Source organism: Pleionea sp. CnH1-48, assembly GCF_024124665.1.
Classification (GTDB): domain Bacteria; phylum Pseudomonadota; class Gammaproteobacteria; order Enterobacterales; family Kangiellaceae; genus JAMXSB01.
Genome location: NZ_JAMXSB010000011.1, coordinates 57,672 through 115,342 on the forward strand (window position 1 = coordinate 57,672; position 57,671 = coordinate 115,342).

Annotated in this window: 44 protein-coding genes (2 of these 44 cut by a window edge); 13 read left to right on the forward strand and 31 right to left on the reverse strand. The window is 43.3% G+C overall.

What is annotated here, in order from left to right:
- Positions 1-253, reverse strand: the start of a protein-coding gene (locus NH399_RS17330; protein ID WP_253042325.1) for an NINE protein. It extends 530 nt beyond the left edge of the window; the window shows 253 of its 783 coding nt (coding positions 1-253); it begins with the start codon at positions 251-253; its stop codon lies beyond the left edge, outside the window.
- A gap of 142 nt (positions 254-395) precedes the next feature.
- The gene (locus tag NH399_RS25755; protein WP_305885098.1) at positions 396-2,666 is read right to left on the reverse strand and encodes a pre-peptidase C-terminal domain-containing protein; all 2,271 of its coding nucleotides are present in this window, start codon (positions 2,664-2,666) and stop codon (positions 396-398) included.
- A gap of 503 nt (positions 2,667-3,169) precedes the next feature.
- Between NH399_RS25755 and NH399_RS17345 the strand changes: the two genes are divergently transcribed.
- Positions 3,170-3,580, forward strand: a complete 411-nt coding sequence (locus NH399_RS17345) for a gamma-glutamylcyclotransferase family protein (protein ID WP_256489651.1) — start codon at positions 3,170-3,172, stop codon at positions 3,578-3,580.
- 11 nt (positions 3,581-3,591) lie between these two features.
- Here the strand turns inward: NH399_RS17345 and NH399_RS17350 are convergent, their stop codons facing one another.
- Positions 3,592-4,494, reverse strand: coding sequence for a LysR family transcriptional regulator (locus tag NH399_RS17350; RefSeq protein ID WP_253042329.1), 903 nt, complete (start codon positions 4,492-4,494; stop codon positions 3,592-3,594).
- A gap of 99 nt (positions 4,495-4,593) precedes the next feature.
- On the opposite strand from NH399_RS17350, the gene NH399_RS17355 reads away from it, so the two are divergent.
- Entirely contained in the window at positions 4,594-5,055 is a 462-nt protein-coding gene (locus NH399_RS17355; RefSeq protein WP_253042330.1) for a hypothetical protein, read from the forward strand.
- An 80-nt stretch (positions 5,056-5,135) separates the two neighbouring features.
- Here the strand turns inward: NH399_RS17355 and NH399_RS17360 are convergent, their stop codons facing one another.
- The 3 genes from NH399_RS17360 to NH399_RS17370 all read right to left on the reverse strand — a co-directional run bounded on the left by NH399_RS17360 (position 5,136) and on the right by NH399_RS17370 (position 8,336).
- Positions 5,136-6,056: a hypothetical protein gene (locus NH399_RS17360; protein WP_253042332.1), complete on the reverse strand. Its 921-nt coding sequence runs from the start codon at positions 6,054-6,056 to the stop codon at positions 5,136-5,138.
- 109 nt (positions 6,057-6,165) lie between these two features.
- Entirely contained in the window at positions 6,166-6,852 is a 687-nt protein-coding gene (locus NH399_RS17365) for a LytTR family DNA-binding domain-containing protein (protein WP_253042334.1), read from the reverse strand.
- Positions 6,849-8,336 carry a sensor histidine kinase gene (locus NH399_RS17370; RefSeq protein WP_253042336.1) on the reverse strand — a complete coding sequence of 496 codons (1,488 nt, stop codon included), beginning with the start codon at positions 8,334-8,336 and terminating at the stop codon, positions 6,849-6,851. The genes NH399_RS17365 and NH399_RS17370 overlap by 4 nt, the downstream gene beginning before the upstream one ends.
- Before the next feature lie 209 nt (positions 8,337-8,545).
- Here NH399_RS17370 and NH399_RS17375 point away from each other — a divergent pair, with 209 nt between their 5' ends.
- Both NH399_RS17375 and NH399_RS17380 read left to right on the forward strand, forming a co-directional pair.
- Positions 8,546-9,481 carry an ABC transporter ATP-binding protein gene (locus tag NH399_RS17375; RefSeq protein WP_253042338.1) on the forward strand — a complete coding sequence of 312 codons (936 nt, stop codon included), beginning with the start codon at positions 8,546-8,548 and terminating at the stop codon, positions 9,479-9,481.
- A gap of 21 nt (positions 9,482-9,502) precedes the next feature.
- Entirely contained in the window at positions 9,503-13,123 is a 3,621-nt protein-coding gene (locus NH399_RS17380) for a M1 family aminopeptidase (protein WP_253042340.1), read from the forward strand.
- A gap of 49 nt (positions 13,124-13,172) precedes the next feature.
- On the opposite strand, the gene NH399_RS17385 is transcribed toward NH399_RS17380, so the two are convergent.
- From NH399_RS17385 to NH399_RS17395, 3 genes are all read right to left on the reverse strand, one after another.
- Complete coding sequence (locus tag NH399_RS17385; RefSeq protein ID WP_253042342.1) at positions 13,173-13,682, reverse strand: DUF2244 domain-containing protein; 510 nt, start codon at positions 13,680-13,682, stop codon at positions 13,173-13,175.
- A gap of 77 nt (positions 13,683-13,759) precedes the next feature.
- Positions 13,760-14,308, reverse strand: coding sequence for a GNAT family N-acetyltransferase (locus NH399_RS17390; RefSeq protein WP_253042344.1), 549 nt, complete (start codon positions 14,306-14,308; stop codon positions 13,760-13,762).
- Positions 14,305-16,515 (reverse strand): winged helix-turn-helix domain-containing protein, encoded by a 2,211-nt coding sequence (locus tag NH399_RS17395; RefSeq protein WP_253042346.1) that lies wholly within the window; start codon positions 16,513-16,515, stop codon positions 14,305-14,307. Before NH399_RS17395 ends, NH399_RS17390 begins: the two co-directional genes overlap by 4 nt.
- Before the next feature lie 152 nt (positions 16,516-16,667).
- Here NH399_RS17395 and NH399_RS17400 point away from each other — a divergent pair, with 152 nt between their 5' ends.
- The 3 genes from NH399_RS17400 to NH399_RS17410 all read left to right on the forward strand — a co-directional run bounded on the left by NH399_RS17400 (position 16,668) and on the right by NH399_RS17410 (position 21,828).
- The gene (locus NH399_RS17400) at positions 16,668-18,176 is read left to right on the forward strand and encodes an amidohydrolase family protein (protein ID WP_253042348.1); all 1,509 of its coding nucleotides are present in this window, start codon (positions 16,668-16,670) and stop codon (positions 18,174-18,176) included.
- Between the two features lie 197 nt (positions 18,177-18,373).
- Positions 18,374-20,428: a DUF1800 family protein gene (locus tag NH399_RS17405; protein WP_253042350.1), complete on the forward strand. Its 2,055-nt coding sequence runs from the start codon at positions 18,374-18,376 to the stop codon at positions 20,426-20,428.
- A gap of 11 nt (positions 20,429-20,439) precedes the next feature.
- Positions 20,440-21,828: a DUF1501 domain-containing protein gene (locus NH399_RS17410; protein WP_253042352.1), complete on the forward strand. Its 1,389-nt coding sequence runs from the start codon at positions 20,440-20,442 to the stop codon at positions 21,826-21,828.
- Positions 21,829-21,904: 76 nt separating this feature from the next.
- Here the strand turns inward: NH399_RS17410 and NH399_RS17415 are convergent, their stop codons facing one another.
- Both NH399_RS17415 and NH399_RS17420 read right to left on the reverse strand, forming a co-directional pair.
- Positions 21,905-22,396: a hypothetical protein gene (locus tag NH399_RS17415; RefSeq protein WP_253042354.1), complete on the reverse strand. Its 492-nt coding sequence runs from the start codon at positions 22,394-22,396 to the stop codon at positions 21,905-21,907.
- Positions 22,397-22,508: 112 nt separating this feature from the next.
- Complete coding sequence (locus tag NH399_RS17420) at positions 22,509-23,303, reverse strand: hypothetical protein (protein WP_253042357.1); 795 nt, start codon at positions 23,301-23,303, stop codon at positions 22,509-22,511.
- A gap of 302 nt (positions 23,304-23,605) precedes the next feature.
- Between NH399_RS17420 and NH399_RS17425 the strand changes: the two genes are divergently transcribed.
- Positions 23,606-24,556 (forward strand): ABC transporter substrate-binding protein, encoded by a 951-nt coding sequence (locus tag NH399_RS17425; protein WP_253042359.1) that lies wholly within the window; start codon positions 23,606-23,608, stop codon positions 24,554-24,556.
- Complete coding sequence (locus tag NH399_RS17430; RefSeq protein WP_253042361.1) at positions 24,553-26,973, forward strand: response regulator; 2,421 nt, start codon at positions 24,553-24,555, stop codon at positions 26,971-26,973. The genes NH399_RS17425 and NH399_RS17430 overlap by 4 nt, the downstream gene beginning before the upstream one ends.
- A 31-nt stretch (positions 26,974-27,004) precedes the next feature.
- Here NH399_RS17430 and NH399_RS17435 read toward each other — a convergent pair whose 3' ends face one another.
- Positions 27,005-27,508, reverse strand: a complete 504-nt coding sequence (locus tag NH399_RS17435) for a DUF5946 family protein (protein ID WP_253042363.1) — start codon at positions 27,506-27,508, stop codon at positions 27,005-27,007.
- A gap of 205 nt (positions 27,509-27,713) precedes the next feature.
- Here NH399_RS17435 and NH399_RS17440 point away from each other — a divergent pair, with 205 nt between their 5' ends.
- The 4 genes from NH399_RS17440 (at position 27,714) to NH399_RS17455 (ending at position 33,479) form a co-directional block, all read left to right on the forward strand.
- Entirely contained in the window at positions 27,714-29,039 is a 1,326-nt protein-coding gene (locus tag NH399_RS17440) for a PAS domain-containing sensor histidine kinase (protein WP_253042365.1), read from the forward strand.
- Complete coding sequence (locus NH399_RS17445; protein ID WP_253042367.1) at positions 29,036-30,391, forward strand: sigma-54 dependent transcriptional regulator; 1,356 nt, start codon at positions 29,036-29,038, stop codon at positions 30,389-30,391. Before NH399_RS17440 ends, NH399_RS17445 begins: the two co-directional genes overlap by 4 nt.
- 185 nt (positions 30,392-30,576) lie before the next feature.
- Positions 30,577-31,155 carry a hypothetical protein gene (locus NH399_RS17450; RefSeq protein WP_253042369.1) on the forward strand — a complete coding sequence of 193 codons (579 nt, stop codon included), beginning with the start codon at positions 30,577-30,579 and terminating at the stop codon, positions 31,153-31,155.
- A gap of 647 nt (positions 31,156-31,802) precedes the next feature.
- Positions 31,803-33,479: a hypothetical protein gene (locus tag NH399_RS17455; RefSeq protein WP_253042370.1), complete on the forward strand. Its 1,677-nt coding sequence runs from the start codon at positions 31,803-31,805 to the stop codon at positions 33,477-33,479.
- A gap of 308 nt (positions 33,480-33,787) precedes the next feature.
- Here NH399_RS17455 and NH399_RS17460 read toward each other — a convergent pair whose 3' ends face one another.
- From NH399_RS17460 to NH399_RS17550, 19 genes are all read right to left on the reverse strand, one after another.
- A complete protein-coding gene (locus NH399_RS17460) occupies positions 33,788-34,201 on the reverse strand; it encodes a hypothetical protein (protein WP_253042372.1) in 414 nt (137 codons plus the stop codon).
- A gap of 129 nt (positions 34,202-34,330) precedes the next feature.
- Positions 34,331-34,612 carry a hypothetical protein gene (locus tag NH399_RS17465; RefSeq protein ID WP_253042374.1) on the reverse strand — a complete coding sequence of 94 codons (282 nt, stop codon included), beginning with the start codon at positions 34,610-34,612 and terminating at the stop codon, positions 34,331-34,333.
- 323 nt (positions 34,613-34,935) lie between these two features.
- Positions 34,936-35,382, reverse strand: a complete 447-nt coding sequence (locus NH399_RS17470; RefSeq protein WP_253042376.1) for a hypothetical protein — start codon at positions 35,380-35,382, stop codon at positions 34,936-34,938.
- Between the two features lie 35 nt (positions 35,383-35,417).
- Positions 35,418-37,187, reverse strand: a complete 1,770-nt coding sequence (ggt, locus tag NH399_RS17475; RefSeq protein WP_253042378.1) for a gamma-glutamyltransferase — start codon at positions 37,185-37,187, stop codon at positions 35,418-35,420.
- On the reverse strand, positions 37,165-40,491 hold the full coding sequence (locus NH399_RS25980) for a two-component regulator propeller domain-containing protein (RefSeq protein WP_253042380.1): 3,327 nt from the start codon (positions 40,489-40,491) through the stop codon (positions 37,165-37,167). The genes ggt and NH399_RS25980 overlap by 23 nt, the downstream gene beginning before the upstream one ends.
- The gene (locus NH399_RS17485) at positions 40,475-41,056 is read right to left on the reverse strand and encodes a lysophospholipid acyltransferase family protein (RefSeq protein WP_253042382.1); all 582 of its coding nucleotides are present in this window, start codon (positions 41,054-41,056) and stop codon (positions 40,475-40,477) included. The genes NH399_RS25980 and NH399_RS17485 overlap by 17 nt, the downstream gene beginning before the upstream one ends.
- Before the next feature lie 53 nt (positions 41,057-41,109).
- Entirely contained in the window at positions 41,110-42,639 is a 1,530-nt protein-coding gene (gene purF / locus NH399_RS17490) for an amidophosphoribosyltransferase (RefSeq protein WP_253042384.1), read from the reverse strand.
- Positions 42,640-42,651: 12 nt separating this feature from the next.
- The gene (locus NH399_RS17495; protein ID WP_253042386.1) at positions 42,652-43,167 is read right to left on the reverse strand and encodes a CvpA family protein; all 516 of its coding nucleotides are present in this window, start codon (positions 43,165-43,167) and stop codon (positions 42,652-42,654) included.
- Positions 43,168-43,249: 82 nt separating this feature from the next.
- Positions 43,250-43,900, reverse strand: a complete 651-nt coding sequence (locus NH399_RS17500) for an SPOR domain-containing protein (protein WP_253042388.1) — start codon at positions 43,898-43,900, stop codon at positions 43,250-43,252.
- A gap of 93 nt (positions 43,901-43,993) precedes the next feature.
- Complete coding sequence (locus NH399_RS17505; RefSeq protein ID WP_253042390.1) at positions 43,994-45,184, reverse strand: folylpolyglutamate synthase/dihydrofolate synthase family protein; 1,191 nt, start codon at positions 45,182-45,184, stop codon at positions 43,994-43,996.
- A 4-nt stretch (positions 45,185-45,188) separates the two neighbouring features.
- Positions 45,189-46,091 carry an acetyl-CoA carboxylase, carboxyltransferase subunit beta gene (gene accD / locus NH399_RS17510; protein WP_253042392.1) on the reverse strand — a complete coding sequence of 301 codons (903 nt, stop codon included), beginning with the start codon at positions 46,089-46,091 and terminating at the stop codon, positions 45,189-45,191.
- 230 nt (positions 46,092-46,321) lie between these two features.
- Positions 46,322-47,104, reverse strand: coding sequence for a tRNA pseudouridine(38-40) synthase TruA (truA, locus tag NH399_RS17515; RefSeq protein ID WP_253042394.1), 783 nt, complete (start codon positions 47,102-47,104; stop codon positions 46,322-46,324).
- A gap of 125 nt (positions 47,105-47,229) precedes the next feature.
- Positions 47,230-49,800, reverse strand: coding sequence for a FimV/HubP family polar landmark protein (locus NH399_RS17520; protein WP_253042396.1), 2,571 nt, complete (start codon positions 49,798-49,800; stop codon positions 47,230-47,232).
- Positions 49,801-50,165: 365 nt separating this feature from the next.
- Positions 50,166-51,191, reverse strand: a complete 1,026-nt coding sequence (locus NH399_RS17525) for an aspartate-semialdehyde dehydrogenase (RefSeq protein WP_253042398.1) — start codon at positions 51,189-51,191, stop codon at positions 50,166-50,168.
- A 162-nt stretch (positions 51,192-51,353) separates the two neighbouring features.
- Entirely contained in the window at positions 51,354-51,743 is a 390-nt protein-coding gene (locus NH399_RS17530) for a DUF2802 domain-containing protein (RefSeq protein ID WP_253042400.1), read from the reverse strand.
- Between the two features lie 25 nt (positions 51,744-51,768).
- On the reverse strand, positions 51,769-52,272 hold the full coding sequence (locus tag NH399_RS17535) for a chemotaxis protein CheW (protein ID WP_253042402.1): 504 nt from the start codon (positions 52,270-52,272) through the stop codon (positions 51,769-51,771).
- Positions 52,273-52,767: 495 nt separating this feature from the next.
- Positions 52,768-55,350, reverse strand: coding sequence for a hypothetical protein (locus tag NH399_RS17540; RefSeq protein ID WP_253042404.1), 2,583 nt, complete (start codon positions 55,348-55,350; stop codon positions 52,768-52,770).
- Positions 55,337-55,831 carry a hypothetical protein gene (locus tag NH399_RS17545; RefSeq protein ID WP_253042406.1) on the reverse strand — a complete coding sequence of 165 codons (495 nt, stop codon included), beginning with the start codon at positions 55,829-55,831 and terminating at the stop codon, positions 55,337-55,339. Before NH399_RS17545 ends, NH399_RS17540 begins: the two co-directional genes overlap by 14 nt.
- A gap of 2 nt (positions 55,832-55,833) precedes the next feature.
- Positions 55,834-57,671 carry the 3' portion of an ATP-binding protein gene (locus NH399_RS17550; RefSeq protein WP_253042408.1) on the reverse strand. Its footprint extends 1,021 nt past the window's final position, so the window shows 1,838 of its 2,859 coding nt (coding positions 1,022-2,859); its start codon lies off the right edge, out of view; the stop codon is at positions 55,834-55,836.

Below are 57,671 nucleotides of genomic sequence, written 5' to 3' on the forward strand. Positions count from 1 at the left end.
AAAATAGCACTAGGTAAAATATGCCCCACCACTGTCCTAAATAAAATCGATGAGCACCAAAACCACCTAAAAACAAGGCTAAAATAGCCGCTGCATATTTACTTTTGTAACGACGCTTACGCTGAGGCAATCCACATTTTGGGCAAATTGCAGCCTGTACATGAACGGAGTGTCCGCATCCTCGGCAAGGAGCTAACGCCTGCGATACGCTATCTCCCGTATCAGCAGAGGGCGCTTGGTAAGGATTTGTCATTTTTATTCCTTTTTAATCAAACCTTTTTAAATTACGGCCAAAGCTATCATGTTAGGGTTATCTATGACAATGGCTTCCTTACTTCAATCTTGTCTCACTAAAAGAAAAAATCCCGGCTATTGCCGGGATTTTTTGTTAAGCCTTAAGGGCTCCAGGCTGCATTAATATTAGCTCCAGAATAACTCGAATAAGCTCTTACGCTGATATACCAGGTACCTGCCGCAGGATTGTTGAATGAACAACTTTCAGTATTACCCCAACGGTAAGGACGACAGTCATAGCTACCTGTTGTTGGCTGCGATCCACGACGCACATACAGATCGGCATCACCACTGCCGCCATCCATATCGATGGTAAAGGTCGACATACCCGCAGGAATATCTACGGTGTAATGTTTCCAACCGCCTTGAGAGTCCGACAAATTGGTTTGCTCAAAAGTACCGCCAGATCCGCCCGTCGTGTAGGAGCCTGTTAAAGTAACTCCAGAGAAAGAACGATAAGCTCGGACCATCACATAATAGGTTCCCGCTTGAGCGTTAAAGCTACAGGTTTCGTTGTTACCTGAAGTATAAGGACGACAATCATAACTGGAAGTTGTCGGCTTGGAACCAAACTTCACATACAGATCGGCGTCACCGCTGCCGCCCGACATAGTGAACTCTACATTGGTTGCATCTGCAGGAACCACCATGTAAAACTCTTGAGTATCGCCAGTAGAACCCGATAATCCCGTCACAGGGACACCATTAGAAAGCTCACCATCACCACCAGATCCTACATTAACAGTTTGAGTTGCACTATCGGTTCTGCCTTCATTATCGGTGACCGTTAAAGTCACAGTATAAGAACCAGCACTGGCAAAACTATGGCTAGGGCTCACACCCGAACCAGTATTGCCATCACCAAAGTTCCACGCGTAGCTAGAAATTGTGCCATCAGGATCGGTAGAACCCGAACCATCAAAACTACAGTTTAAATCAGTACAGCTAAAGCCAAACGCAGCGTTAGGATCTTGTCCCCCACCACCGCCTGTTGCTTCCATTCCATCGATAGCTAACTGACCTGTGCCAGCAGAATCTAACCAGTTACTGGCACGCGAGTTATTGCTGCCGCCACCATTCCAGCTCACTGATAATGAACCATACCAGTCAGACTGATTGTTACCACAAGCGGCACCGCCACCATGTAGTTGACCTATAACGCGTTTGTTTTGGTCAAACAATGGTGAACCAGAGGAGCCTGGCTCGGTGGTACCCAAATCCCAATCGGCAACACGAACGTGGGTTCCATTTGCATTGGGTGTACTGCTGCTGTAGTTAGTGCGCGATACCGGATCGTTTTCGAAGCTGATACGCTTTTCATCAACACTTGGATGGTGAATTGCGACCGCCGATGTATTCAATGCCGAGTTCGCATTCCAGCCAGACAGATATACCTGATGAGATGCATTAAAGGGATCATCTAACTCAACCAAGGTAAAATCTGAATTACTGTAGCTGGCTCTAAACGTGGCTCCAGTATTGAAGTCGCTTAATGAACCATCACCCGAACTGCCGCTGTCAGTACTGCCCGGTGTTCGGCAATAACTGTTTTCATAATTCCAGTAGGTTACTAACGACGACGCGTTAGAGGAATTAATACCACAGTGATTCGCCGTTAGAAAAAATCCACGTCCATCGTTTGCCGTGTTGTTAAGTGCGCTTCCCGTACAAAACAAACTACCGCCCGTACTAATGGCTGCTACTGATCGAATCTGCTTACGCCAGTCGTCTCCTTCTGGACACACAACATCTACGTTACAGGAGCCAGACATAATCTGAGCCTGCTCAAAAGAACTATTGAGATCTTCTCCCAGATAACCATGATTCACTGACGACAAAGTCAGTCGCAAAAACTTTAGCTTATTGGTAGGTACATTAGCTTCTATAACGACCTTATTACCCGGTAACATGGGGGTCCAAAGTTCTCCATGTTTTTCGTTATCAGCCGCAGTAAAAGCGCGAATTTTGTGTTTACCATCGGGCGTATAAATAAATAGAGAACCGCCCGCTGGCATATAATATTCGCTAAAACCAAGATTTAAAGACAGTGCACCAGGAGACGTAACTACCGTGCGCCAAACAGACATAGCCTGCCCTTGTGCCTGTAGCTGAACCTGTTGCCAATCATTATTGGGTTTAATGTTTACACTCACAGGCTCGGCGTAACGCAAGACAGGCTGTGTCGCGTTGGCCATCACTAACGCATCGCGCGCTCGCAACTGTGAGTTATTAAACCCTGATAAAGTAATGGTTTGTGGATCTGACAAATTGATTTGTGCACTCGCCGACAAAGGCGTATCAGATGCTTTGGCTGATAAAGAGAGACCAGCGAGCACGGCAAGCATGCTGCTCATCATTTTTTTATATTTCATTGTTTGAACCTTATGGTTGAGGTGTCTCTCAAACCGGTCCTACGAAGTTTGTCAGCTCAAATCGACACTTAATGCAGGGAAGTGATACAGAGTCCAGGATTGATTTGAGCCTGCAGAGACACAATTGTATTTATTTGTTCAATACAAACTTAGATTTGAATTATTGTTTTTGGGTTTTCGATATAAAGACCCACAAAAAAGAATAATATAAAACGCTCAATGAGCAAGCTGACGGAGTTTTTCACTTGAGATATATCGCTAATATGTGATGATAATCGAATTACATCAACGCATATCTCCGAATTAAAAGTGGTTTCAACTTTTTAGCCATAGAGTGAGCAAGGTTATTAGAATGAAGGGAGCTTCTGTTAAAAAATGCTCCCTTCATTCTCTGTTAGCCCATAACAGTTTTAATAATAGGATTGATCTGACAACTTGATCATGATTAAGTAACCAAACAGTATGTCTAACAAATAACTATTTTCTAAACGGTTAAGTAAACAATGAAACCTGTCTTCTTTTATGGACTGTTTATGGATCAACAGCTTTTAGTAGCGAATGGTCTGCATCCTAAAAATCCATTTAATGCCAGTGCTCCAAACTATCAACTTATTATTGGTGAACGAGCAACACTTATCCCCTCAGCAGAAGAAACCGCTTATGGTGTTGTGATGGAACTGGATGAAGGCGAGTTATTAAAACTTTATGGCGAAGCCAGTGTAAAAGATTATGAACCCGTTACGATTGAAGTGATTAACGAATCGCAACAGAAACTATTGGTAGACACCTACCTGCTGCCCGAAAGCAAACTCGCAGGAAGCAATCCTAAGTACGCCGCTTTGCTGGTAGAAAAATTAGAGAAACGCTCTTTTCCATCAAGTTACATTGATAAAGTGAAAGCGTTTATCAAATAAGCCACTCTGCTCTATGCTTCAATCGAAGCAAGATGTTGCGATAGATATTCTAAAAACAGCCGAGTTTTCGAAGGCATATAACGCGACGGCAACAATGCGCTTAACTCTATCGGTTTTAGCTGCCAAGAAGGTAAAATTCTTTGCAGTTTTTTTTCTTTAAGCAAACGATAACAAGACTTAGGTGAAACAGCCGCAATCCCTACCCCAGCACAAGCCATCTGTAAACAAACACTCAAGTTATTGCTCCAAACAGCTCCTTGTACCTCTTGTTCATAGTCTCCTTCTGGTCCAACAAAATGCCAAAGTTGAGCATCTGAAACCTTATTAGATGTTAATCGAATGCAAGAGTGATTCACTAGTTCACTCGGGTGCGATGGAGCTCCATGCTCTTGAAGGTAGGCAGAAGAAGCGACAGCAATCACTTCAAAGTACGTAATACTTTTTTTAATTAGTCGAGAATCCGACAGCAACCCTAGACGCAGTACCAGATCAAAATGCTCTTTGACCAAATCAACATGATAGGGCGAGGTATCTATGTCGATTTGAATGTCAGAGTAATCTTTAAGAAAAGTCGCCAGCCATGGTGTGACAAATAACGCAGCAAAATCTGCAGTCATAGATACACGAAGCAAGCCTTTGGGTTGTGCCTGATAACTTTCCATATCAAATGCAATGCGCTGCGCCTCATCAACCACGCCTCGCGCCTGCTGATAGAAGAGCTCTCCGGCGTTACTCAGCTCCATCTTCCGAGTAGAACGAATTAGTAATTTCGTTCCCAGTCTTTTTTCTAGCGCAGCAATCCGCCGGGATAATGTGGAGTTGGGTATATTCAACATCTTAGCTGCGCCAGCAAATGTGCCCTGGCGCACTACTTCGACAAACAATGTCATGTCTTTCACTAGCTCATAACGCATTACTATTCCATTTTTGGGATTATGATTACAATATCTTAGGGTATACACCATAAAATGGAACAAATATAGTGAGACTTTCTGTTTTCGAGGAGCCAATCCATGAATTTCTCACCCAGTATCGCATTAAAAGTCGGTGCTCTCTCTTTCTTCTTATGGGGGGTTTTACACCTCCTTGTGGGTTTAAATGCCGTCTTTTTTCTTACTGATGGGCCAACCGCTATCTTGAGTATGTTTCAGATAGTTCCTGCCACAAATGAGCTTGATTCCAACTTACAAAACGCGACCTATTTAGGCGCTAACTTCCTGATTGACTTAGCAGCATTCGGCATACTGGCCATGTGGCTAGCGGTGTATATCTGGAAAGGAATTTATGTAAAACCCAGTTACTTTATCAGCTTGATTGTCTTAGGGATTGTCGACACTGCGTTTGTACTGGCTATGGTGATCACTCACATATCCCCTCTCAGTGAAGCGATCTGGGGACCACTACTGTATGTATTAGGTGGGATCTTTACGACGTTTGGATTGGTTGGAGAGCAGAAGTTGCCAGAGAAAATATAGGGTAGGAGAAGCAGACTTACATTTGAATACGTAAGTCTGCATTAGCCTAATCAGTGCATAACTCTTGCCTAAATAGCAGACTATCGACAAGTAGCCAAATCAAAGTCAAAGGTTGCTGTACTCACTCGGTTGCCTATCTGAGAGTTATCTTCGAATAGAATACCTTTTTCGGTGACCACCAGCTGACGTGAGTTAAACATTGGAGGTTGCCCTACCAATACAGAGGATGCTCCCTGAAACGTTGCTGGTCCACTGCTGAACTTGGTGTCACCTTCTGAGTTAATGTAAAATAATTGCCCACTGATGTAGTCAGTCACCACAGCACCACCACAATAAGGGATCAAATCATCAAAAATAGCAGTTTTTCTCGCGAGTGTTTCACTGTGTGAAATCACGCCCATTCCGTCCAGAAACAGTCGCTTTACCGCACCGCCATCCGTTAACAAAATAGAATTATCAATAAACTGCATACCATTGGGGTGAGAAATCCCCTGCTCAGCACCAGCCCAGTTATTAACTTGAGCTAGAACCTGTTTTTTATTGTTTCCGTTCAAAGAAAACTTAACAATAGTACCCTGACCAAAATAATTAGTATCAGCCATGTACAATGTGGATTCACCGTCACTGGTTAATCCATTGGTTAAGCTCACTCCGTCAATGGTGTGAATAATATTGAGGCCATCTGCCTCGTTGGCCAGATCATAAGCCAGCAACCATTTTGCTCCATTGATCAATTTAACTTCAGAACATACCGTATAAATCACAGAGCCAATTTGAGTGATTCCACCGAAAGCACAGTTTTGAGTGCTGATTTTACGTGGAATAAACTCGTTCGATTCTTTCCTTAACTCAAATAATCCTTTACCAGAAGACAAAAACAAACGCCCTTCGGGGGTAAAGTGCATGTTTTCGGCATCAGCGAAAGTAACAACGGTTTCTTTAACGTAGCAAGAGGTTAATACCAAAGCCATAGCGGCTATCAACAACATCTTTATTTTCATTATCGATCCTATATTTATTTTAATCATGATCCCGGCCCCAAGACTATCGGCGGCTGGCAAAGTGGGTCAATAATAAATATGAGATATATAACCTTGTAAGAATTGCAGACTAAAGTTGGAGATTTGCCTTAAACTGTTTGCCTATTGCCACCCGTTTTCCGTCTAACAAAAGAATCTCATCACCTTCGATATAATTGATATGTGCTCGATTAACGATAAATGACTTGTGGATACGAACAAAATAGCCAGGCAACTCGCTTTCAAAACTGGATAAAGTTCTTGGTGTTAACAACGCTTTATCTGCCCGCCATACCTTAACGTAGTTACCGTAAGCTTCAAAACAACTCACCTCCTGCAAACTCAGTTGAACCTGTTTTTTGTCCACTTTAATAAACAGAAAGTCATTTTTTAATAAGCCCTTCCCTTGTTTCTCAGCAACAGAGTTCATACGCCCTCGAACTCTATCGACCGCTTTAACAAAACGGTCAAAGCGAAATGGCTTTAATAGATAATCGGCGACATCCATATCAAAACCATCAATCGCATATTCTTGATAGGCTGATGTGATAATCACCTGAGGTTTCTCTTTTAACAAACTCAAAAAGTTTAGCCCATTGAGAACGGGCATTTCTATATCGAGAAAAATGAGATCAACAGTATGCTCTTTAATATAATCCAGCGCTTCGGTTGCCGAATAAAACTGCCCAACGACCTTAAGATCTTCAAGCTCGTTTACATAAGTCAGTATGACTTCATGAGCCAGAGGCTCGTCATCAATAATGAGTGTTCGAATCATTCATTTAAATCCAAAGTCAGTGTTACACGATAACTTTCTTGGCTCACTAGAATATCAAGCTCATGCTGATTTTTATAAATTAACTCAAGCCGCCGTCGAACATTATCCAAACCAATACCCGGTTCTGGTTGTGCCTTCTTTTGTTTGGGCAAAGAGTTTTCACAAATAAACAACAGTTTTCCTTCAACAAAGGTTAAAGAGACGTTTAACCAGCACTTTTGATTGCTAGGTTCAATACCATGCTTAAAGGCATTCTCCAAAAACACGATTAACAACAACGGGCTCAGATAAAAGCCGGGCGGTTCGCTGGGTAGATCAATTGTAAACTCACATTTATTATCAACACGCACTTTTTGCAACGCCAGGTAGTCATTCAAATAAGTGACTTCATCTGCCAGAGAGACTTTGTCTAAGCCTCCCTTGTAAACAACAAAGCGCAATAAGTTCGCCAGCTGCAACACCATGCCGGGAGCCACATCCGACTTAGTTAAGCTCAGCGCATATAAATTATTCAAGGTATTAAATAAAAAGTGCGGATTAATTTGCTGTTGTAGCAACTTTAATTCTGTTTGAAGTGTTTTTTGCTCAAGCTCTGCAACATCTCGATAGTCCGCTTGCGCCTGAAAAGCCAGAATCACTGGCAGACTGATCACCATGACTAACGTTGCAATATAAATATTCCAAAAATCAAATGGATTATGATCACCACTGGGGATCAATGTCATTTGCACTTGATTAAGTGGTAACCAAAGAGCTAATTGAGACAGCACAGGGTACAGTATTAATACGGTTAATGTCGTCATCCAAAGGTAGGCGACAACGCCCTGCTGCCGTAACACCCGCTTAATTAACAGGTGATGATGAATAAGATAGAGCACAAACAGGCATCCATACAGAATCATCATTTGACACCAATAGGCAATGAGATCGCCCAGATTAAGCACATTCCTTTTTACATCAATTAAAAAGGGAATCGGTTGGTTGTTAAGAGGATCTTCGTGAGAGTTTAATAACAAGGCCCACATGAAACTCAGCAAAATAAAAACCAGCAACAAGCCCGTATCCATATTCAATGCAAATTTAAATCGATTTTTGCTTTTATGTTGAAGCCAATGATTAAAAAACAAAATGCCTTCTATCAACCATAGAATGAACAGTGTCACATCTCTGCTAAGCAGGTGTTGTTGGACAAACATACTATTGTGGTAGGCCAACAGAGCCACTAATGGAATCACTGCAAACCCCAACAACCACCAAATCTTGCTGGTGGTTCCAGATGTATTCAAGCGAAAATACTGGCAAATAAAAATAGGACTCAATTCAAAACAAAGCTGCACAAGGATAGGAAAAAAATCCTCCCAATAAGCACTGTTCATTTCGTCCATGGCCAATAACCCTGTTGCCCAGACAGCGATCAACATCGGCAAGTATCGATTAGTGGCTATCCAATCGAGCCTAAACGGCGGCCAAAGGTTAGATTTCATCCATGCTTGAAGCACTTTCATTATATGGCTTATACGTCTGTTTCTAAGTGTCTTTAAAGTTTACCTAATCGTTGATGAATGTCATCAATAAAATGACAAACTCCCCTAAAACCATGATCAACTCTTACATCTGTCAAATCTGCGTTTTCGTCACTGCTTTTTGAGTGTTCACCATCTATCACTAGGCTCTTGATTAAAGGTTTGCTGGAATGGCTCCTAACCCGTTTTTAACCATGGAATCCAACATGCTAACTATCAATAACCTCTCAAAAACTTACTCTAATGGCGTCAAAGCTCTAAACCAGGTGACACTGAGCCTATCCAACGGCATGTTTGGACTGTTAGGCCCTAATGGTGCAGGCAAATCCACCCTAATGCGCACTTTGGCGACCTTACAACAGCCAGATAGTGGAAGTATTCAATTTAATGATATTGACCTACTGGCCGCACCACAAAACATCCGGCCACTGCTTGGTTATCTACCGCAAGAATTTGGTGTCTACCCTAATGTATCGGCACAGGATTTATTGACTCACTTTGCCTTGCTCTCTGGGCTATCTGACTCCTCACAACGTAGGCGACAAATAGAAACACTGCTAGCTATTACCAACCTGACTCAGCACCGCAAAAAAGCAGTCAGTACCTTCTCAGGAGGGATGAAACAGCGGTTTGGCATTGCTTTAGCTTTGCTCGGAAATCCAAAGCTACTGATTGTTGATGAGCCCACCGCTGGACTAGACCCCGAAGAAAGAAATCGATTTCATAATCTGTTACGTGATGTCAGCGAAGAAACGGTTGTCATTCTTTCTACTCACATTGTTGAAGATGTGAGTAATCTTTGCACCAACATGGCCATCTTGAACCAAGGGACCATTGTTAATCAGGGCTCACCTATTGAGCTGATTCAACAAGTAAAGGGACGACTCTGGAAACGTACTGTCGACAAACATGAAGTAGAGGCCATCGAGAAAACATTTGACATCATTAGTCATCGACATGTTTATGGCCGCTCCGAACTCCATATTCTCGCTGATGTATCACCTGGAGAGGGTTTTGCTGCTATCGATGGTGATCTCGAAGACGTTTACTTCGCCAATCTAAAGTATCCCGATATTACATCATCAAAATCAAAAGCTGCTGCATAATTACCGTCAAGGATATATCGAATGAACTCCGTCAATTTTTCGCGACTCTTTAAACTCATTCAGCACGAAGTGTACTTACAATGTTCCAGTCGATTATTTTTAATCCTGTTTCCATTAAGTTTTGTTGTTGGCGCTTTGTTGTTGAAGGGACAGCCCATCTCTTCTGATCTTATGGTTGACTCACCTTACGCTTTAACCAAGTTACTGATTTTATTTTCGATCACCCTACCGGGCCTGGTCACTTTATTGTCGATCAATGCCAGTACTCGAGATCATCAATACCAGATGGTTGAGCTTACTTACACTTCATCGATAACTCCGAGTCATCTGGTGCTCAGTCGTTGGTTAGGGATCATTATACCCTGCATGATTATCTGCATTGGTGTATTAACCGGCATATCGATTGCTCTTTTTTTACAAGATAGTGAACTAACAACATCCTTTTTAGGACGCACTTCTACCCTGTTGATTTCATTTTCGTTGTTTCAGTTACCCGCCATTCTCTTAGCATCCAGTCTTTTACTAGGACTCGGTTTATTCAGTCGCTCACCGCTTACATTATACATTGCAGGAGCCATCGCATTTTTCAGTTATCAAATGCTTTTGATATTCACTGGCTCTCCTATCATGGCTCAACCTGTATCAATCAACGAGACCTTTAATCAAATATTCTTGCTGTTTGATCCCATTGGTTCTTCAGCATTTTTTGAGCAAGCACAACACTGGACACCTGACGATAGAAACACCAACACGATCCCATTAAGTTCTCAGTTGATTACTAATCGTATTGTGACAATGACGCTAGCTTTTCTATGTCTGACCGCGATAGTGCAAAGGATGACACTACAACTACCATCAAAAAAGCGAACAAAAACCAATCATGAAATAGAGAAGCAATCAAAACACGCACCTCAATATAAGCGCATCCTAGCTGATGAAACCTTCAAAGCCCAGTGGATGAGTTTTATGAGTCTGGTGAAACGAGAATACTTATCTACGATCTACACAAAGAGTTTTACACTTATCCTGTTGTTCTGGTGTGTGGTGCTTATCAGCGAGTTAATGACAGGTTTCACCCACCTAGAAAGTCTTGATGTCACTCCACTGGCCACCACGTCCATCGCACTTAGCCGTTTTCAATATGATGTTTTGCCGCGATTTGGCATGTTATTTCTAATTTTCTTTGCTGCTCAGATAATGTGGCGAGATAAAGAACTGAAAGTCCATGAGCTGATCGGTGCTTCTCCGGTTTCAAATCGACAACTATTACTTTCGCGCTGGCTGACTTTGGTGCTTCTTCCTCTAACGTTAATCACCATAGCCATAGCTATTTCATCAGTGTTGCAAAGTTTTTTTGGTGGCACACCTGATTTATTAGTTTATCTTAAGCTCTACTATTACAATGGTATTCCTCTGGCCTGCACTGCCTCTTTGTTGTTGTTTCTGCACGCCATCGCACCAAACAAAATCACAGGTATTGTACTATCGATTCCTTTTATACTTTTGAGTCAAACGAGTCTCGGGGCCAAGATAGGATTGGAACATGGCCTGTTTAAATTTGCCAATAGCCCTCCAATTCAATACTCAGAAATGATTCAGTTTACGGCAACGGACGATGCATTTTTTGGATACATGTTGTTCTGGACAAGTTTAGCAGCACTCTTTGTGGCGATAGCCTATAGACTTTATAACCGCGGCCTTGCAAACTCTCTATTAGCTCAAGTTCGAGTAGCTACTTATCAATGGCGTACGCCAACAAACATCGTCTTTTGTTTGTTGATACTGGCTTCAATAACCACAGGCATCCATGTTTTTTATCGCACCAATATTGAAGGACATTACCAAAGCAGAGCAAGCAAGAGTGACTGGAAAGCCGCTTATGAAAAAAAATACACTCAATATCAAAACCAACCAACGCCCAGCATAGTAAAAGTTAATACTCAGGTTGATCTTTATCCTCACGCGCGCCGCTTAACCCTGAATGCAGAGTATCAGCTAAAAAACCAAAATGCCGATCCCATCAATGAAATACTGATAAGTGTTGATCGCAACACGCTTTACACCCAGATGCAATTGGAAGGTGGACAACTGCTCTCTCATGACAAAGAATTTAACCAATACCTCTTCCGGCTCGATAAGCCTTTAGTTTCTGGTGCAAGTGTTACATTAACCTTTGCTCTGGAACGACAACAAAACGGATACCTTGGCACTCAATACGATAGTGTTATCTTGCCTGATTTCATATATTTTCGTTCGATACGCTACCTACCGTTTATAGGGTTTGTAACTCACTATCAACTTAAACATAAACAGGAACGCGAGGCCTATGGTTTGCCGCCTCTTCCGCCTGTGACACCTCTGGAGCAAGCTATCGATGAGCATCAGGGCGACTTTTCTCAAGACTATCGATGGGCTGACTTTGAAACCGTTATATCCACTCACAAAACACATACAGCCATAGCAGCAGGAGAGCTTGTTAAACAATGGCACAATGAAGAGCGGCAATATTTCCATTATAAAACACGGCAACCCATTCACGATGTTACTGCTTATCTGTCTGGCAAGTTCGAGCAATCTTCTGTCACTCATAGGGGTATATCTGTTGAGGTCTATCATATTGCTGAACATAAAAGTCAGGCCGCCCTTCATCAGGAAGCCATGATAGACACACTGGATTATGCCAGCGAACAATTTGCTCCTTATCCAGTGCAACAACTTCGTTTGATCGAGGTGCCTTATACACTAGGTTACAGCGCTTATGCTCTACCACAGACCATTCTATTAGATGAACTCAAAGGCTTTACTGTTGATAGAAACAATACCAATGCTTTCGACCACCAGTACCGTCGTACGGTTCACGAAACAGCCCATCAGTGGTGGGGGCATCTATTAGATAGCGCTGTACAGCAAGGTGGCAGTGTTTTAGTAGAAACCTTAGCCAAGTATACGGAGCTGGTTTTATTAGAACAAAAGTACGGCCAAGAATATGTACGTCGGCTAATGCGCTATGAGCACAACCGGTACTTGAATGGTCGAGGCAGAAGCCTTGAAAGTGAACTCCCTTTGTATCGAAATGATGAAACGCACATTATCTACTCGAAAGGTGCCGTGGCAATGTACGCACTAAAAAACCAGCTAGGAGAAAAGGTTATCAACAAGGCTTTGGCCGAGCTTATCAATCAATATGCTTATCCTAAGCCGCCACCGACCACCTTAGATTTTATTCGATTGCTTGAACAGTACGCCCTTCCCTCTGACAAATCTTTTATCGAAAGTTGGTTTAAGCATGTCGTGATTAACGATTGGCAAATAGATTCTGCCAAAGTAGTGGGCCGCACGAATGCTCTCTACAAGATAGAGGTATGCGTAATGAACAATGGCTACATTGATGAAGGAGGCAACAAAAAGCCGTTTGACTCTGAGCTTCATCGTGGGATGCTGGTATTTTTTTCCGATAATCCAGCGGTGCTTTACGATCAACCAACAGACGAGAAGACGATCAAACACACTTGGATTAGTGCGAATAATCAACTTCGCTGTCTTAGCTTTTCGCTCGATGAAAAGCCAGAGTTTGTATCGCTCGATCCTTATTACTTAACACTGGATATAGCACGAGATAACAATGTGATAGCACTAGAATAAGCCAGCAATAGATAAAGCCAGTGTCATTCACAAAAAAGTGGCACTGGCCTCAATCAAAAGATTCTTTTTCCCACCAACGATCCAGTGTTTCTGCTAATCCGGCCTTTTTGAGTGCACTACGTGCAAGCTTACGATCATCATTATTTAAGAAAGCACCGACTTCATAATCCGATTGCTCATCACGCAAATGCAGCTCTAGCATATCCATCGGTTTAACCGGTTTCTTAATCCATAAAAAAACATCACCACGCTCAAATTGCTTTACGTCTTCGAGTTGATAAACACCTGACTGAATACGAACAACCTTATCCTCAAACGAAATTCTTTGACGAGTATGTGTTTTATAGCAAACGCGATGCATTAGAAAGGCCAATAATCCAAGCTCAAGCCCGGCAAATGGAAGCACTAGCCAGAATCCTAAAAAGCTCCATATCGAGGCTATAATGAGTGAGGGAATACTGATGACCAACAAAAACAACTGAGTCTGCTTCCAGGTAGCGGAGCAGTTAGGTTGCAAAGTAATGACCTTATTGGTTTGACTAAAATCTTCAGTAACCACAGACTTAGGACCCTACGTTCAAAGCCAGACTGTAAGTATGGTTCAAATTCTACTAATGTCACGAAGATTGAGGGCCGTTAATCCTTTTTATCAGCCCATGAGTGATACTGCTCCGAAGACAAATGATACTCTACGCAATCTAACCATTGCTCTTTGACTTTCACCATCGCAGAATGATGCTTTATTTGCTGAAAGGCAAACTTATCTAAAACTCGCCGCGATGCAGGATTTTCTGTCGACACAAACGCTTTTATTCGTACTAGAGAATACTCCTCAAACGCTATCTGCAACAAGCTTGCCATTGCAAGACTCGCAGCACCTCTGCCAGCTTGCTGTTGGGCCACTCGATAGCCAACACTGGCTTCCTTACGCTGTATGTCAATCTGATGCAAGTTGGCGCGCCCACAAATGTTTCCCTCTGAGTCTACAATCACCATCGGATACATAGTGTTTGATTGCAGTCCTTTAAGACAGTGCTCAATGTGCTTCTCAACACCATTTTCTTGATAAAAAGTATCGTTGCGCTTTTCGATAAAATCTTCAAACCAATGGCGATTGTTATACTCAAACTCGGCCAGTTTTAAAGCATCCTGCTGTTGCAAAAGTCGTAATAAAAAACGGCTCATTCTACACCCCGCATATTGAGTTCTAACTGCTTGAAAAACTCACGGTTACTTCCTTGCTGAGTGCGCAGAATTTCTTGCATTCGCTCTATTTGCAAGACGCCTTCATTAACATCGGGTAACCAACCAGATTGCATGAGCTGCTGGCTTAGACGCCTTGCTTCGGCAGCATTGTCATAACGAAACATCCAATACAGATGAACCACATTTTCGGGTTCAAAGTGTTTTCGCATATAAGATTCAATACGCTGATTAACCTGCTTTAGTTTCGATACTTTTTGATTAAGACGCAGTAACTCAGCATAGATTAACCATCGGCGAGCTTGCTCTCGAGGGATTTCATTGTCCAAATCCATAGTGTGGGCAAGTCGCTCTTCAAACAGTGCTAATGCTTCTGAATGTTTCTTATTTTTGATAAGCATAGACAGATAGGCGAAAGGCATATTCGGCAGCTCAGGATATTTAAGCATGCGTTCCTTTAGCAGGCTTTCTGCAACCTCAGCGTTACCTTCATACAAAGCAGTGATGGCCGACAGATACAGAAAGAACTGATGCCCAGATAGTGGTTGCTCAATTTTCTCAAGGTGCAGCTTAGCTTCTTCGACCTTGTTCAGTGACAACAAAATAGCCGCATAAGAGAGCGTAAGAGCGGGTACCTTTTCAAAGCGTTGTGGATGTTGTCGAATCCAATGAAGCAAAGCTTTGGCTCGCTGTTGATTAAGAGGCAAAAAGTTCAATTCGTCTACTGGTCGATCAGTGTAATCCTGTTCAAGACTTAGCGCTCGCGTGTAAGTCTCGCGCGCCCGATTAAACCAACCATGGTTTAAGTAGGTAAACGCCAGGCTGCGATTGATAATCGGTGACAGTGGGGCTAACTGATAGGCTTTTTCATGCTGCTGTAGCGCCTCTTTTAAACGTCCTTGATTGCGTAACAAAGTGCCATACCACATGTGCACTAACGCGTAGTTGGGCGTCAGTTCAATAGCGTGCCGATACGCTTTTTCGGCCGCTTCGGTGTCTCCCTGACTGTGCAGTAACATGCCTTGAGAACCATAAGCTTGCCCTAAATCAGGCTGAGACTGTAATGCTTTCTGTAACAGAGGTTCACAAGCGTTTAACGCTTTCTCGTTCGACCAGTCGCCATAAATGCTGTAAAAATAGTAAGTGTCGCAAAGCCCAACATAGGCTAACCCATAATCGGGAGCCTGTTCGATCAGTGTTAAAAACGCCTGCTCTGCCTGAGCTAAATAGTGTGGTGTTCTTTTTGCCCAAAAAAAGCGCGCCAGCAAATAATCGTTATACAAAGCCTTATTTTGACTACCAACAACTGTTACTGCTGGCTGCGAGGAAGGTTCAAACAACTTTCGCAATGCCGCTCCCATGCGATCCTGTAACTCAAATAGATTGTCGGAATGCCCTTCGAGCTGCTCAGCCCACAAGGTTTGACTGTCTTCAACAGACACCAGTTGCAGTTGAACCCTCAGGCGCTTACCCTGTTGCAAAATCTGCCCCGACAACACGCCATCGACCTGTTGCAATCGTCCTTGTTCAACCCATTGCTCACGAGTCAATGCGCGATCAAAAGCGACCACCGTTAGCTGATTCAAACTTGCCGCCTGTGTGAGCAAAGCATCGCTTAATCCCTGCTGCCAATAAGCGGTAGCCGAGGGTTGAACAGAACTCGTTAATGGCGCCACCATCAACGACTGCCATTCATCAAGGTGAGATGTTGACTGGGGTACTGGCCAATCCTCCTTTATAAAGACGCCAACCAGTAACACAATCACAAGGAACGCGACAGCGATGGCTAAATAACCGACTTTTCTGAAATCACCTGGGGCATCCGATGACTCTGTTCCCTGTTGAGTAATCTGTTTTGTTATCTGTTCGACAGGAGCCACCAGTCGATAACCCTTACCGGACACCCGCTCAATATATTGTCTGGGTGTCTCAGAATCTCCCAGTGCCTTGCGCAACTGCGAGATCACCTGATACATGGAGCTATCAGAAACAATCTGCTCACCCCACAATGCTGCCATCAAATCATCTTGCTTAACCAGCTCGCCAGAATGAAGTGCCAACTGCTGAAGTGCAGCCATCACCTTGGGCACTAAAACAACCGGTTCTCCTCCCTGCTCAATATGGTTGAGCGTGGGATCAACCCGCCAGTTTCCCACTTTAAAAGGCTTATCTGGATTGATTGGCGACATAATATCCAATGCAACTAAAAGAATGTATTTCGATTATAACTTATTGAATTTATTACGTTCAGAAAATTTTAAGAAATCTTTTACTGGATTTTTAAGACCCAAATTTGTTCACCCGGCATGCTGCAACCACATTCACTATTCGAGGAAAGCACATGTACAGGAAACCCATCTTATTACTCTGTCTCTTACTTTGCGGCTTGTCTATTGGCCCTCTGATTGCCAAGAATTCTTCTTCCGCCAACCCTCCTTCAGACTGGCTACTCAATCGAGTTACCATCATTTCACCAGAGCGCTCGGCTCCGCTCACTAACGCCTGGGTACACATTAAAGAAGGCCGTATTGCTCAAATTGGTCAGGGAACACCGCCTGACTTGAACATTCCGGTTATCGACGGAAAACATCAATATCTGACACCCGGACTGATGGACTCTCACGTTCATCTGATGAGTGTTCCAGGCATGGGCTTTGGCGACTATGGCACCATCGCCGATTTTCCTGACATAGCCGCAGAATATATGCAGCAGCAACCTCGCAGCTTGTTGTATTTCGGTATTACCCAGCTGGTTGATCCTGCCGTTCCTTCTGGTGCACTCAAAAAGTTTCAGCAAGCCCCCCTGCACCCAGATGCCTTTCATTGCGGCTCAGCACCCATTGTTGATGGTTACCCCATGTTGTTTCTAAAAGAAAAGGACCGGCTGAAATCTTACGACTACTTTATCTATCAACAAGTAGCAGATAAACCTGCTCCCAAAGGATTTGACCTATCACAACACACGCCCGAAGCCGTGGTTAAACGCATTGCCGAAACCGACGCCGTCTGCATTAAGCTATTTATCGAAGATGGTTTTGGCGGTGCATCTCATTGGCCCCTTATCTCCAACAACACTATCAAACGAGTCAAAAAAGCGGCCGAAAAAGAAGGCTTGTTGGTGGTGGGCCACGCCAATGCCATCGATATGCACCAAATAGCTCTGGCTACTGATGTCGACATCATTGCTCATGGTCTATGGAACTGGAATCAATACTCGAGTGTGTCTGGCATGCACCCGGAGATCCAGAAACACCTTGATAACCTCATAAAACAGAAAAAAGTGATGCAGCCAACCATGCGTGTTATGCATGGCCTACGAGAACTTTTTGTTCCAACAACCTTAACCCAGACGCAGTTTAAACAGGTTGCCCCCAAATCTCTGTTGGACTGGTATCAAACCCCTGTTGCGCAATGGTTTAAGCAGGAGCTGATCAAAGAAGATTTTGAAGGCATCCCCGAAGACAAAATTGCCCCTTACTTTGATTACAATATTAATCAGGGCAAAAGAGCCATTCAGTACTTAGCGCAACATGATTATCCTTTTGTTCTCGCCAGCGATTTTCCTTCGAGCCCGACTTATGCCAACCAGCCAGGTTACACAACCTATCAAGAAATTCAGCTGATGGAAGAGGCAGGTGTGTCAAAGCAAGGGATTTTTGCAGCAGCAACCATCAACAACGCACGCGCGTTTAAAATAGATGCCCATTACGGTTCTGTAGAAGCAGGAAAAATAGCCAACCTGCTTCTGTTGAGCCAAAACCCTCTGTCAACCACCGAAGCCTACGACAGCATTCAGTATGTGATTCTTAATGGCAAAATGATTGAGCGAGATAGCTTAAAAGCCCACTAGCGTTTTTTATTGTTTCACTATTTAGCCTGCCGACATTCGTGTCGGCAGGCACAATCCTACCTTCGGTTTCTCGTCACAAAAAAATAATTTTAAACATTTTTATTCCTTATATTCGTCATGCCCCCGTCTTCTCATACAGAAGGCCTCATAGAGATAGCTATGTAGCCGGAACCTAATTCTTACAAAGAGAGCTACTCATGATAAATAGATGGTTGTACATTACTTCCCTTATCCTGATGATCGCCGCATGTGGAGGTGGAGACTCAGGCGTGACACCTCCCCCACAAAATCAGGCACCTATTGCCAACGCAGGTGCCAACCAAACAGTAGCCAGCCAGTCCACGGTGACTCTTGATGCCAGCAATAGTCGCGACCCCGATGGTTCTATTCGAGCTTATAGTTGGACACAAATTTCAGGCTCTTCCGTTAATTTGCAAAACACCATGCAAGCCCAAGTGACGTTTACCGCACCCAGTGTGACTCAAAATACTAACCTGGGATTCAGAGTCACGGTGACCGATAATTCCGGTGCCACAGCAACCGATGATGTCGCCGTTCAAGTCACACCCAGCAACACTCAAACAGATTCAATATTTAAAACTAAAGCCAGCACTACTCGCTTTTTAACTCAGGCTACTTTTGGCCCTAAACCGCAAGAGGTCGATCAACTAACAGGGAGCGCGGCATCAGATTGGTTACTCGCCGAGTTTAATAAGCCCTCCAGCTTGCACTTGCCTTTAGTTCAACAGTTTGGACAATTAGATAGCGCCAATCCAGAAAGTGCGTTTGGCGAAGAATCTCCGAGCTTTGCTTTTTGGACCAACGCAATTGGAGCCGACGATCAATTGCGTCAACGCATGGCATTTGCGTTATCAGAAATATTTGTTGTATCAAACTTTGGCGAAAACCTGCTATTCGATAACTTTTATGCTCTGGGTGCCTATCAAGATATCATGGTACAACATGCTTTTGGTAACTACCGAGAATTGCTTGAAGCAGTCACCTATTCGCCTGCTATGGGTTTTTATCTAACCTATTTAGAAAATCAAAAAGGCGACCCTTCAACAGGACGAACACCCGACGAAAACTATGCTCGAGAAGTTTTGCAACTCTTCTCTATTGGTCTGGTAAAGCTCAATAAAGATGGTAGCCTGGTGAAAGATGCGCAAGGTAATGCAATTGAAACTTACACCAATGCCGATATTACAGGATTGGCCAAGGTTTTCACCGGACTCAGTTTAAATACAGAAGAATTTTTTAGCGAATTTTCTGCCGATGATCCCAATGTTTTTGCAATGCCCATGAAAGCATTTCCTGCTTACCACTCAAGTTTGGAAAAAACATTTCTGGGCACCACTATTGCAGCCAACACAGGACCAACACAAAGCATCAAGCAAGCCTTAGACACTATTTTTAATCATCCTAATGTTGCCCCTTTTATCAGCCGTCAACTTATTCAGCGTTTTGTTACCAGTCATCCCTCACCACAATATGTTGAAAGGGTTGCAACAGCATTCGAAAGCGGGCACTTCCGTTTACCTAACCGGCAGTTAGTGGGTGACGGTCGTCGAGGTGATCTTAAAGCCACTCTGGCAGCTATTTTATTTGATGAAGCCGCTCGTTCTGATGCCGCGAGAGCCGGTAACACCTTTGGAAAAATTCGTGAACCTATTTTACGTTTTACCACTTGGGCACGTACTTTTAATGCCGGAACGATCACACCAGAATATCTGGAAAGATTATGGGACACCTCTAGCCCAGAAGCATTAGCACAACATCCTTACCGTTCTCGCTCCGTGTTTAATTTTTATCGTCCTGGTTATGTCGCACCAGGTACCCAATCTGGAGCCGCTAATCTGACAATTCCTGAGTTACAAATTCTCAATGCTTCTAGCATGCCCGGTTACATTAACTTTATGAACTACTTCGTGAACGCAGCCATGATCGACGAAGACTACCAAGGGCTGGCAGATGAATTCAGTGCAAGTGGTATTAACCTTGACGCTTCTCGTTTGCAATCAACTTTGGTGCCTAACTATCAAGAAGAAATGAGGCTGGCTAATAACCCGCAAACTCTGGTGGATCGCCTTGACTTAATTTTAACTTACAACACCATGTCGCCAGAAACCAAAAACAACATCGTTGCCGCAATTACTGCCATCCCATCCAATGGTGCAACTTCGTCTGACGAGCGCGTTAAGCTGGCAATACTGATGGTAATGACTTCACCCGACTTTTTAGTTCAACGCTAGAGGACACAATTATGAGTATTAATCGACGTCAATTTTTACATGGCCTCGGCGCAGCAGCGGCCTCTTCCGCTTCTTTTGCAGCGATGGGTAACACGCTCAATGTTTTTAATCAATCCGTTGCTGACTCGGTGAATGACTACAAAGCCATCGTTTGTGTTTTCCTATTAGGAGGGATGGACAATCACGATACGATTATCCCTTACGACCAGGCAAGCTACGACCGCTACGCCCAGATCCGCGCCCCTTTGCTCAGCCGTTATGGCAATCGTCGAGCACGGGCTAACTTACTAGTCATGAGTCCCAACAATAGCGCAACATTTAACGGACGTCAGTTTGCCATGGCACCCGAACTGCCTAAGCTTCATGCTTTATTTCAACAAGGTAATGCGGCATTAGTGGGTAACGTTGGACCGTTAATTCATCCCTTAAAAAGAAACGACTATGAGAATTTGTTAGTAAAAACTCCAACTCGTTTATTTTCACATAACGACCAGCAGGCAACATGGATGTCGAGTTCACCCGAGGGGGCTCAATTTGGCTGGGGAGGATTTTTTGCCGATGCATTATTAGCAGGAAATCCAAATGGTTCTCCAGAATTCACCACCATTACCAGTGGCGGTAATGAATTATTTTTAACAGGCAGTCATTCGTTTCCTTATCAAATTGGTCGCAACGGCTCTATTGGCATAGAAGCTCTGGAAGATCTCAATGGAAACGCAACGCTTAGAGAAAGATTACTGGCCCATTTTAAGGCCAGTCAGTTCACGCGTAACAATATCATCGAGCAAGATGTCTCTCATTCTATGACGGCTTTTTTTGATTCCAATACCAAATACAATCAGTCACTCGCCAATGCGACAAACTTTACCACTCAATTTCCAACCACTGATTTGGGCTCTCAATTAAGAGCGGTGGCAAGAACGATTTCGGTAAGAGACAGTTTGGCTATGAAACGCCAGGTTTTTATTGTTGGAATGGGCGGTTTCGATACCCACTCTGCGCAAGTCCAGGCCATGCCTCGACTGCATCAACAAATCGATGACGCGGTCAGTGCTTTTTATCAATCAATGGGAGAATTGGGATTAAACAACAATGTCACTTTGTTTACGGCCTCTGACTTTGGTCGAACCTTAGCGGTCAACGGCGATGGAACCGACCATGGCTGGGGTGGACATCACTTTGTAGTAGGTGGTGCCGTGAACGGCAAACACATTTATGGAGATATTCCTAATGCAGACTTCGGACACGATCATGATGCTGGTTCAGGCCGCCTGATACCCTCTACCTCGGTAGAACAATTTGCCGAACCTTTAGGCCGATGGTTCGGACTCAACGAAACTCAAATCAATACCGCGCTGCCTAATCTGCGCAACTTCTCGACTCGTTTAAATTACCTTTAATCAGTACTGAGACAAGGATGTCATCTCTATTAATAAAAAGCATCAGAGCTGAGGAGTGCTCTGATGCTTTTTCAAATTAATTTATTACAATTATGGATAAAGCACATAACTCGCCAATAAAATGTTCGCAAAGTGTCGGCTGATTTTTACCAAGACGAGCAATATACGTGGGGAAAGTATTTTGTAAATAAGTCGTAGGATTTCGTACCATTAAGTGCCCGAGATAATTTAACTTACCTGCTTCAACATTAGTGCAAAAACCACCGTTGTCATAGCTATAACGTGAATCATAAACATTGAACTTAACAACACAATATCTTCCCGCAGGAACTTTTAAAGTAATATTGTGAGTCCCCGGCTTAATGACATTAACACCGTATTGCTCACCATTTTCAGCATTCTCTAACGTCAGTTGCCGAAGGATATCTAATGTATTAACTTCTAACCCTAATAAACCTTCATTATCTGTCAGTGTTGGAACCTGATCAGACACGACAACACTTGTAAGATTTGCACAAGAAGTCATCAGCAATACCAATAAAACGATTAAACTACGAATTAACAACATTCTTCTCCTATTAAAATTATTCACCATTGCCAAAATAAGCTTTCAATCCATTCGCCTATATTGTTACTTTCAATCCCTTGATATTAGCTACTGTAGCCAATCACTTCCTAATTCATCGCCAATATTCCCTCAGGGGCGATAAATACCAATCCAATAACTGTCCGGGATACTTAGCTTCATATTGACAGCGTATATCTCGAATAACACCATCTAGCTCAAATACGGATTTCTTTTTTAACGCGTTGGCAGAAAACTGGCTAAAAGCAGCTGCCACACGCACACGATCACCAGCACCAAACAACCGCTCATAATGATCGGGAAACAACATAAACAGAAACATGTGACGAAACTGGCGTTTCTCATTACCTGGTATCGACTCTAGCCATGTTGCACATTCTAAAGGATCACTCAATAAATCACTTCTCTCCGAGGCAGATAAAGCCAAAAGAGCCGCCATCATCTCGATAGCATAAGATAATTCTTTCTGACGAAACGTATTGTAGCCAGGCCCTCCACTACCAAAACCTTCAATAAGAGACTCGTCTGCAAATGAAGAAGATGACTCTAGTACCTCATCCCCCCAGGACAACACAATAGAAAACGTATTGATCTTTGTAGTCGCACTGATGTTGCTGGGACAAAACAACATGCTCCATAGTATTTCAGCACACAATAACTGACAATCCGCTGGCGCTGCCGATAGTTGAACTTTCAAGCGCTGTAAAAAATTGCCATCACTCGCTGGCGCATTGTCAAAATAATGTTTGGCCAACTCATTAATATTGGCTTTCGTCCAGATAGACTTGTCAGTAAATAAAGATCCCTCGTTGATTAAGCATTGTTTTTTCCATGCTAACGCTAACTCAAATTTACCAACCGTCGAACGATTACCACAATAGCGACTCATTTCTACTCCAACCTCATCAACAACGGGCGAGATTTTACCACATTGAGTTATTTTCGCGAGCCACCAGAAGCGAATATTTCTAGCCCTATGATGTTTATAAAACAGACACTTACCTGTGCCCCTCTATGCTTGAGCCTCCTTGAAGGCTTGCATCTTTCGAAGTGTCGAGTAAGGAACCAGCAATGACTCCTTTTGAAAAACAAAGTTATATCTCAATGTACAAAACCACTCCCCTTTAATGACTGGTAGCCTATACTTTTAAAAAAACATAGAAAGCAACGGAAGAATCAGGTTTTCAACCCATGATGCGTCAAGGTTTACTCTTTCTGGCACTGGCTAGCTTTTGGCTGCAAGCAGTTGCTGGCCCTAACAGTACCCAACAACGACCTATCCGAATTATTACCAATAACTGGACCAGCCAAATTGTGCTAGCTCATATTACAGGTGAGCTCTTTAAACAACAGGGATATCCGGTTAAATATGTTTCTTCCTCTACGGCCCAACAATGGGGAGCCTTGGCTCATGGCGCTGCTCATGTTCAGGTCGAAGTATGGGAAGGCACCATGTCAGAAAAATTCAATGATATGGCTCAACGAGGACTGATTGTAGACGCGGGTACGCACGACGCGACTACCCGAGAAGATTGGTGGTATCCCAAGTATGTAGAGCCGCTATGCCCAGGTCTGCCTGACTGGCAGGCTCTCAAAAAGTGTGCGGCCATTTTTTCGACCCAAGGCAACCAGACAGGCACTTACTATGCGGGCCCCTGGGAAAAACCGGATGAAGCCAGAGTAAGAGCTTTAGCTTTAAACTTTGATATCGTTTTATTAAAAGAAAGTGATGACTTATGGCGAGTTTTGTCTAAAGCCTATGACGAAAAGCGCCCTATTGTGCTTTTTAACTGGACACCTAATTGGGTTGAATCTCGCTACGAAGGACAATTTGTAGAGTTCCCAGCTTATGCCCCAGAGTGCGAAACTCAACCAGAGTGGGGAGTTAATAAAAATCTCGTATATGACTGCGGCAATCCGGCCAATGGCTGGCTCAAAAAAGCAGCATGGCCAGGTATGAAAAACCAATGGCCTTGCGCTTATCAGTTACTCGAAAAAATTAACTTCAGCAATCAACAACTCGCCAATGCGTCGGCTTTAGTGGTATTAAAAAAGATGTCTCATTTACAGGCTGCACAGCATTGGTTAAAAGAAAATAAAAACATTTGGTCTCCTTGGTTGCCTCAGGGTTGTCAGCCATGACATCACCGCCTTCACAATATGATTCTATTGCAACACAACTCATTCGCCGTGTGTTCATATTCTATTGCCTGGTCGCAATCACTGTCACTCTTGTCCATATCGTTCAAGAATATCGACATACTCAACGAACAATTGTCGAAGAACTAAAAAACTATGAATTAATTTTTAGCCCTGTACTCAGCCAAGCGCTGTGGGAACTTGATAGAGAAAGAACTCAGACTATTCTCCAAGGAATTTATCAAGTTCCCATTGTCACGGGGGTTAAAATTGAGTTAGTCAATGAGTCCATGCCTTTCGAGTCCATTGGCTCGACACCATCGCGTCCTATTCCTGATATCTCATCAAACAACGACGCATTTGGCGAGTACTTTTTTTATCAGTTCCCTATTAATTACGAAATTTTTGGCGAGCAAAAACAGCTGGGCACGGCCACACTTTATTCTCATTCATCGGTTGTTTTAAATCGCGTTCAACTTGGCTTCGCTTTTATTGTTATCAACGCCATTATCAAAGGTGTAGCTCTGTGGCTTATCTTTCTTTGGATAAGTAAAAAGTGGTTATTAGAACCTTTGACCAGGCTGATTAACGCCATTACACAAGTTAAGTTCGACAACCTGACTGAAGCCAAGATCGACTTAAAGCTAGAGCAAAATAATGAGCTGCGAGTTATAGAGCAATCATTTTCTGCCATGATTGAAGAGTTAGCCGAGGCTAAACAACAGGTCATCAACTTCAATCACAAATTAGAGCAACAGGTGACGGAACGAACCCATGATTTACAACAAGCCAAAGAAGAGGCCGAACAAGCTCTGCATATAAAGTCGGCGTTTCTCGCTAACATGAGCCATGAAATACGCACACCTATGAATGGCGTTATCGGCATGCTTGACCTTATGGAACAGTTGCCACTGGACAAACAACAAAGCCACTATCTTAATGTTGCTCGGTCAAGCGCAAACTCTTTGCTTACTCTTATTAACGATATTCTTGATTTTTCCAAAATAGAAGCCGGAAAGCTTGAGTTTGACGAGGTAGATTTTGATTTACGCACTCGGCTGGGTGACTGGACCGAAGTCAATGCGCACAAAGCGCAACAAAAAGGATTAGAGTTAGTGTTGGATGTCAGCCAGATTCAACACACTATGGTAAAAGGCGATCCTGATCGCGTACGGCAGATACTCAACAATCTGTTAAGTAACGCCATTAAGTTTACCCAAGATGGCGAAATTGTTATTCGCGCGGAGTTAAAAGAAACCAACACAGGCCGACTTAAATTTAGCTGCGCTATCGAAGACACAGGCATTGGCATTGCAAAAGAAAAACAAGACCAACTTTTTGAATCCTTTACGCAAGCCGATACTTCGACGACTCGAAAGTATGGAGGCACTGGACTCGGATTATCCATTACGCGGCAATTATGTCGACTTATGAACGGTGACATTCATGTAAAAAGTAAAGAAGGTGTCGGAAGTCGATTCTATTTCTATATTATTCTTAACAAAGGCGCCCCACTCACTGGCAGCATCCCAACCATTGATCTGACGGATCAACCTATCTTGATTGTTGATGACAACGCCACCAACCGTGAAGTGTTATCGACTCAACTCAACCACTGGGGAGCCAAAGTGACAGAAGCCGAAGATGGTCCTCGAGCTTTATCTATACTTGCTACCCGAGCCACTCAAAAAAAACCGATGTTTACCATCGCTATTCTTGATTTCAGTATGCCGGATATGGACGGAATGGAACTTGGTAAACGCATCAAAGAACATCCCGCCTATCAGTCAATTCGACTCATCATGATGACGTCTATCATGCAGCAAGGCGACGTGCAAAAATATGCGGACGTTGGTTTTCATGGTTATTTTTCTAAGCCCGCAACCCCCTCAGATTTACTCGACGCCCTTGCCATTACACTGGACGGTGGCGATTCTTTGCAACAAGCACAACCTTTAATCACACAAAACTACATCAGAGATCTCAAGATTCAAAGTCGACGTTCTCCCACACCAAAATGGCCCAAAGACAGTAAAATTCTGGTGGTAGAAGACAATCAGGTGAATCAGATGGTCACAACCAGTCTGTTAAAAACGATGGGGTTAGCTAGTGATATAGCCATCAACGGACAAGATGCTCTGACTCGCCTAAATACCTCAAAAGAAGAGACTTATCGTCTTATATTGATGGATTGTCAGATGCCCGAAATGGATGGTTACGAAGCCACTCGCCACATTCGTCAGGGTAAGGCAGGTCAACACTATCAAAACGTAAAAATCATTGCCTTAACGGCTGGCGCTATGGCCAAAGACAAAGAGAAGTGTATTCAATCCGGTATGGATGACTACCTAACCAAGCCGTTACGCGCAGAACGCCTAAGAGCATTGCTGGAGCAATACTTGCTTTCCGTCCACGAATAATCTAGCTTCCACGAAGCTGAACTAACTGCTCTCAGGCTCTAACCAGTTTATATTCTCTCAACCAATGACGAACCTGATCGGCATGAGGTCTCCATGCCTGCCAGCAGGACTCAGCCCATTGCTGCACCCACTGTCTTTGAGCGACAGGCGTTTGAGCAACAGCCACATTCTGAATGGTCACATGTCCCCTATCCGCTGGCGGTTGCAATCTGTCGAATACTGGATGAAACTGTCTGATCATCTCACTAACAGCCGCACTCGCCTGATTCTGCTCAAAAGAATATTCTAATACCAGACACAAAGACATGAGACGAGTGGCCATCCACTGATTAGCGCGCCGATTATCTGGCCCAGGATGTTGAACAGCATAACAATCTACAGCCAAAGCACTCGATTCTCGATAGGCGGGCTCTGAGTACTCCTTCGCCATAAAAATTCCAAACAGATTCCAGCAAGCTGCGGATGAGCGCATAAAGGGATGCGTTGGCCCTTCCATCGCCATCAGCTCAGCTCCACATCCGACACAAGACTCCATAGCCGTTCTCCCCAATCATTCCTAACATCCTGTGTATTGATTAAGGTTTAACAAATAACGAGAAAACCGTCCAGAACCACTGGCATAAACTTTGCCACTTCATTTAGTAATGGGATATATAGGCCTTATCACGCATTTTATTTCCCCATATCAGGAAACTAACGTTAAGATAGAGGAGTAACACTCCTCATATCAGGAAAACTTCATGTCTCTAAAAAGTGTTATTTTTGCCAGCATGTTCGCCATTTTGCTGCTCATTTTGACGGTGAACACCTGGTTTTTACACCATCTAACGGAATCCGTTAGCAAACAACTGGGCAGCTCCGCTTTTGAAGTGAGTAAAAGCACTGTCGAATCGATGCTCAGCCACAACCTCAATCGAGAAGTGTTATATATTCAGCATCAGTTCGCCTTTGTTGGTTCCGACGAAAGCTCCCAACCAAGAACCCGAGTGCTGCCTTTTGGCGGTCAACTCAACCTGGCCCAGAGTGTTGAGTTGCGATTGAGAGATCAACAGAATAGTCGCTCGATTATGCTCAAACGTGGCAAACAATCTGTCGACATTCCTATCCCACGAACCGCTGTCGAAAAACGTCTGGAAACCACTCAACAGCAAATTATTCTATCCAGTCTGCTGATAATGACTGTCGCACTGATTCTGTTTTACTGGCTAAGCCGCAAGTTAACTCAACCACTTAAAACACTCTGTCATGTCAGCGAGTCGATTGGTCAGGGCAACTTTGGTATTCAGGTAGAGCAAAGCAAAAAACCGCTCAGTTACGAAGTCAACGATCTGGTCAACGCAGTCAACAAAATGTCAGGAGAGCTGCAACGACTCGAACAGGAAAAACAACACTGGCAGGAACAAAAGCAAACCTCAGAATTATCAGATATTGCTCGTGGTTTAGCGCATAGTATTCGCAACCCACTCAACACCATTGGATTATCCCTCGGTGAGCTGGCTCATCGAAATCCCGAACAGCGTTCATTAACCGATATCATTAATACTCAGATTAAGCGAATTGATCTGAGTCTAAAGAATCTGATGGCCATCGCGACCCACGAAAAAATTCCTCAACACTCTGTGGATATCGCAACACTGTGTCACAACTTAAAACATGAGGTTGAACAACAATGTGCCCATACCGAGGTAATACTTGAAGGTGAAAAAGAACTCTATGTTAAAGGAGTCGAATCCGAACTCTATAGTGTCTTCCACTCTTTGATGATCAACGCAGCAGAAAGCTATCCAGCGCAGCAAGAAAACGGTGTCATTACGGTAATCCTCTCTACAGAAGGAGAACAAAAAACTCTACTCATTAAAGATCAGGGACAAGGTATTGCTCAAGATTATTTGGACAACCTCTTTAAACCTCACACCAGCAGTAAAGTTAGCGGCTCAGGCATGGGTCTTTACATTGCCCGACGAATCGTGAGAGGTCGTTACCATGGTGACATCGAATTGCTCGAAACCTCACCGGCTGGTAGTTGTTTTAAAATAACGTTAAATGATAGAAAAGTAACCGAATGAAATTACTCATAGTTGAAGATGAATTAGAACAGCGCACCTTACTTAGACAAATTATAGAAAGTGCTACTGACTATCAACTTTATGATGCGGCTTCGGCAGAAGAAGCACTGGAGTTGATGCGTCGTTATCCTATCGATGTGGTGTTTTCTGATTGGAAATTGCCAGGAATGGATGGGCTGACTTTACTCGAAAACATCAAACAGGATTATCCCGAGGTGGCTTTTATTTTAGCAACCGCCTACGGCAGCATCAGTCATGCTGTCACTTCGATTCGAGCGGGCGCCGATGATTATTTATCGAAGCCTTTTGAGCGAGATGAATTATTGTTTACGCTTAAAAAAACAGAACAAAGCCTGACACTCAAAAAAGAAAATGCTGAACTCAAACTGCAACAAGGCGAACGCAATCGGCTCGTAGATATTATTGGCCGAGCACCTAAGATGCAAAAGCTTTTTGCTCAGGTCGAGCGTTTGTCGGCAACGGATGTCACCGTATTGATCCACGGCGAAAGCGGCACAGGAAAAGAACTGGTAGCACGAGCATTGCATCAGCTGTCTCCCAGAAAAGAAGCTCTCTTTTTGCCCGTTAACTGTTCTACTATTCCAGAGTCGATTGCAGAGGCCGAACTTTTTGGCGCCGAAAAAGGAGCCTATACCGGCGCCCAACATCGCAAGATAGGCAAAATAGAAGCCGCCAATGGTGGTACTCTGTTTCTTGATGAAGTCGCAGAGCTGCCTCTATCGATTCAAGCAAAACTGTTACGCTTCCTTCAAGAAGGCAGCATTATACGAGTCGGTGGCACTGAAGAAATTCAAATGCAGGTACGCATTTTGGCAGCGTCTCACAAAAATCTGGCTGACGAAGTGTCACAAGGCAACTTTCGCGAAGATCTCTTCTATCGACTCAATGTGATTCCTCTGTCAATTCCCGCCCTGCGAGAACGCAAAGAAGACATGGCCGATCTGGTTGCCTTTTTTGCCGAGCAATACGCAACCAAACATCATTGTGAGCAAGTATCTTTTAATCCTAAAGCATGGCAAAGCATGTTGAGTTACCACTGGCCAGGTAATGTCAGGGAGCTATCAAACTTACTTGAGCGTATTACCATCATGCAGGCGGGAGAAGTCGTCTCTCCTGCTGATCTGCCTTTTACCAAAGAACAACTTCCTCTTTCTGAACACTTTGACTTGCCAGAACAAGGTCTTCACTGGGAATCTTTCGAAAAAGACATTTTGCAGCAGGCGTTAACACAAGCCAATAACAACAGAACACAAGCAGCGAAGTTGTTAGGCTTAAGTTACAAAGCCTTTTTATATCGACTCGAAAAACATCAAGTCCAATTCCCCAAATAGGGAACCTATGATGTTTTGCGGATAAAGTAAAACAATTAAAAATCAGTGGAGATAGCAACTTAGTCATTAAAAACAAACACTTATAGAAAATATAAAAAGTGGCACGATGCTTGAGTTACTCTACTTGAAGCTAACCAGGGCACAGGCCCTAATAGCGAATTAAAACTTTAATGGAGAAACAAAAAATGAAATCAATGAAAAAGCTAGTATTAGTGACAGCCCTTGCAAGCTTAGGTTTAACCGGATGGGCAACCGCTGAAGAACAAGAAAAACAGATTTCAGTATTTATCAGTCAGGACAATGACGAAGCCGCAAAGGTTGATCTAAAAGTGGATGGTGACGTTGCTGTTTTCCAACTGCCCGAGCTGGCGGAAGGCGAAACCAAAGTGATTACAACTAAAAATGGCAAAAACCTAACGATCCAGAAACTCGATGGCAAACTTTCTATCGATATTGATGGCGAGCCTGTAGTGCTTCCTGATCTGGAAGGTGACCACATGATGGCAAGAATTCACTCAGTTCCAGATATGTTGCATCATCGTCACAAAGGATTGCGCATTATGGGCGATACGTTAACAAAAGAACAACGCCAAGCTATCAATGATGCGTTACTCGCAACTGGCTATGATAAAAAAGTTCTATTTATCGAAAGCGATATGGTCTTTGTGACAGAAGATTCAGAAAATGTATTTAAGCACAGCAGCGATGGAGGCGATGTAAAAGTTGAACGCATCGTTATTAAGAAAACTGAAAAGAAGAATTAATTGATATCAGGCCTGTTGCTCTTAGGCTGCGATCATCAGTCCAAGCTCAACAGGCCCAGAATCGCCAACCGATCTCTAACTCCCCCCAGTTATCCCGCTCCTTTGCCTATATAGCTTTTTCTTTCTATTCCACAAAAAACCAGAGCGAGTTGAATTTTTCAGTATAAAAAACGAACGTAATACCCAGCATTTACTTGAAGAAAATCAAACATGATCTAGCAGATTAAATTTTAATCTTAAAGCTATACGTTGCCAAACCAGAAGACTGACACTTAATACAACAGTTCAAAATAGCAGCTCAGCTCTTAACCCTAAAAGTATCACAAGCAACCAAGAGTATTCATAAAAACCATACTGATTAAGTTGAAAAGCTCTTCTATAAATATTTTTCATTTTTCTAACAACCGTTCAATATCTAATCATAATCACCATCCACTCTTAATATAATTGACCTGATCAACCTGATTATTCCCATAAAACACCCCAAAACATCCCGGTAGTTAGAGTTTTATCCCCATTTTGCCTGCCATTTTCATAGCCCGAAAACGCCGCTCCTCATTAAACTAGCCGCCGATTTCATTAAGGTTTGCAGAGCGGACTCGGCAAACGAATAACACAAAAAATATGCAAACATGCAGGAGTTGTTTATGTTAAAAAAATCAATAAGTATTGCTTTGTCAGTAATGGCAATGAATATGGCCATCGCTCAAAAAGCGACTGACCAGACACCAATGGCCTCTTCATTGGATGTAGTAAAAGAAACTCGTAAAAGCCATGCGCCCATTATTGTTTCATCAGACATAATGAATGTTATTGCAGAATGGCAAGGGGAACATAATCCATCGTATCGTGAAGTCTTAATCGCAGAAGAGCGCCACGACTTAATAGAAAGTTTCCTTGAGTATGGCCGACTTTCACGAACATTTATTACGCTATCAAGCTATGTTAAACAACATGCTCCCAATCAATGGGAGTACATTCAAGATCACTACTCTGAAGAAGACATTCAATCAAAAAGTGAAGTTCGATTATTTGATATTTTGATCACTAATCATTCAACTGTATTTGACGAATGGCAGAAAAAAGCCCTATCTCCCTCCTTTAAACGATTCGCAGATTTTGCCAAAGCCAAAGATCCAGAAAGTTATTATCAATGGGAAGAACGGTCGGAAATACCCTCGAAAGAAGTCACGTTGTATCAATACGCCGAAGAACATTACCCAGAAATGGTCGAAGAAATGATTTCAACCTTACGTCCGACCCGTCCCTGGTTGCCTTCTCCTGGAGGTCCTCGAGGCAATGATTGCGAGTGTACTGTTGTTACAGGCTTCCAAAATCTCCCCACAGGCTATCAGCAATTTCCGGTTTGGGAATATAAGAACAAAAACAATAACCCCAGCAAGCACAAAAAAATCTGGAAAGAGTCCTTTTATGCTTCTCACTATGGCGAAGCTTACGTATATGGTCGAGGGCATCAATTAGACTTAGCTGATACCGATGTGAGACGCACCAATAAATCTGAAATCACTACACGCATTTTATGCGAAGACGAGAATGGTTACGCCTGTTCAGGTTGTAGTGCTAACTTAGATATCTATGCCCTTTACGGCAGCAACCTGCAAGTAAACAACGACCAATGGTCTTGGTTTGGAGGGCATTCGGAAGCATCAGCCAAAGATTCTGTTAACCTTAAAATCAACTTAAATAATGGATATGTTAAGGCGGTCGATAAAAGTCTGATTTTAAGTCAATCAAATAAGCAAGAGTTTAAATCAGACAAACTTATGGATGTGATCAATGATGCAGTAAGTCTGTATAAACAAATTAATAAAGACAAAGACGGCAACATTACTGCGGGAGACTTAGGTGAGTATGGAAAAATCGCTGCAAAAACTTATAAAGATGTGAAATCTATGGTCAAAATCACGGGTAAAAAAGGCACCAGCAATGAACAAATGTTGGTGGAATATAATACCAATACCGATTCTGATGCTGCCACTCATACCCTACTGCAAAACCGTCACTACTCAGCAGAAATGACCAGCACAGGAGAACTGGTTTATTCTGGTAAAGGTCGTCATCGCACCAACAACAGCTATTACGCCAGCAGCTCCGCTCTCGCCATTGCCGTCAGTGGAATGCAATGCACTACTAATGTTACCGTGACTCCTAAAAATACAGGCTGCTGGGTACACTCCAGTGTTTACCGTTCTCCTTATCACAACAATAGCACTCCCAAAGACAGCGTGGCTCAGTTCCTGCAATACAACTTGAATAAGCCAAACATAGACACCAGCGCCCATTTCTCGTGTGTCTCTCCTTAAACACCAATAATACTCATCACATGCCTCCTTTATCTCCAGATCAAAGGAGGCACTCCTTAATAATCATCTATGAGCCACCATACTCTGGTAATTTCTGGCCGACTTATCGTATCAAACAGCCATTGTCCAATATTTATTAATTTTTAAGACAACACTTTCTAGTAAAAAACCAGAATGTCATTTTTAGTGAAAAGAATAAAAAAGACACCCATCATTCTCCTTGTCAATGTGAAAGACGGGGTCCTTTATCTTTCTTTATGAGAGGCTTGATATTGCCTCTCATAAACAGAGTGCTCGCAATGACTCTTTTATTCTATTTTTTGATACTCTCCCAAGTCCAACTTTTCATAGCTCTCGGGACTTAGTTCATCATGACCACCGCCCTCACCAAATCTGAGGTAGCATATTTCTGAAAATAAAATAGAGTCGCAAGTTTCACTTTCAAAGCGTTCGACTTTAAGGCTTCCTATAACGCTTCCTGCGGCTTGAACGCAAACTGCGTGACACTCATAACGAGCATCAACCAATGAACATTCTATTTCTCCGGAAATATCTGAAATTAGCTCTTTTTCGTAAACTTTTGGAACACTGTCAAAATAGGCAATGACAAAAATTTTATGCTGCGCTTCAGAAAACAAGACTTTTAACATCCTGAGTGCAGGCGTCACACATCCAATCAATGCTACATGAGCAGTCGCTATCAAGTCACTTTTATTGATCATTACTAAAACTCCTTCAATGGGTTTGCAGGAACGACACTAGGCTGGCCTTTACCCTTTATAAACCAAAAGTACGCCATCACTCTCCTTGTCAATCTGAAAGATGGGTGTCCTCTATCTTCCATCCTGAAACTAGAGGACTACTCCTGAAGCAAACTCCAGCCCTCCAATATTAAGGTGGAACTTATAACTAGCTACAACTTCATCCTTGAACTCTTCACCATATGGAAGCTCAACAACCAACTCATATTCATTACCTAATTTGAATTGATGATCACCTGTGTTAGAAATTAACTTACATATAATTAGATCATTGGGCATAAAAAATGACGGCTGCATCCCAGAAACACCATCTTTATGTAGGCCACCTTCTTCTTTAGTTTTAAAATAGATTTTTGCATTAATCCTAAGCATAATTTCACCTAAAAAACGCGATCTATTGATTTAACAGTATTATTAGAAGCATCTAGTTTATCTGGTTAAACTGTAACTGAACCGCTCTTAAGAATAAGTAAGTACAAAGAAATTCTTATTTCGCTTTATCGGAAGAGTTTTTATCATCCCGACAAAACGCACTTCCGGATCTCGCAATATCAAACATACCAGCAACAAGCTTTTGGCATATAAGCCAATAGTATAGGTGGTGCGCTTCTATTTTGAAACCAGGAGGCTTAATTTCACCTATCATAAAAAGAATGTCTGCAAATGTATGAAAGACGGGTGTCCTTTATCCAGCATCAGTCCACTTTCTTATAATTCACATTTTTATCAAAATAAGAGCTTTCAAGATCTTTTGCTAAAGTCAAAATTCTGTAACTGCCATCTTCATATGAGAATTGCACCTCAAGCCTTTTAAACCTCTCATTCTTGTCTTTAATCTTAAACTTCAGCTTTAATCTAGGCTGCTTATCGTTTAACGAAGAGCACTCAGCTGAGTACTCTATATAATTTAAGATGTCTTTATTATGCTCGATAAATCTCGACATTAACTCTTCTATCGAAAAAGACTTATTCGACAACAAAAGATAGTTACTTAAATATCTAATAGATAGTATTGAGTCTTTCCTTAATAACTGGTCAAACTCTTTGTATGTACCCAATAACTCTTCTTCACATTTATTTGACTTAGCATCAGATGAGAATACAAGCAGCACTAGTAACAAAACCAATACTATTGAGCGCATTTTAAAGTCATCCTATTTTGGAGAGCATTAAGCGTCTAGTAAAAAACCAGAGTTCCATTCTTAGTCACACCCACCGCTTGCGCTCCCAGCCGACGCGGATCCGATGCTCCCAGATATTTTCCATCTTTATCTTGTGCCACAGACTGAACGCTACCAAACGCGCGTGTCGCCACAACGTTATGACCCATACCCTGTAACGCTCTTACTGTGTCAGGCGAGTAACCTTTTTCTAACATAAGTTTGTCGGGGTACCACTGATGATGAAAACGAGGAACCGAGCAGGCTTCGGCAATATTCATTTTAAAATCAACCAGATTAACGATTTGGTGAATCACAGCAGTGATGATACGACTGCCTCCGGGGCTGCCAGTCACTAATACTGGCTGTCCATCTTTCATCACAATGGTAGGCGTCATCGAACTTAACGGTCGCTTGCCACCTTCAATTGCGTTGGCTTCTCCACCAATTAAGCCATAAGCATTGGGCACACCAGGCTTAGAAGAAAAGTCATCCATTTCGTTATTTAAAATAATGCCAGTACCAGGCACAACCTTGCCTGATCCGAAGCTGAAATTGAGTGTATAAGTATTGGTAACAATGTTGCCCCATTTATCCATCACACTGTAGTGAGTGGTTTGCGGACTTTCCGCATGGAGCACTCCCGCTTTAATCGCACTGGACGGTGTTGCTTTGCCAGACGAGATATTCTTCGCCAAAGCTTTTGCGTAGTCCTTAGACATAATATCTTTAGCAGGTATCTTCACAAAATCAGGATCGCCCAAAAACTGGCTGCGATCCGCATAAATACGTTTAAATGCTTCCGTCATAGTATGAACATGCTGCGCACTTCCCCACCCCATGGAGGCCATAGGAAAACGCTCTAGAATGTTCAACGCCTGAATAATATGAATGCCTCCAGAGCTAGGGGGTGGCATAGAAATAACCTGATAGCCCCGATAATTTCCAGTGACGGCTTTGCGCTCTTTGATTTGATAATTAGCCAGATCGTCAACACTGATTAAGCCACCGCTTTTTGACATATAGTCAGCGATTTTTTCAGCCACCGGACCTTTATAAAAGCCATCACGGCCTTTCTTTTTAATTTGTGTTAATGTCCACGCCAGTTCAGGCAGCTTAATCAAATCGCCTACCTGATAAGGTTTACTTTGATTAAAGTAAACTCGAGCAAACTCAGGATCTTTCAACAGTCTTTTTTTGCGCGCATCTAATGACGCCAGATAAGGGCGATCAGCAACAAAACCTTTCGCGGCCAAATCAATCGCTGGCTGAATCGCTTCCTGCCGTGATATCGAACCATAATGTTTTAGCGCATGTAACATACCAGCAACGGTTCCTGGTACCCCAGACGACAACGACGAGTAACGGGATTTGTTTTTATCTACATCCCCTTTATCATCAAGAAACATATCTCGAAACGCTGCGGCAGGTGCTGCTTCGCGATAATCTATCGCAATGGTTTTTTGCTCCTTTGCCAGATAGATCAACATAAATCCGCCACCGCCAATATTGCCTGCTTTAGGCAATGTAACGGCTTCACTAAATCCGATAGCAACAGCGGCATCAACGGCGTTACCGCCACGAGCTAAAACTTCGGCACCAATTCGCGAAGCTCGATGCTCCTGTGTAGCAACCATACCAGCATCCGCTTCAATAGGATGATAAATCGGATGCCATTCAATCAGTGCATTATCAGCATAAGACTGTGTCGACCACAGTAATCCCCAAACCGCTAAACTCCAATAGCCAATACGTCTAAGCGCATTAATCTTCTTCTTCAACCACATGCGTTTCAAACTCTTTTAAAGAAAATAATTGTTGTTCTAGTAATAATTCAACACCATCTGACAAATGTTGCTTCAGTGTTGATATATGAATATCTGAACGGCATTTGAACTGGAAGCACCCGCTCTGTCCGGCTTGTGCTAAATACTCCAGCAAATCTTCCATTAGATAACAGCCCTGAATGCGCGTATCCCTGTTTGATGACTTCTCTACCAGAGGAACCGGGATCATAGCAATGTTAAACTCAAGGTTTAGCAATTTACCATTGCCCATATCATAAGAACGATTGGACAATATTTTATAAAGATTCACAATTCGTTGAGCTACTCGATCTATCTCCCCGCTTTCTAACAGGTATATTTGGTCATCTTCCCAACGGCAGAATAAATCATCACCCGAAAAATAACTGCTCAACGCTTCAGACAATTGGCATACTGCGGCTTCAATATTAGCGGGATAATAAGAATTAAACTGCTGCTTATAATTAACAACATGGATCCCTATTAACAAACCTCGAGGTATATCTTGGTTCTGGCGCGAGCACCAACGTTCTTCGTTAATGATCAACTCTTCAAAATATTTGCGCGAAAAGAACTGCGTAATGGGATCGCGCTTCTTATAAGAAGCCAACTTAATCTCCAGTTCGTTAAGCTTGGTTTCGAGAGTCTGATTCTTTTGTTCATTCTTTTCGATATTGGCATTAAGCCAGGACACCTGCTCATCCAATTGCCCTTGCATGACTTTGGATTTATCCAGTTTTGTTTGCAGCACATTGTGTTTTTTTCTAATGTGTAAGTACCAGAAATAAATACTCAAAAATAAGACTAACGAGGTTAACAGGATATAGATACCGAAAGCCGCGCCAGAGGTCCAAAAATAGCTCTCCACCACTACATCCACATTTAACTCATTATCCAACCAACGCCCATCTTTATCAGAGGCTTGAACATTGAGTATGTAGTTTCCTGCTTTCAATGATGAAAAAGAAATGGTTCTATGATTATCCAGCTCGATCCAGTCTTCATGCAATCCATTCAGTCGGTAGCGATATTTCTGACGTTCGGCAAAGAAATAATTGAGAGCCACCACTTCAAAAGAAATAAAGGTTTCATTCTCAGAGATAATCACCTTGTTGTCAGAAAGCATCGACCTACTCACAGGCTGTCTATTTGAACCTACAACGACATTAGACAAAACAAGTGGAGCGTTGTACGCACTTTTTGAGAACTCTTCAGGTTTAAACCCAGATACACCATTGATGCCACCAAAAAACAACTGGCCTTGAACGCTCTTATAGTAAGCCCAGGTGTTAAACTCATTGCTCTGTAAACCATCGCTGCGAACAAAGTGACTGACCTGATAGTTACTAACGTCAAACTTAATCAAACCAAAACTGGTACTTAACCAAAGGTTTTCGTCGTTACCAGACAAGATGCCGTAAATGCTGTCGTTGGGTAATCCGTCTTTTTCGGTATAACGTTGGAAGTAGCTACGGCTTATCTCCAGACGGTTAATAAAGAGTTGATTCAAACCATCAGCAGTCCCGACCCATAAATTGCCCTGAGTATCTTCGTAGATAACCTGAATAACATCGTCGGATAGACTGCGTGAATTATTTTCTTCGGATTGAAACAAAAACTGCTCATGGGTTTCTGGATCATAATATAAGAGTCCGTTATCACCACCAATCCAAAGCGCACCCTCTACGTCTTCATACAGGGCTTTAATAGGTGAGCTTTTGTCCAAAAACAAACTGTCTAGTCGATGGGTATAGTTAAGTAACTCAATATCTTTTGCCGCAGCGACTTTTCCGGTTTTGTTGATGGCTTTATACAGACCATTGGTCGTACCCAGCCAGATATCACCACTATGATCTTCCAGTAGCGTAATAACAGACAGCTCACTCTGGGTTTCTTCATCAATAAAATCGCTGATAACTTGAGATTGATCATAGTCGAAAATTCTTAAGCCTCCGAGCGTACCAATCCAGAGATTGTCATATATATCAAAGTGCAACGAAAAAATTGGATCTTGTGCTAAGTTGTCAGCTTGCAAAAACTGGATTTGTTCAATCTCTTTGGCTTCGGTATCAACTTTAAACAAACCACCATCAAAGGTACCCACCCATAGATTACCCAATAAGTCGGAGGTAATTGCATGGACCACATTTTCGATATCAAAATTATTGGCATCTGCACTGGTCAGGTAGTGAGAAAAGAATTCGGTTTGAGGATTCCAGATGTGAAAGCCAGCACTGTAGGTTCCAATCCAGATCATGTGATTGCTGTCTTCAAATACCGACAAAATATCATCTGACTGCAAACCAAAGTGACCATACTTATCTTTGCGGTACACGGTAAAACGTTCTGTGTCTGGATCGTACACATTGAGTCCGTCAGCGGTTCCCACCCAGACAAAGTCGCGACTATCAACAAATACGGTTTGAACAAAGTTCGAACTTATTTTTTTGTCGACTCCGCCCGCTGAATAAAAGCGCTTTTCTCCCGTCATCAGGTTTTTTCGGATAACGCCACCGCGCAACACACCAATCCATAAAATTTCGTGCCCGTTGGAGTGCAGCGAGCTAATGCTAACGTCCTGCTCAGCATCAAAAATATCATCAAAGCAATCTCGGGTAATACTCTCGCTAATAAAGTCGAGTGCTTCAAGGCAACGTCCAGTCGAGACAAATAAATTAGGACCGGAAGAAAACAGAGCGTGCACATTAAGCCGTGATAACTTACTGGCTGTTTTTATGATTTGCTCGTAAGAAGAAAAACGATTAGACAGCTCATCGAATACATAAAGCCCACTGGCTCCACCCACCCAGATGCGCCCATAGAGATCTTCAGATAAAGTGACGATGGAATGGTTGTCTGTGCTTGAAGGCATCAAGTAATGAATAAAGCCATCGACACCAGGATCATAAAGTGACACGCCTTTATCGGTCGCCACCCATAGACGATCCTTGGCATCGACCATGATGTCATTGATTAAGTTATCTGGCAGAGATTGAGGTTGCCCAGTTTCGTGTTTAAATATTCTAAACTGGTACCCGTCGAAAAGATTGAGGCCATCTTCCGTAGCCACCCAGACATAACCATCTTTTGTCTGAGCAAAATCCATAACTACGCTCAAAGACAGCCCCTGCTCAATCGAGAAATGTTTTAAGCTCAATCGAGAAGGAATAGGATGTTTTTGAACTTCTGCGGCAAAACCAATACGACCAGACAAAGCCAGCACACAAAGTAACAATAGACTTTGGAGCCATAAAAATTGGTGCAGTCGTTTAGTTCGTTTTTTCACTCTTAGTGTCTTTTTTTACCCGCACATCAGATGTGCACTCGGGTATCACTCCCTGTTTGTCAGCATAGAACTCACGCAGTAGTTCAAAATCTTTTTCAATGTCTCCGCTGGGCATGATGGGCTCTTTCTCAAGCCCCATAGTGCGGGTTTTCACATCTAAGTAAACCAGATAAATCGGTACATTTGCAGCAACAGCAATGCGGTAAAATCCAGTTTTCCAATGATCTTTTTTACTTCGTGTACCTTCTGGCGCAATCGCCAGTTTAAATTGTGGATCATCATTAAACTTCTGAATAATTTGATCCACAATGTCTTTTGGTGAGCTTCGATTAACCGGAGAACCACCCAGAGCCGTTAAAAACCAGCCAACAGGCCCCTTGAACAATGTGTGCTTACCAATAAAACGCGGCTTCAAGTCTAACAAAGTACGCAAAAAAAGCAGCAATACAACATCCCAATTGGAGGTATGAGGGGCAAAAATCACCACATACTGGTCATCTTTTGGTTTTTCACCCAGTACTTTCCAGCCAATCAACTTGGCTAATACACGAAAAAAAAATTTCAACTCACACCTCGGGCTTGTTGTTAGAGTTATCAGGCCTTAAAGCGGGCGTAATGTTACGCCGCGCCTTCGTTGTCATTGTGGATGTCCATCACCATATCAACGTCTTCAACACCACCAGACTCTTTGGCACTATCGCTACGCTTTGCTTCTAACGCTTCAAAGTAAGCTGCATCAATATCACCAGTCAGATACTCGCCGGTAAAGACTGACGCATCAAAGCCATCAATATTAGCGTTGCCCTCTTTCACCGCATCAATCAGATCATCAAGATCTTGATAAATCAGTTTATCAGCGCCAATGGCCGTTTCGATCTCGTCATTATCCTTACCGTGTGCAACCAGCTCAGTAGCAACAGGCATATCGATGCCATACACGTTAGGATGACGTACCGCTGGAGCAGCAGAAGCAAAATAGACTTTGTTAGCGCCAGCTTCTCTTGCCATCTCAACAATCTGCTTACTGGTGGTGCCACGAACAATAGAATCATCCACCAACAGAACATTCTTACCTTTAAATTCCAGATCAATGGCGTTCAGTTTTCGGCGTACTGATTTCTTACGCTGTTGCTGTCCAGGCATAATAAAGGTGCGGCCAATATAACGGTTTTTAACAAAACCATGACGCATTTTCAGATTAAGCCCATGAGCTAACTCCATTGCAGACGTTGTTGAAGTGTCAGGGATTGGAATAACCACATCGATATCATGATCAGGCCACTCACGAAGAATTTTTTCGGCCAGCTTATCACCCATACGCAGGCGCGCTTTATAAACGGATACTTCATCAATCATAGAGTCAGGACGCGCCAGATAAACGTGCTCAAACAAGCAAGGTTTGAGTTCTGTTTGCTTGGCGCAGACGCGAGTATGCAGCTCACCATTAAAGTCAACAAATACGGCTTCGCCAGGTGCTACATCACGAATCAGCTCAAAACCTAATGAATCCAAAGCGACACTTTCTGATGCGACCATATACTCGGTGCCATTTGCAGTTTCACGCTTACCAAACACCGCAGGACGGATACCATGAGGATCGCGGAAGCACACCATGCCAACGCCCAGGATCAAGGCTACCGCAGCATAACCACCATTGCAGCGCTCATAAACACCGCTAAGCGCAGAAAAAACATCATCCGCAGACAGCTGATTGTTGTCTGATTTGCTTTGCAGTTCGTGTGCTAACACATTCAATAGAATTTCTGAGTCAGAGCTGGTGTTTATATGACGACGATCCGTGTTGTAAAGCTCTTGTTTTAGCACTTCGGCATTGGTCAGGTTGCCGTTGTGGGCCAGAGCAATACCATAAGGAGAGTTAACATAAAAAGGCTGAGCCTCTGCCGAGCTTGAACAACCTGCCGTAGGATAACGAACATGTCCTATCCCGACATTACCTGCCAAACGACGCATGTGACGGGTATGGAATACATCGCGAACCAATCCATTGGCTTTTCTCATGAACATACGCCCTTCATTGAGCGTGACCACCCCAGCGGCATCCTGCCCACGATGTTGCATAACCGTCAAAGCGTCATACAAACTCTGATTTACAGGATACTTACCAACAATACCTACAATACCGCACATAAAGCTAATGTCCTAAGAATGTGATGATTGAATTTCGTCGTTTGAAGCCAGGCTAGGAATCGTCTGCTTTAAATGAGCATAGAACCAGCTGCTAAGAACTTCAAAATATGGAACAAGAGTTGAACGTTTCCACCAGTTATCTTCGGGTACTGGCGTAAAAGATTTAAGCGCAATAACGATGACGGATACCATTAAAACACCCCGTAAGGCGCCAAAGGCCATCCCCATCATTCTGTCCATGCCACTGAGGCCAGACCGCTCAATAAATTGACTTAACAGGTAATTAACCAGGCCAGTTACCGCCAATGTCATAAAAAACAATAGGCCCCAGGCAACGGCCATTCTCAGGCTGGGTGTTTCTATTTGATGTTGTAGCAGAGCAGACATTTCGACATAAAAGCCTTTGGCAACAAAAAATGCCAAAATCCAGCCCGCTAATGAGAATGCTTCTCGAATAAATCCTCGTGCCAGGCTGATCAGTGTAGAAATACCAATAAGGCCAAGAATAACCCAGTCGAACCAGACCATAGAGTGAAAAAAACCTTAGTTAAGATGAACATGGCGTATTTTACCAGAGCCAGTATGGGTCGCCTAGATCTTGATTTTATCCTTAGTGTATGTTTGGTTGCCAACGTGCAACAATTGGCTTTAATCGAGTGATATCTTCTATCTTACTGACCGCGTTCTGCGCCGGCTCTTTTTTGAGCCATGGCCCAACATAAACCCGGTACAGAAGCTTTTTCTGTTTGATATTAATATGGCGTACAAACGCCTTCATCGCTGATGCTTCAAGCTTTTTGGCTAACACTTCGGCGTTGGCTCGCGATGAAAAACTGCCTACCTGCACCACCCAGCCAGATTGCTTCATTGCTGTATCTGGCTTGGTTTGAGCGGCAACGGGAGTTGGCTCCTTTTTGGCGGGCGACGGTTTTTCGACGACTTTTTTTGTCACCGGAGTGGTTGATTTGGTGTTTTCTTTGGGCTTTTTGCTAGTAACTTGAGCTTTAGGTTCATCTTTTTGAGTCGCATCAGGGACAGTTTTTTGCTCTACCACCTTGTCTGTCACCACTTCTGGCTCATTAGCTGGCTGAGTGTTCGTGGTCTGCTGCGTCTGCTCCGCTACAGGTTGTTCAGGGATTTTGGATGCGAAGGGTTCACGCACATTCTTTTGCCCCAAAATGCCAGGGAGAAAAATAATTGCCAGCGCAATCAAGACAATCGCGCCTACTAGTCGTTGTTTGATGGTTTGATCCAAACCCATATTCGTTATTTTCCTGATGCCGTCAAATAAGGTGAGGGCCTCGATGATCTTTCATTGATAGTCATCGTCACTATTTGTTAATAGTCAACGCCACTAATTCAAAACATCGGCCACCACTAAAAACGAACCAAACACAATAATACCCGTAGTCGATGACGTTTTTGCGGCCAGTGCCGATGTTAATGCGTCTTTTGCCGAATCGCTACATACACCTTCTGACAAACCAACACATTGTTGCAACGCATGAGCCGATTGCCCTCTTTCGCCGTCAATGGAAGCAAAATACCATTGCGATATCAGCCCCTTTAAAGGTGTCAAAGATTCAGCTGCTTTTTTATCTTGCAACATACCGCACACAGCATACCATTGTTTGATGCCCGTCTGCTGCTCCATTTTGCATCTTAGGTTCAAGATGGCTTGTGGATTGTGAGCAACATCAGCCCAAACCTGCGGCTGCAATAACTGCCAGCGTCCCGGCAAATGGAGAGAGTCTAATGCTTTCAACAAGCCATCTGCTGGAAGTGACACCAGCCCCAACTCAACCATCGCCATATAACCACAACGTAAACTGGTAGGATGGATAGTTTGCGCGACTTTATCTTCTACCAGCTGCCAACCTTCAATGGGTTCAGCCACTTTCCAGGCAGAGACTAATTTCCCCACGTCGGGCAAAAACTCTTGCGCCAAATTGAAGGTTTCTTCTTCGCCAATAATCACTGTTTTGCCCGCACGAGCAATACCCGCTTTTTCGCGCGCAATAGAGCGTAGATCGTTACCCAACCAGCTTTCATGATCCAATGCTACGCTGGTGATAACGGCAACCGTATTCTCAACAATATTTACCGCATCCAGGCGGCCACCCAAGCCCACTTCGAGCACAATAATATCGGGCTGCTGTCGCTTAATCACCCATAGGGCCGCCAATGTAGAGTATTCGAAATAGGTTAATTCAATATCACCTCGAGCCGACTCTATCTGCTCAAAAGCTGAACACAAACTTGCATCGTCGACCATTTGGCCCGACAAACGCAAACGTTCATTAAATTGAATAAGATGAGGAGAAGTATAAACCGCCGTTGATAAACCCTGGCTTAACGCTAAGGCTTCAATCACTGCAACGGTGGATCCTTTACCGTTTGTACCCGTTACTGTGACAACTGGCGCTTCAAATTCCGTAAGTTGAAGATGCTGGGCTACCGTTAACAAACGTTCAAGGCCCAGCTCAATAGACTGTGGGTGGGTTGACTCGATATAAGCCAACCACTCACTTAAATTGCGAGACAAAAAATTATTCCCCTTGCGCTTCTTCTTCCTCGGCTTCAACCTCTAGCATGGGCTCAGGTCGATGAGTCATCTTGCACAATAATGATGCCAGTTTGGTGCGCATTTCACGACGATCAACAATCATGTCAATCGCCCCCTTCTCTAATAAGAATTCGCTGCGTTGGAAACCATCTGGCAGTTTTTCGCGGACAGTTTGCTCGATCACACGTGGACCAGCAAAACCAATCAAAGCGCCTGGCTCGGCAATATTAATATCACCTAACATCGCTAAGCTGGCAGAAACACCACCCATGGTTGGATCGGTCAAAATTGAAATAAAAGGAATGCCTTTTTGCGACATTCGAGCAAGGGCTGCACTGGTTTTTGCCATCTGGAACAACGACAACAATGCCTCTTGCATACGCGCTCCACCACTGGCAGAAAAACAAATCAGAGGTTTGTTGTGCTCGATACAATGATTAGCGGCGCGAACAAACTTCTCGCCAGCAACGGACGCCATTGAGCCACCCATAAAGGAAAACTCAAAAGCAGCAACAACAACAGGCACTTCTAATATTTCGCCTGACATGACAATCATCGAGTCATTTTCGCCAGTGACTTTTTGCGCTGACTGAATGCGATCTTTATATTTTTTGGAGTCTCTAAACTTGAGAGTATCAACGGGCTTCAATTCAGCGCCGATCTCCAATTGATTATCTGGATCCAATAAACGCTCTAGTCGTTTTCTGGCAGTGATGCGCATGTGGTTATTACATTTAGGGCAAACCTCTAGGCTGCGTTCTAGCTCAGCGCGATACAATACCGATGCACATTGAGTACATTTGGACCATACCCCTTCTGGGACTGAGTTCTTTCGGCTAGTCACCGATGTATTTCGCTTGGGCAGTAGTCTATCTAACCAGTTCATTGAATACCTCAGATCTTCACAACGTTTTGCCAACGGCAAGTTGCGCAATTCTAACATGGCTTTATTAACTTAAAAGCAGATTTTTGCTACAGCTGGTCTTATCAGTTAGTCCAACAAAAAAGCGGTGAAGTTCCGCACAAAAGTGGTTATAACCGGCACAAATACCACGGCCTTTTTGTTTAAATGATGTTCTCTTTACAATAACCGACCATTCTAATAAGTAAGAACGCTTAATCAAATAACCACAGGCTGGACTGTCGTCCGGGCAAACGGCAAGCCGCAGGATAATTTGCCTGAATAAAATATAGACCGTCGGGTGCTGCGGTGGGGGCAGCTAATGTACGATCTTCTTGTTGCATTAACCACTTTATCCAATCGGTTGCCTGATTTCGGCGACCTACTTCAATAAGCGAACCAGAAATATTGCGAACCATGTGATGCAAAAAGGCATTGGCTGTAATATCAATCATCACAAACTCATTTTTGCGAATCACTTTGATCGAAGTGACATTTCGAAACGGCGTCGGCGACTGACAGCTGGCCGCCTGAAACGAAGAAAAGTTTTGCTCACCTAAAAAATGCTGAGCCGCTTCATGCATTTTGGTTTCATCCAGTGGTTCTCGAATCCAGGTAACCTGACCACTCAATACAGCGGGACGAGAACGTACATTGGCAATCACATAGCGATAACGTCTCGACACGGCACTAAAGCGCGCATGAAAGTCTTCTTTCATGGTTTGCGCCCACTGGATAGCGATATCATCAGGCAAATGGGCATTACCTCCCATCACCCAGGCCTTGCTCGGACGTTCTGCTGAGGTTTCAAAATGAATGACCTGGCCTGTGGCATGCACTCCGGTGTCCGTTCGCCCGGCACAAAAAACTTCTACTTTGTGATTGGCCACTGTCGACAAGGCTTTTTCGACACACGCCTGAACCGATGGCGAATGGGTTTGGCGCTGCCAACCACAGTAATTTGAGCCCAGATATTCAACGCCTACCGCTATGATCATTAACTACAACTCGCTACTTAAAAAACTCTTCTGGAAAAAACAAAAAAGCCCCATAACCTAACAGATGCACTGATAGTTTATGGAGCTGACGAGGTATCAAGCCTCGTCTGGTATTACTGAATTAATTAACTGTTGATTTTGTCCAACAATTTTAAAGCTTCATCTTTTTGAGCTTCTGCGCCCTCTTCGATGACTTCGTTCAGAATTTCTTCTGCACCTTCTGAATCGCCCATATCAATGTAAGCACGAGCTAAATCCAGTTTGGTGGATGCTTCATCAACATCGCCACCTTCTAGTTCATTTAACTCTGCATCTTCATCATCCAGGTCAAAGTCATCGCTACCTAAATCAAAGTCTCCGCCGTCCAACAACTCGCTATCAGCGTCAGCGCTGCTGGTATCATCCAGGCTGTTGTCATCTAACGAGAAGTCATCATCACCGCCCAATAAGTCATCGGCATCTCCGAGACCTAACTCATCGTCGTCAAGAGACACATCGTCATCATCTAGCGAAAACTCTTCGTCATCACCTAATGATAAATCGTCCTCATCGACTAATGCAGCAGGAGACTCTTCGGCAGGCTCATCATCCAGCGAGAATTCGTCGTCATCAGCATCCAGATTGAAATCAAAGTCATCTGTATCAAACGACTCTTCTTCTGGTGCGCTGTCTTCTGGTTCTGCCAGGGTTTCATCGTCACCTAACAGACTGTCTTCACTGATATCGTCTAATGAGAAATCATCATCGGCCGCATCATCACCTGAAGCAAAGTTATCGTCGCCAAAAATTTCTTCGGTAGACGGTAACTCAAAATCATCATTTGCATCGTCTTCTGGCCATGCATTGTTGCGGATCTGATTCACCTGCTCCGTCATCTGAGGATCATTATCAATCTCTTCAGCATACTCTGCATAGTAAGACTGGAAGTTGTCTTTATCTTTTGTCTCGGCGTAACACTCAAGCAACTTCACTTTAAGGTCAGCACGAGCTGGATTGTCATCGATAGCTGTTTTTAGCAGTTGCTCAGCTTGCTCGTACTTGCCATAAGCAATATAGATGTCTGCTTCACCTAAAGGATCAGCTTCGGCAGAACCCGATTCATCAAACAGATTTTCTGAATCCATTTCGTCGAGTAGCTCGTCACCCACATCAGGCATTGCAATGGATTCTTCAGTATCAAAACCGCCACCTTGAGCCGAAGCAACTAAGTCATCCTGGAACTCATCATCACTCATGCGCTGACGCATACGCCAGAATACAAAGAAGGCAATCAATAAAGCAGCAATTAATCCAGCTCCGCCGTAAGTCACATAAGGACTGTCCATAAAGGACTCCTCAACAGGAGGGTTGACAGGTGGATCACGACGTACTGGTGTTTCGGTGGCTTCAGCTTGTTGTGTATCAGTAGTGTCGATACCAGTATCACCATCAAGGGTGGTTGAATCGGTTGAATCCACAGTATCTGTTGCAGTCGAATCAGAAATACCTGAATCTGTTGAATCAACAGACGTATCATCAATACCCGCTTCAGAAGTTGAGTTATCAAAAGCAGGTTCGGTTGTCTCTACAATGTCGTCAGTAGCAGAAGGCGTGTCCGTTGTTTCAGTCAGACCATCGTTATCTTGATTAGCCAGAACCGCTCCGGTAGCGCTCTCTACATTCACTGCACTTTGTTGCAAATTTTCAAGACGATCCAGAGTATCTTGTAGCTGCTGACGAAGCTCTGCATTTTCGGCTTCCAGGGTCGCTGCTCGCTCTCTGTTCTCTGCTAACTTAGCGCGCATTTCTCCAAGCTCTGCATCGCCACCCGTACCAGCACCTGACTCGCCGTTACCAGAACGAGGAGGCACTAAGCGCAAACGATCTTCGCCTTGAGCCACCTGACCAGATGACGAACGGCCACCGGTAGTATCTAAAACAGTCTCGCGGGCATTAGTCCCGCGAGAATTAGAAACCAAATCTTGTAGCGCGGCTCGCCGCGGAATCGAGGCGATATCCCCCCCATCTGGGATTTTTAAGGTTTCTCCTCGTTTGAGCATATTGATGTCGCCGCCAATAAAGGCGTGAGGGTTAGCTCGATATAAGGCAACTAATGTTTGATGGATAGAAGCGTTAGAAGGACGAACCTGAGAAGCGATTCCCCATAAAGTTTCGTTGCTTCCAACTGGGCCATAGCTGTTACCGCTATAGGAAGGAGCAGAAGAAGCTTCTTGGTAACGAGGAGCCTGCTGACGCGATGTTGACGTCACTTCAACAGCAGAAGACTGTGCTTGTTGAACCTGACCAGAACCCGACTCACTAAAAACTGGAGGATCTAGCAATACCGTATACTCACGTAGCATACGACCTTTGGGCCAGTTAAGTTCTACCAAAAAATTTAAGAAGGGCTCTTTCACTGGTGTGCGAGTGGTTAGTTCAACCACCAAAACGCCTTCGCCACGACCAACGGTTTTGAAGCGAATAGACTTTAAGAAAGAGAAATAATCGATTCCCGCTTTTTCAAACTCAGCAATACTGGCCAAAGACGCCGCGATTTCAAATTCGCTCATGCCTTCAGGAGAAAACAGCTCAATCTCCGCTTTTAGGGGTTGGTTTAAACCAGATTTAAGTTTGATTTCCCCAAGTCCCAGCGCAAAAACACTGGATGAAAACAGAGCAACACAGGACACCAAAATCAGGCTGAATTTGCGAAACATAGAAAGTTCCCTTTGTTACTGGTTCGGATAAAACCAGTTGTAATCTTTTGGGTTAGAATTCTAACTTTAGAATGTTCTTTATGATATGCCTGTAACTATAGCAAAAGTATCAGATTTTTTGGAATTATTTTTTGTTCGCAGTCGTCTAAACTTGATTAACTTCTCAAAATGGACTTTAGCCTATTTTAATCAAACTCACTGCATTGTATTAATTTTGATCAAGTTGATATTAGAAATGGATAGCCGACTTTGCCAATATCAAATTGAGTTTTTAATAAAGACAATGCCTAATTACTCACCAATGATTGCCAAAGGAGATAAAGAACCCCTTTGCAATCAAATGGTTAGTAAGTATTCAATAGCAACTATAAGTGCTTTTCTATCAGCAGCTCAGCAATTTGAATGCTGTTCAACGCGGCCCCTTTGCGTAAATTGTCAGACACGACCCACAAATTTAAACCTTGGGGATGACTGATATCAGAACGAATGCGACTGACCCACACATCATCTTGGCCTGCACCATGTACAACTGGTGACGCGTACTCACTATTGGCAGTATCATCTAAGACAGTTACACCTGGTGCATTATTGAGCAGTGCCACAGCATCACTCGCAGGCAATGGCTGTTTCATTTCAATGTGCACGGCTTCTGAGTGTCCGTAAAAAACGGGCACTCTCACCGCTGTTGGATTTACTTTAATGGTGTCATCGCCAAAAATCTTACGAGTCTCCCAGACCATTTTCATTTCTTCACGGGTGTAGCCATTGTCTTGAAACTGATCAATTTGAGGAATCAGATTAAAAGCGATCTGCCATGGATACTCTTGTACCGTGGCTTCTTTGCCCCCCAGCAACTCAGTGGTCTGCTTGGCCAGTTCATCGATGGCTTTTTGTCCAGAGCCAGAAACCGCCTGATAGGTGGCAACATTAATACGCTCAATACCGACAGCATCATAGATTGGTTTAAGTGCCACCAGCATTTGAATCGTTGAACAATTGGGATTTGCAATAATGCCGCGATTTTTATACTCAGCGACTTTATCGCCATTAACCTCGGGCACCACAAGAGGAATGTCATCGTCATAACGAAACTCTGACGTATTATCGATGACAACACAGCCAGCGGCGGCTGCCTTGGGCGCAAACTCGCGACTGATCGAGCCACCCGCCGAAAACAAGCCAATATCCGCTTTAGAAAAGTCGAAGTTCGCCAGGTTTTCGACCACAATGGACTCACCGCGAAAGCGCAGAGTTTCACCTGCCGAACGTTCGCTGGCTAACAAGTATAAGTTTTCGACCGGAAAATCACGCTGCTCTAAAATTTCTCGCAATACCTCACCGACAGCACCCGTTGCACCAACAATCGCAACGTTCCAACGACGATCAGACATATCTCACTTACTCCAAAATATCAGGTAGTCTCATTGTAACGATGAAAATAATTGATTTGAAATAATAATAAGTAAAAAGTAGCCGCCCAGAGCAAACCTTATAACTGAAATACGCCTCACATCCTGTGTTAATAAATACCCTGGTGAAAAAGCGAGCCGTTGCTAATGCACGACCGCCGTTCGTGCCAACATATCAGACAACAACTCCGCTTCACCTAAAGAGAGCTGACATCGTTCAACCACATCATTCACAGTGGCTCCCTTTTGCAACATCAAAGTGGCTTCTTCAAAGGTTTTGTCTTCCATAGACGCATCGTCGATGACCTCATCGCGGGTTTGCTCCAGAGCATTTAAATGATGTCCAAAACGCGTCAAACGGCGGCCTAGTCCTAAGCTCCCGCTCAATAACGCCTGCTGCTCACGAACCACCTCGGCTAAGGTGTTCGTCAATAATTTTTGTTGTTGCTTCAATCTTAACACGTAGATTAGGCCACCAATCTGCAGTGCAAACAACACAACAATCAACAAAGTGGTTAATGAAATACCCTGCATAACTTCTTAAGGCAAAAACTAGGTCTCAATAATCTAGATAATCTAATTCTTGCCACTCCTCTTCTTCTAACAATTTGTTTAAATCAACCAGAATAAATAACTCGCCATCCCGATGAGTTACCCCCTGAATAAACTTTGCACTCTCTTCGTTGCCAACATTGGGCGCAGTCTCTATCTCTGATTGTCTTAGGTAGACAACCTCGGCCACACTATCGACCAAGATACCGATGACCTGTTGATTGGCTTCGATAATCACAATACGAGTACTGTCTGTGATTTCGATGGGCATCAAACCAAACCGTTGACACGTATCGATTACGGTAACCACATTACCACGCAGATTGATGATGCCCAGAACATAATGTGGCGCTCCGGGTACAGGTGCAATCTCGGTATAACGTAATACTTCCTGCACTTGCATCACGTTGACACCATAAGTTTCACTCGCTAAGCGAAAAGTGACCCACTGCAACACCTGGTCGTCGTCAGTCCCCTGCGTTAGTTGATTTTTTTTATCCTCAGTGCTCATTTTACCCTGCCATCTTAAGCGTCAATATTTCGTCGCGTCTAAACCGTTTGAGCTTAATATAGAAAAGTGAGCAAGATTTATTCCACTTTTCTGTCCGATTTACCAAGAGTCACGACACCTCAACTTAAATAATAGACGCTTTTCAAAAAAAGACAGTTTTCAATGATGCTAAGGTGAAAAGTGAACGCTTTGATGCAACATATTGATTCAATTTGAGCTTTTTTAGCCTCTAGGGTCCATACTTGAGCCATTATCTGTACTAAGCCCGCTTATGCAGGCCTCTTCCTCTTTTTAATAAGCGCCTATTTGCCTGACTGGCCAGACAACAAAGCGCTTTTCATACTCAAAAAGACATATTCTGAGATTTTTGTCGAATTTACCGATCCTTTATTAGAGGCTATTGAAGATTGACCCATTAGCCCAACGACAAGTAGCTGTGAAACCGCAGCAGCGACTAATACAAGCTTGCTGGTCTACTATCGACATAACGGCTCATCAATGATCCTCTTCTGATAAAATGACTCTTTCGATATCATCAAAGTATTCTTTGATATCAAGATTCTGAAACGGTCTTTTTAATTTCCCCAATGTTAAAAAATCACGCGACTTCCCGACTTCTCTCACATGATGCAACCAAGAGTGGATCAGATGAGTCGCTTCATTATTCATCCGTGTAGCAGCCGTATCAAGCGTTGTTAAAATGTGGGATAAGTAAACGTCATCTCCTTTCTTCTCTAACAACTCCTTATCTCCAGCTCGAATAGCACGCTCTCGACTTTCTGACGCAAACACTTTGGCAAGGGGTTGCCATCGAGCATTCAGTGACTCACCGTTTTTAAGGGAACCAAACGCCTGTGCCAGACGCAGAATTGCAATGCAGTTTTTATGGTGCATATTCCAGTCAGTCGATAATACAAAATGAAAAACAGGAAACACCTGAGTAGACTTATTACTAAAGAACCCAATTTTTTCCAGATGAACACTTTGGTAAGGCGTATACTGGTAGTTATCAATAGGAGTTAAATTAAATGCCTTATCAGTAAGCATCGAGCGATAAGGCATGGACTCAAATTGAGCACCCGGTTCCCACACGCATAACTCATCGACCAAGGATAACAAACTCAAAATGGGGGTATCCAGCTTACCAATTCCCGGTGAGAATGGCGGTAAGTGGTGATATAAAATAGCTCGAACAGCGGGTACTAAAACCCCTTGCTTACTAATATGGAACTGTGAGCTTTCCTGATAGTAAGCATTTTGCTGGGTTAAAACCTGTAAAGAAAAGTGAGCCGACTGCATGGCATGTTGTTTGTCACTTTTCAATACACCAAAATAAGCGCGCTCCTCTTCACCAATGACAGAGTGTCGGAGCAAATCTTCACAACCTTCGTCGTTTTCAGCCTGCGGACACTCTTTGAGTAATGCGATGTCATGCATTAAAGCAGCTATGGCAAATCCTTTTTTTAAATTCAACGCAGCAGCACACTCACGACTGTCGGAGAGTCTTGCAATATAATGAGCTAAAGAAAAATCTTCATGAGATGCTTGCGTATCTAGCAAAACAAATCCCGTCATATAAACATCGATTACATGCTGGAGAAAAGCCACTTCCTGTCGACGATTTTTAGAATACTGCCGAGAATAAATGTGATGCGTTAGCTCAAGGAATGGCCTCGGTAAAATAATTTTTAAAACAATCTCGGCATGAAACTGTACAATATTTAGCAAACACCTCAAAAACTTCAGTGGGCGAGTAATAAAAGCCGTCTCTCGCATACCATAATAACGCACGGTTTCATGTAACACGTATGCAACAGCTTGTTTTAGCTGTTGAGATTGACTATCACTCATTGCTACATTGGCTTTAAAAACATCCTGAATCAACGATTGAATAAAAGACAGCCGGGTAATATGTCGATCATACAGCGTCTGCTGACGTCGCTCATGACATTCCTCTTCGACTCCCTCTCTATGTCGAATATAATAGCCGAGAGTTCCTCGTAAACTCTTCTCAAAATCAAGACTCGTCGGAGAGTCTGGATCAAGCACTATGTCTTCAATATTCTTCCAAAATAGCAACTGTTCTTTACCCGGACCAGAATTTAAGAAGCGAGAAGAAGCAATCAATATTCTTGCAACAGGCAACAAGTCCATTTGAGTATCGTTAAAAATGGGTGATGACTCAGGCTTCAACAAGGGAGTCGCTACTTGCTGAAAAGCCGATAACATTAATAGTAAGCTTTGATTTAGTTGGAAGTGCTTTTTCGACTTATGAAGTCCACTGCAATCCGTGCTTGGTTCAATAGCAGAAACAAAAGCTTGTAATCTATGCCACCCCACTTCCTTCTTAAGACGCTCAAGACTGCGCCTAGATTGATGGCTCAACGCATTATACACAAAAGCAATCAAATAGCTGGCAAGACTGGAGCGACGATAAGAAATATCCAATTCAGAGACACTATCTGCTAGCTCTATCAGTTTATCAAACTGGCTAGATGTTAATAGCGGTGGCTGAGATCGACAAAAAGAATACACTCTCAGCGAGATATGTCCATACAAACGGTTCTGTCTGAGTGTCGACACCAGATGAATCAGTCGCTTTTGCCCTTGTCTAAAGTGTGCCACCCCTTCTAATAGTAACTGTTCCTGCTCATCAAAACCTCTTTCATCTTCGTGTTGCACCAGAATCAAAAGCGGAAAAGGACAGCGACTACTATAAGTCATCGCCAAAGCAAACTTACTTTTGGGTAAGTTATTCTCTCCAACCTTATTCCAGCCATAACGATGTCCAAAACGATCAACCGTATCCGCCGACAAATCAACACCAGCCAAAAAAGCCCCTTTGTCACAATAGACAGTTCGTTGATTATCAACTCGAGAAAGTTCAGTTTTTCTGCTGCCTGTTCGGTGAAGATAGTTGGCACTCTCGTTATCCATCCACACATGCACCCGAAAACCAGGTAGTAGCCTTTCTGCAATACTGCGAGCAATGACTTCTTGTAAAGGATCAGCTGAGTTTTCTGCGTATTTCAGCAAAAAAAACTCTACACCATAGAAGTCCTGCTCAATCAAATTCACGCTCTACTCCAGATAAAAAGAGCAACAAGTCATCCACGTCCAGAGGCTTCGCATAGTGATTAACCACTGGCTTGCCACGACCCGATGAATAATTCTTGTTTTTTTCATAGGATGATAATATAAGAACAGGCAGCCTCTTATTATCTTCATGAGGAGGTGGATACTCATTTTTTAACCGCTCCAAACAACCTCGCACACTGGCACCGGCATTCTCTAAATCACTGTCTGACGAAAACAACCAGGCATAAATAATATTTCCTGCCCAAATATCCAACTCTTGTCGACTGTCTATGTGCGAATCATCATCATAGGGAAATTGCTGGTCGAGGAATAAGGCCTGATAAGATTGACTATTTAACTTATCAACAGCCTCACAAATACTAATTGCGAAATCAACTTCCCATCCCGTATCCGAAATACGATCTTGTTCGTAACGAAAGCGATTAAAGCGCCAGTCATCATCAATCCATAGTAGTTTCATCGCTATCGCCTCCGATGCCAATGGTGGGGAAGTTTCATGGTAACCGTTACTTTATGGCGGTTTTTCTTACTGTTGGTAGACCCCGTCGTAACGGGTTCAGATTCAAAAGAAATATGTCCCTGATGTGCGGCAACAATGCTCTTAATGATAGCGACTCCGTAACCTTCACCAGCAATCACTCGAAAAGGGTCTTCCCATGTAAAATGACTGCCTATTTCATATTGTTCGTCAAAGTCTGGTGGTAATGGGTGCCCAATATCCACTACATTAACTTTTACATGAGCACCATCAACAAAACAGAAAACCGATATCGTAGTATTTTTGAAGCCATATTTGATGGCATTGTCCAAAATATTACTAATGGCTACATCAATCGCTGGTTTATCAAATAAAAACTCCAACGCTCCAGTATAATGAGGTTTAAACTCAAGGTGAATATTGCGTTCTTCCGCGAACACTTGAAAGCGAGACATGCAATTTTCGAGAAGAGGGATTAGGCCGTGTCGATTCGGCTGGATACGCAGTTCTTTTTGCTCACCTAGCAGGCGACTTCGGTTCACCCATTGACGAATAATTTCACTGTCCCAGCGCAACTCTTTCTGCCGAGCTTTATAGTCTTTTTCATCGAGAAACTTTTTGCATGCGTACATTGCGCTTTCTGCCTTGGATACCAACCCTTGAGCTGGAGCCATAATGGCATGACGATACTTAGCCAAATCTTTATGTCGTTGATGACGCAAATACTCCTGAAGAATGAGCATTGACAAGTCAAACACTGCATCCTGAATGATCGCTTGTTGATGCTTAGAGAAAGGACTCTTATTTAAAACGACAAAGGAACCGTAAAAACTACGAGAACCTCCCATCGCAATAGGCGCGCCATAGTAATGCCAACCATGATAATGACGACTGTCATTTTCTTCCTTCCAGTTTCGACGTTCGATAAAGTCTAATGTTTTTTGGCTGATGCCATCGCTGTTGCAACAAACTAGCTTACCCGTTTCATCATAGGTAAAAATAGCGATGCGACTGTCCTTGGATACAAACTTTCCCGTCCAGGATGTCAACTTTTCTTTAATAGTGTTCTCGAGTCGCTTTCCTGTATAAGAAGACAAGTCGCTGGTTAGTTCATTGAGTTCCCGCAACGATTCTACACGCAGTATTTTGGTCTGCTGAAAAAACAGATAATCAGCAAACGCCTTGCAAAAATTTTCTGCAGCATTATTTAATACCTTCCCTTGGCCACCCACTCTTAGTGTCATCAGAGCTAAAAAGCCATAGCAGCGCTCTCCTTTGGCAATCGGAACTATCATCCAACTTAAAATATCACTGACGGTTCTGGGCTTAATGAAGTCATTAATATAGTCCAGAGACACTGCCTGATTAATAGCAAGACGGGCATCATTAACATCAGGAATAAGTAATGACGAACGTAAGGTTCGAGTATGATTACATTCAACATCGTCATCAGCTGGATCAAACTGATTTAACTCTCCGTTATCCCGATAAACATGAGACTCTCCCCGTTTCTCTATCAAGCTGTGCAAATAAGTATTAGACTCATCACCTAAATACAAAAACACTCGATCTGCTCCCGTTGTTTTCATAATTTGATGTAATAAAGGCTCACGATTGCCATTAGGCATTTTTTCATGCAGTCTACTGATACGGTCGCGGGTGTAAGCTCGATAGTAAAGCTCGGTGTGTTTATCAATGCTGTCGATAAAGCGTTGCAACTGCTTCTCATCACCACTGGCGTTGAGAAAGTTAATATTGGCATCAATAGGCCAACGTAATAAAATCAATGCTTTTGTTGCGTCTTCTGCGGATTGTAATAAGA

Excerpts from the sequence above, each read along its gene's own strand:
- NH399_RS17410 (WP_253042352.1), top strand. The coding sequence starts at position 20,440 with ATGAGTATTAATCGACGTCAATTTTTACATGGCCTCGGCGCAGCAGCG.
- purF (WP_253042384.1), bottom strand. The coding sequence starts at position 42,639 with ATGTGCGGTATTGTAGGTATTGTTGGTAAGTATCCTGTAAATCAGAGT.
- NH399_RS17425 (WP_253042359.1), top strand. The coding sequence starts at position 23,606 with ATGATGCGTCAAGGTTTACTCTTTCTGGCACTGGCTAGCTTTTGGCTG.
- NH399_RS17460 (WP_253042372.1), bottom strand. The coding sequence starts at position 34,201 with ATGATCAATAAAAGTGACTTGATAGCGACTGCTCATGTAGCATTGATT.
- NH399_RS17365 (WP_253042334.1), bottom strand. The coding sequence starts at position 6,852 with ATGATTCGAACACTCATTATTGATGACGAGCCTCTGGCTCATGAAGTC.
- NH399_RS17530 (WP_253042400.1), bottom strand. The coding sequence starts at position 51,743 with ATGCAGGGTATTTCATTAACCACTTTGTTGATTGTTGTGTTGTTTGCA.
- NH399_RS17345 (WP_256489651.1), top strand. The coding sequence starts at position 3,170 with ATGAAACCTGTCTTCTTTTATGGACTGTTTATGGATCAACAGCTTTTA.
- NH399_RS17495 (WP_253042386.1), bottom strand. The coding sequence starts at position 43,167 with ATGGTCTGGTTCGACTGGGTTATTCTTGGCCTTATTGGTATTTCTACA.
- NH399_RS17535 (WP_253042402.1), bottom strand. The coding sequence starts at position 52,272 with ATGAGCACTGAGGATAAAAAAAATCAACTAACGCAGGGGACTGACGAC.
- NH399_RS17415 (WP_253042354.1), bottom strand. The coding sequence starts at position 22,396 with ATGTTGTTAATTCGTAGTTTAATCGTTTTATTGGTATTGCTGATGACT.
- NH399_RS17455 (WP_253042370.1), top strand. The coding sequence starts at position 31,803 with ATGTTAAAAAAATCAATAAGTATTGCTTTGTCAGTAATGGCAATGAAT.
- NH399_RS17430 (WP_253042361.1), top strand. The coding sequence starts at position 24,553 with ATGACATCACCGCCTTCACAATATGATTCTATTGCAACACAACTCATT.
- NH399_RS17370 (WP_253042336.1), bottom strand. The coding sequence starts at position 8,336 with ATGAAATCTAACCTTTGGCCGCCGTTTAGGCTCGATTGGATAGCCACT.
- NH399_RS25755 (WP_305885098.1), bottom strand. The coding sequence starts at position 2,666 with ATGAAATATAAAAAAATGATGAGCAGCATGCTTGCCGTGCTCGCTGGT.
- NH399_RS17440 (WP_253042365.1), top strand. The coding sequence starts at position 27,714 with ATGTCTCTAAAAAGTGTTATTTTTGCCAGCATGTTCGCCATTTTGCTG.
- NH399_RS17375 (WP_253042338.1), top strand. The coding sequence starts at position 8,546 with ATGGCTCCTAACCCGTTTTTAACCATGGAATCCAACATGCTAACTATC.
- NH399_RS17355 (WP_253042330.1), top strand. The coding sequence starts at position 4,594 with ATGAATTTCTCACCCAGTATCGCATTAAAAGTCGGTGCTCTCTCTTTC.
- NH399_RS17450 (WP_253042369.1), top strand. The coding sequence starts at position 30,577 with ATGAAATCAATGAAAAAGCTAGTATTAGTGACAGCCCTTGCAAGCTTA.
- NH399_RS17545 (WP_253042406.1), bottom strand. The coding sequence starts at position 55,831 with ATGAAACTACTATGGATTGATGATGACTGGCGCTTTAATCGCTTTCGT.
- NH399_RS17405 (WP_253042350.1), top strand. The coding sequence starts at position 18,374 with ATGATAAATAGATGGTTGTACATTACTTCCCTTATCCTGATGATCGCC.
- NH399_RS17420 (WP_253042357.1), bottom strand. The coding sequence starts at position 23,303 with ATGAGTCGCTATTGTGGTAATCGTTCGACGGTTGGTAAATTTGAGTTA.
- truA (WP_253042394.1), bottom strand. The coding sequence starts at position 47,104 with ATGATCATAGCGGTAGGCGTTGAATATCTGGGCTCAAATTACTGTGGT.
- NH399_RS17500 (WP_253042388.1), bottom strand. The coding sequence starts at position 43,900 with ATGGGTTTGGATCAAACCATCAAACAACGACTAGTAGGCGCGATTGTC.
- NH399_RS17390 (WP_253042344.1), bottom strand. The coding sequence starts at position 14,308 with ATGAGCCGTTTTTTATTACGACTTTTGCAACAGCAGGATGCTTTAAAA.
- NH399_RS17380 (WP_253042340.1), top strand. The coding sequence starts at position 9,503 with ATGAACTCCGTCAATTTTTCGCGACTCTTTAAACTCATTCAGCACGAA.
- NH399_RS17395 (WP_253042346.1), bottom strand. The coding sequence starts at position 16,515 with ATGTCGCCAATCAATCCAGATAAGCCTTTTAAAGTGGGAAACTGGCGG.
- NH399_RS17465 (WP_253042374.1), bottom strand. The coding sequence starts at position 34,612 with ATGCTTAGGATTAATGCAAAAATCTATTTTAAAACTAAAGAAGAAGGT.
- NH399_RS17525 (WP_253042398.1), bottom strand. The coding sequence starts at position 51,191 with ATGTCTGATCGTCGTTGGAACGTTGCGATTGTTGGTGCAACGGGTGCT.
- NH399_RS17435 (WP_253042363.1), bottom strand. The coding sequence starts at position 27,508 with ATGGAGTCTTGTGTCGGATGTGGAGCTGAGCTGATGGCGATGGAAGGG.
- accD (WP_253042392.1), bottom strand. The coding sequence starts at position 46,091 with ATGAACTGGTTAGATAGACTACTGCCCAAGCGAAATACATCGGTGACT.
- NH399_RS17445 (WP_253042367.1), top strand. The coding sequence starts at position 29,036 with ATGAAATTACTCATAGTTGAAGATGAATTAGAACAGCGCACCTTACTT.
- NH399_RS17470 (WP_253042376.1), bottom strand. The coding sequence starts at position 35,382 with ATGCGCTCAATAGTATTGGTTTTGTTACTAGTGCTGCTTGTATTCTCA.
- NH399_RS17520 (WP_253042396.1), bottom strand. The coding sequence starts at position 49,800 with ATGTTTCGCAAATTCAGCCTGATTTTGGTGTCCTGTGTTGCTCTGTTT.
- NH399_RS17360 (WP_253042332.1), bottom strand. The coding sequence starts at position 6,056 with ATGAAAATAAAGATGTTGTTGATAGCCGCTATGGCTTTGGTATTAACC.
- NH399_RS17350 (WP_253042329.1), bottom strand. The coding sequence starts at position 4,494 with ATGCGTTATGAGCTAGTGAAAGACATGACATTGTTTGTCGAAGTAGTG.
- ggt (WP_253042378.1), bottom strand. The coding sequence starts at position 37,187 with ATGTGGTTGAAGAAGAAGATTAATGCGCTTAGACGTATTGGCTATTGG.
- NH399_RS17400 (WP_253042348.1), top strand. The coding sequence starts at position 16,668 with ATGTACAGGAAACCCATCTTATTACTCTGTCTCTTACTTTGCGGCTTG.